Below are 52935 nucleotides of genomic sequence, written 5' to 3'. Positions count from 1 at the left end.
AGTGCGGCGAGCAAGGCCCAGGGCAGCATCGCCGGATCGGGCAGCGCCGCACCGGGCGCCATCGCCAGCAGCACGCCGGACAGGCCCAGCACCGTGCCCAGGATGCGCCGCGGCGTGATGCGTTCCATGCCCAGCAGCGCCGCGCCGAGCACCGTGAGCATCGGCGACAGCGGCACCAGCAGGGAGAAGAAGCCCGCCGGCACGTGGAGCAAGGCCGTGAAGCCGATGAGATTCGCCAGCGCTAGGCCGCTCAGCCCCGACACCGCGTAGTGGCGCAGATGCGCACGCGACAGCGGCAGCGCCAGGCCGCGCATCCGGCACAGCAGGATCAGCATCAGCGCACTGCCCGCCCCTGCGCAGGTCGCGATCAGCAGCGGCGGCCAGCCGAGGGCGCCAAGATGCTTCACGAAGCCGGGCGTCGCACCCCAGATCGTGCCGAGCAGCAGCAGGGGCGGCAACGGACGGAGCGCATCGGGCATGCTGCGAAGTGGTCGCGTGACGTCTTTCTCTGTCAAGCGGTTGAACCGCGCGGGGGTGCTGCGCCAAGTTGGCGCATGGCCTTGCCCGATTCGGAAACCATCGTGCTGCGTCCCGGGGTGCTCGGTGCGCCTGTCGGCTGCCCGGTGCGTTGGTGCCGTTCGGCCCGCGCGCGCCGCGTCAGCCTGCGCATCGACCCGCGCGCCGGGGAGGTGGTGGTGACGCTGCCGATGCGCACCGCGCGCCGCGCCGGCATGGCGCTGCTGACGACGCATGCGGCCTGGGTCATGCAGCGCCTCGCGGCGCTGAGCCCGACGGTGGAACTCGCCCCCGGCGCGGAAGTGCTGATCGGCGGCAGGCCACATGTGATCCGCCACGACCCGGACGCGCGCGGCGGCGCCTTCCTGGATGGTGCGACGATCATCGTCTCCGGCCGCCCGGAATTCCTCGCCCGCCGCGTGAAGGACTTCCTGCGCGCCGAGGCAAAGCGACGCATCGCCGTGCTGGCGGAGGGACATGCCGCGACCCTCGCGGTGAAGATCCGCGCCTTGCGGGTGAAGGACACGCATAGCCGCTGGGGGTCCTGCGCGCCGGACGGGACGCTCGCCTTTTCCTGGCGCCTGGTGATGGCGCCGGACTGGGTGCTCGACTACGTCGTGGCGCATGAGGTCGCGCATCTGCGCGAGCTGAACCACTCGGCGCGCTTCTGGGTGCATGTGGAACGCCTGACGCCGCATCGCGAGGCCGCGCAGGAATGGCTGCGCGACAACGGGCCGTCCCTGCTGCGCGTGAGCTGAATCCGGCCTATATCCCGCGCAACGACGCGGAGGATGCGATGAAGGCCATCGGTTTCACGAAGTGCCACCCGGCGGACCATCCGGAGGCGCTGCTGGACCTCGACATCCCTGCCCCTGCCGATCCCGCCGGCCACGACATGCTGGTCGAGGTGCGTGCGATGTCGGTGAACCCGGTCGACGCCAAGCGCCGGCGCGCCGAGGAACCGAAGGACGGCCCGCGCGTCCTCGGCTTCGACGCGGCCGGGGTGGTGCGCGCCGTGGGGCCGCTCTGCACACTATTCCAGCCGGGCGATGAGGTGTTCTACGCGGGCGTGGTGAACCGCCCCGGCAGCAACGCCGAATTGCAGCTGGTCGATGAGCGCATCGTCGGGCGCAAGCCGAAATCCCTGTCCTTCGCGGAAGCCGCGGCGATGCCGCTGACCACTATCACCGCCTGGGAAGGGCTGCATGACCGGCTCGGCATCCATGAGGGCGCCGGCGCGGGGGAGGCGCTGCTGCTGATCGGCGGCGCGGGCGGCGTCGGGTCGATGGTCATCCAGATCGCCCGGCAGCGCACCGCGCTGACCATCGTCGCGACGGCATCGCGCCCGGAGACGGCGCAATGGTGCCGCGATCTCGGCGCGCATCACATCGTCGATCACCGGGAAGACATCGCCGCCCAGCTCAAGGTGATCGGGGTGAAGCCGCGCTATGTCTTCTCGACCAACACGACAGCGCGGAACTGGGACCAGATCGTCGCCTCCGTCGCGCCACAGGGGGCGGTACTGCTGATCGAATCCACGGCGCCGATCGATGCGCGGCAGTTGAGCCCGAAATCCGTCTCCCTGCACTGGGAGCTGATGTTCACCCGACCGATCTTCGGCACGCATGACATGATCGAGCAGCACCATCTGCTGAACGCGGTGTCCGAGATGGTGGACCACGGTCGCATCCGCCACACCATGACGCACAACCTGGGCCATGCGACCGCCGCGCGCCTGCGGGAGGCGCACGGGCTGGTCGAAAGCGGGACGATGATCGGGAAGGTGGTGCTGGAGGGGCTTTAGCCCACGGCAACGCCCGCGGCGCGCGCCTTGTCCACCATGTATCCGCGCGCCGCCTGCATATCCTCCAGCGTACCGAAGGCGTTGGTGTAGGCGCCGCGATACCCCTTGCCCTCCAGCAGGGCGAACATGGCGCCGAAATCGAAGTCGCCCTTACCGGGGATAAGGTGCTCCTCGTAGCCATTGCGCCAGCAATCGGCGAGGCGCACTTCCTTCACCCGGTGCAGCGGGATCTCCGCGACGAAGCCACCGACACCGGGCGGCAGCAGATGGGCGTGGTTCGCGGTGAAGGACAGCGCGAAGGCGGTGCTGTCGATGGCGTCGAAGTAGTAGCGCCATTCCTCCATCGTATGCGCGAGGTAGTGGACCTCGGCATTCTCCGGTTCGCGGTTCAGGTTCTCGAGCAGCAGCAGCGCGCCATGCTGCTCGGCGTGCTTCACCATGCGCTGCAGGCGGTCGCGCCCGGCCTGCATGCGCATCGGCACGTCGGCGGTGAAGTGGTAGCCGGCATGCACGACGATCCACTCGGCTTCGAGCTTCGGTGCGACTTCGATATAGGCGCGCAGATAGGCGTCCACCGCCTCGGACAGGAAGGGCGAGTATTCCGCGACATTGACGGCTGAGAGCGTGTGCAGCGCGATGGAAACGCCATTGGCGTGGGCACTCTGCCTGATTGCGCGGCAGCGGGCGTCGTCGAACAGCGTCACGGCGTTCGCACCGGTATCGAGCTGGATGTCGATGTGCCGGACTTCGTTGCGCGCGGCCCATTCGATGGCGTCCTCGAGCCGCAGCTTGCGGCCGACATCGACGCCGATGCGGTCCATCAGTGACATCGTTCTCTCCCTCATCATGAGCAGAGGTTTACAGGCACCGGGCCGAGTGGCAACGTTTCCACCGTCCAAGAATGAACCACGATGCGACGTGACCGCCAAAGGCGGCCGGCGCAGGCAATCGATGGGAGGAAGCCGGATGTTCCTGATCGACAGGCGACAGATGCTCGCCCTTGCAACCTGGGCCGCCGCGTCCAGCAAGGCATGGGCGCAGCAAGCCCCTATGAATGAGCAGGAGCGCACGCTGTACGAGGCAGCGAAGCGCGAGGGCGAGATCACCTGGTACACCGGGCAATACAGCGCGGATGCCTCGGAGGCCGCCGGGCGCGCCTTCAACGAACGCTATCCCGGCGTGCGCTGCAACGTGGTGCGCAGCACCTCGCAGGTCGCCTTCCAGCGCCTGTCGCAGGATTTCCGCGCCGGCGTCGGACAGTGCGACGTCTTCTCCTCGACCAATGGCGGGCACTACATCCAGCTCAAGCGGCAGAACCGGCTGGTGAAGTTCCGGCCGCTCAATGCGGACGGGTTGCTGCCGATCCTGCGCCAGGCCGACCCGGACGACTATTTCCAGTCTTCCTTCCTCGGCATCTACCTGATGGGCCACAACACCACCCTGGTGTCGGAGGCCGAGGCGCCGAAGTCCTGGACGGATGTCCTCGACCCGAAATGGAAGGACAAGCTGGCCGTCGGGCATCCCGGCTTCAGCGGCGCGATCGGGCTTTGGGCGCTGCAGATGCGCACCATGTACGGCCCGGATTACCTCCGCCGCTTCGAGCGCAACAAGCCGCAGGTCGGGCGTTCCTCGATCGACCCGGTGACGATGATGACGGCGGGCGAGCGTGCTGTCGGCGTCGCCGTGCCGTCCGCCTCGACGCTGTTCGCCGCGTCGCGCGGCAATCCGCTTAAGGTGATCTACCCGACGGAAGGGGTGATCGCGGCGCTGTCGCCCTCGGGCATCCCGACCAATGCGCCGCATCCGAATGCGGCGAAGCTGTTCCAGGAATTCCAGACCGGCCCGGCGCTGTCCGCCGCGGTCCGGCTGCTGTTCAACGAGAGCATCCGCCCCGACGTGCCGCCGCCCGAAGGATCCCGCCCGCTCGACCAGGTGACCATGCTGGCACCGAGCCTGGAGGATGCGGAAAAGGGCGTGCCGGAAGTGCGGGAGCAGTGGCGCGAGATCTTCGGCGTCTGATCGGATGAGTGCTACTGCATTGCCGGGGGCGGCGGCGCGACCCAGCCGCCTCCGCCTCCTGGAACCGGTTACCATCCTGTGGGTCGTCCTCATCGCGGCGCTGCTGGTGCTGGTCGCAGCACCACTGCTCAAGATGTTCGTCATCTCCTTCGAGATGCAGGACACGGGCGAGTTCACCTTCCAGAACTACCTGACCGCCTATGGCAGGCAGCGCTACCTCGATGCGGTGCGCAATTCGCTGCTGCTCGGCGCCTATTCGGCGGCGATATCGGTGGTGCTGGCGGTGCCGATGGCCTGGGCCGTGTCGCGCACGGACATGCCAGGCAAGGGCTTCACCTGGGCAATCGTGCTGGCCGCCTTCATCATGCCGCCTTATCTGGGCGCGATCGGCTGGATCCTGCTCGCCGGACCGAATGCCGGCTGGATCAACGTGGTCTGGCGCGGGTTGACCGGGGCACATGACCCGCTGGTGAACATCTACTCCTTCACCGGCATGGCCTTCGTCATTGCGCTGCATTCCTTCCCGCTGGTCTTCATCTTCGTGAAATCCGCGCTCGACCTGATCTCCTCCGAGATGGAGGACGCCGCCAACATCCTCGGCGGCGGCACCTGGGTGACGATGCGCAAGGTCACGCTGCCGCTGGTCTGGCCGTCGATCCTGGGCGGTTTCATCCTGATCTTCCTGGAGACGATCGCACTGTTCGGCACGCCGGCGATCATCGGCATTCCCGCGCGCATCAACGTCGTCACCACGCAGTTGTGGCAGTTCTTCGAGGACCCGGTCCGCGTCGAGGTCGCCTCCGCCTTCGCCATGCCGCTGCTGCTGATCACCATGGGTCTGATCGCGGTGCAGAAGCTGATGCTCGCGCGCAAGGGCTTCGTCTCGCAGACCGGCAAGGGCGGCGAGCGGCGCGAGGTGAAGCTCGGCCCCTGGCGCTGGGTGCTGTTCGGCTGGTGCCTGATGGTGGCGCTGCTGTCGGTCGTGAAGCCGCTCATCGTGCTGCTGCAGGCTTCCTTCGCCAAGGCCTGGGGACGCGGCTTCTCGCTCGACAACCTTACGTTCCGCAACTACCGCTTCCTGCTGTTCGAACACGACATGGCGCCGCAGGCGGTGTGGAACACGGTGTGGTTCTCGGCGGCCTCGGCGACCATCGCGGTGGTGCTGGCACTGCTCGTCGCCTACATCGTCGTGCGCAAGCTGATGCGCTTCGCCGATGCGCTGGGCTTCCTCGCCATGGCGCCCTTCGTCATCCCGGGCATCGTCATGGCGATCGGTTTCTACGCCGCCTATGCCGGCCCGCCGCTGTCGCTCTACGGATCCGCGCTGCTGATCATCCTCGCCTTCGCCTCGCGCTTCCTGCCGATCGCCTATGCCTCCTCCCAGGCGGCGATCCGCGCGGTGCATCCGGAAATGGAGGAAGCCGCCCGCATCCTCGGCTCAGGGCGGCTGCATGCCATCCGCAAGGTGACGGCGCCGCTGCTCAAGACCTCGCTGCTCGGCGGCTGGCTGGTGGTGTTCATCGTCGCCTCGCGCGAACTCTCGGCCGCGATCTTCCTGGTCGGGCCGCGCACGCGGACCATGTCCGTGCTGCTCTACGACCTCACCGAACAGGGCAATTTCGAGGTCGTCTCCGCCTTCGGCGGCATCCTGCTCGTCATCACTTTGGCCATCGTGGGCATCGGCATGAAGCTGGTCGGCCGCGACTTCATGCTGCGGAGGGAATAGCGTGCCGCGTCTGACGCTCACCGGCCTGACCAAGGCCTATGGGAAGCTTACCGTCGTCGACGGGGTGGACCTGACGCTGGAGGAAGGGGAGTTTGTCTCTCTCCTCGGCCCCTCCGGCTGCGGCAAGACCACGACGCTGCGTATGATCGCGGGCTTCGTCGATCCGACCGGCGGGACCATCTCGGTGGATGGAAAGGTTCTGTCCGCGCCTGGCGCGGTGGTGCCGCCCGAACGTCGTGGCATGTCGATGATCTTCCAGTCCTACGCCATCTGGCCGAATATGACGGTCGAGGAGAACGTCGCCTTCGGCCTGAAGCTGCGCAAGCTGCCCAGCGCCGAGGTGAAGCAGCGCGTCGGCGAGATCCTGGAAGTCGTCAAGCTCAACGCCCTGGCACACCGCTATCCGGCGGAACTCTCCGGCGGGCAGCAGCAGCGCGTCGCACTCGCCCGCGCCATCGTGGTGAAGCCCTCCGTCCTGCTGCTGGACGAACCGCTCTCCAACCTCGACGCCAACCTGCGCGAGGAGATGCGCTTCGAGATCCGTCGCCTGCACGACGAGTTCCGCATCACCACCGTCTACGTCACCCACGACCAGGGGGAGGCGATGGCCACCTCCGACCGGATCGCGGTGATGAATGCCGGCCGCATCGAGCAGATCGACGCGCCGCACCTGCTCTACACGCGCCCGCGCACCCGCTTCGTCGCCGGCTTCGTCGGGCGCACCAACCTGCTGGAAGCGCGGGTCGAAGGCGGCACACTGCTGCTGGACGGCGTCAGCCTCGGCTCCGCGGTCCAGGCCGGCCTGCCCGCGACCACCAATGGCGCGGTGCTCGTCTCGCTCCGCCCGCAGGCCATGGCGATCCATCGGGCCGCGCCGGCCGGCGAGGCCCTGGTGCTGGAAGCGGCCATCGCCGAGCGCACCTATCTCGGCGAAGCCTGGGACTATGTGGTGCAGCCGAAGGGGACCGGATTGCGCCTGCGTGCGGCCGCGCCGCCGCTGGAAACGCACGAGGTCGGGCAGACCGTGTGGCTGCGGATCGATCCGCGGCAGGTCGCGGTGGTGGAGTAGAAGGGCGGGGGAGAGAACTCCCCCGAACCCCCTCCTTCTTCTGGCACTCCGCCCTCGCAGACGGGCGGCGCCTCAATGCAACGGCAAAGCAAGCGGAGCGATCTCGTCGCCGCTGCGGCCACGGTAGTCCCGGCCACGCGCATCGCGCAGCATGCGTGCCTGGCTCTCCGCCAGGATGCCGGCGGCCTCCGTCACACTAAGGCGGGTCGGACGGCCATCGGCGAAGACCGTCTCGCCGGCGACGATCACGCGCTTTACCGCACGGTCCGCGGCGTGGAACACCAGCGCGCGCAGCGGGTCGCGCGGCGGCGACATCAAGGGATGCGCCAAGTCGACCAGCACCACATCCGCGGCGGCACCCTTCTCGATCCGCCCGAGATCCGGCCGGCCCAGCGCCTCCGCCCCGCCGGCGGTCGCGGCGTGGAATACGCTCCCGGTATCGGCGGCGGCCACGTCGCGCACCGCGTTGCGCGCCAGCAGAATGGCGAGCCGCATCTCCTCGATGAGGTTGTGCGGCGCGCAATCCGTGCCGAAGCCCATGTTCACGCCGCGCGCGCGGTACTTGCCGAAATGCTTCAGGTGCTCGCCATACCGCGCGAAGGGCGACGGGCAATGCGCCACCGTCGCGCCGTGATCCGCCACCAGCCCGATATCCTTCGCCGTGTGCCAGCCGATCGACGCATGCTCATCGACGAAGATCGCATGGCCGAGGATGCTTCGCGGCGTCAGCAGCGCGATCGACGCCGCCCATTGGATCGGCGTCACGCCATGGCGGCGGATCATCTCCCGCACCTCCACCACCGCCTGGGCGATATGGGTGGTGAAAGGGCGCCCCGTCTCGCCGGCATAGGCGATGGATTCGCGCAGCATGTCCTCCTCGACCGTGTCGATCTGGGCGGGGAAGACGATGCCGTGCAGGCGGCCGGAATTGTCGGAATCGGCCTCCTTCATCACGCGCTTGGCGGCCTCGAACTGGGTGCGGGCGTTCTCGCGGTTCCACATCCAGGTCACGGTCTGTGGCGCCGACATGCCCCAATGCGCGGCGGCATAGCCAGGGCCGGCCCAGACCCGCAGCCCGCTCTCCCGCATGATGCCAAGCCATTCCGGAAAGGGCGGAGAGAGATCGACGACGGAGGTCACGCCGGCCGACATCAGCTCGGCATAGGCCAGCCGCATCGCCGCCGCCTGGCCGGCCTGGTCCAGGCGAAAGGCCTGCAGCCGTTCGAACAGTCCGGTCATCTGCTGTTCCGCCACGCCATGGTCCTCGCGCACGCCGCGCGCGGCCGGTTCCGTCGTCGGGTGGGTGTGGATGTTGACGAGGCCCGGCATCACCAGCAGCCGCCGTCCATCCACCACCTCCGCCCCCGGCGGCACCGGCGCATCGGGATCGTGCCGCGCGATGGCGGCGATGCGCCCGCCATCCAGCAGCACATCCATGCCGCGCGCATAGGCGTGGCGCCGTGCCGCAGCCTCCCACACCACCGCCCAGGCGGCGTCGCGGATCAGCACGGGTGCAGGCATCGCGGCACTCCCTCAGCGGCTACGGTTGGCGTAGTCCCAGGTGGTGAAGGTGAAATCCTGCTGCGCGCGATTCTGCAGGTGGCAGGTGAAGCAGGCATTCAGCGGACCTGGCAGGCGGCTTCCATCGGTCGGGCTGAATCGGGCGTATTCCCATTCGCCGTTGCGCATGTCGGGGCCGTAGCCTTCGCCCCAACCGCGTTCCTTCTGCTGCACGTTCATGGAAATGAAGGCGGGCTCGGGGATGAAACGCCCGTTGGCGTCGAGCAGCGGATTGCCCTGCGCATCCAGCCGCGCCCGCTGGTCCGCCAGGATCACCAGGCTGCCGTAAGGCAGCGGCTGCCCGGGCCTCAACTCGGCGAAGGCTTCCGGATTGATGAAGATGTTGCGGATGATCTTTCGGTCGCGATTGTCGACCGTGGAGTAGCGGATGAAGCGCTGCTGCCAGTCGGCCGGCACCTCGATGTTCTGCGGGCCGGTCGTATAGGGCCGCGTCTGCGCAAAGGTGGTGGTGGCTGCGGCCGCCGTCAGCAACGCAGCCACGATGATGGCAGGACGGTTCATGGCGGTTCTCCCTGTCCGACCATCATCGGGCGCGTTTCGCTGCCGTGATGCAAGATTTTCGGTGCGGATCTACGCCCCCGCGAAGGCCGGAACCGCCCTGGCGATGCCGCCATGCGCATCCAGCATCCTCTCCCGCCAGCCATGCAACGGATCGTCGCGCAGCAAGATGGGAAAGGGGCTGCAGCAGCGCGCCCATTGGATTGGGCCGAAGGCGATGGCGTCGCCATAGCCGGGCGCGTCCCCATGCAGGAAGGGCGCGTGGCGCAGCGCGAGCCGCAGCGGCACCAGGCTCTCGCGGAACGCGAGCACGCGCGCCTCGCGATCCGCCGTCACGGCGGCCAGCGCCATGCCGTAGCGCTTCTCCCGGCTCGTCACGAAATACGCGGCGTCTTCCGGCGCCAGCAGGGCCGGGATGTCGGAGACGATGAGCCGCCCGATCCCGGCGATCAGCGTCGCATCCGCCCACCCGTTCAGGAAGCGCGCCAGCGCCCGCCCACCGGGCCCGCCGAACAGCGATGGCCGCTCCGGATAGGTATCCTCGAGATACTCGGCGATAGCCCAGGAATCCGTGACCGCCCTGCCGCCGTCGAGGATCACGGGCACCTTCTCCGCCCCATGCGGCACGAGCGCGTCGCGTTCGGTGAAGCGCCAGGGGATCGTCTCCGTCGCCAGCCTCTTCTGCGCCAGGGCCAGGCGGGTGCGCCAGCAATAGGGGCTGAAGCGCCGCGCCGGATCGGCGCCGCAGAGGTCATAGAGCGTGACGGCCATGCCGGGTCCCTCCTGGTCGCGGCAACCATCGCCCCCGGGCGGCACAGCGTCTATCCTCGGTGCCGGAGGAGATCGCCATCGCATGACCGCGGACCTGTTGCTCGCCCTTGACCAGGGCACCACCAGCACGCGCGCCATCGTCTTCGACGCAGCGCTGCGCCCGATCGCCACCGCGCAGGAGGAACTGCCCCAGCATTTCCCCGCCCCCGGCTGGGTCGAGCATGAACCGGAGGACATCTGGCAGACCAGCCTCGCCACGCTGCGCGGCGCGCTGGCGGCTGCCGGCGGCGATCCGCAGCGCGTGGCGGGCATCGGCATCACCAACCAGCGCGAGACGACCTTGCTGTGGGACCGCGCCACCGGGCGCTGCCTGCACCGCGCCATCGTCTGGCAGGACCGCCGCACCGCCGAGCATTGCGCCAGGCTGCGCGCGGAGAGGTTGGAGCCTCTGCTGACCCAGCGCTCCGGCCTGCTCGCCGATCCGTATTTCTCCGCCACCAAGCTTGCCTGGCTGCTGGACAATGTGCCCGGCGCGCGCGCGGCGGCAGAACGCGGCAGCCTCGCCTTCGGCACGGTGGATTGCTTCCTGGTCTGGCGGCTGACTGGCGGGCGGGTGCACGCGACGGATGCGACCAACGCCGCGCGCACCATGCTGTTCGACATCCGCGGCGGCGACTGGGATGACGAATTGCTGCGACTGTTCCGTGTCCCGCGCGCCCTGTTGCCCGAGGTACGCGACTGCGCCGCGGAATACGGCGTGACGGAGGCCGAGCATCTCGGCGTGGCGGTGCCGATCCGCGGGCTCGCCGGCGACCAACAGGCCGCGACGGTCGGCCAGGGCTGCTTCCAGCCGGGCATGGTGAAGTCCACCTACGGCACCGGCTGCTTCGCGTTGCTCAACACCGGCGACACGCCGGTCGCCTCCCGTTCGCGGCTGCTGACCACCATCGCCTACCAGCTCGGCGGGCGCCGGACCTATGCGCTGGAAGGCGCGATCTTCGTCGCGGGGGCTGCGGTGCAGTGGCTGCGCGACGGGCTCGGCATCATCGGCACGGCCGCCGAAGCCGGGGAACTCGCCGCCAAGGCCGATCCGGCGCAGGAGGTGGTGCTGGTGCCCGCCTTCACCGGCCTCGGCGCGCCGCATTGGGATGCCGAGGCACGCGCGGCGATCTTCGGCCTGACGCGCGGGGCCGGCCGCGCCGAGCTGTGCCGCGCGGCGCTGGAGTCCGTCGCCTTCCAGACGCGCGACCTGATCGACGCCATGCGTGCCGACTGGCCGGGCGAGGCCGGGACCGTGCTGCGCGTCGATGGCGGCATGGTCGCCTCGGACTGGACCATGCAGTTCCTCGCCGACCTGCTCGGCGCGCCGGTGGACCGGCCCATGGTGCGGGAGACGACGGCGCTCGGCGCTGCCTATCTTGCCGGATTGCAGGCGGGGCTCTGCCCGCCGCCCGGGGCCTCCGGCGCGACGCATTGGCGGCTGGAGCGCCGCTTCGTGCCGGCGATGGAGCGGGGAGAGGCAGCGCACCGCCACGCCATCTGGCAGGATGCGGTGGCCCGGACACTGACGAACCGAAGGGACGACGATGGCTGAAGCCTGGCTGCTGCTGGAGCTGGCGGGGTACGCCGCCCTCCTGCTGTGGGGCCTGCACATGGTGCAGAGCGGCATTATGCGTGCCTATGGCAGCCGGCTGCGGCAGCGCCTCGGCGTCGGCCTCGGCAATCGCCGGCGGGGGCTCGCCGCCGGACTCGCGGTGACCGCGCTGCTGCAAAGCAGCACCGCGACGGCCTTCATGGTCGCCTCCTTCTGCGCTGGCGGCGCGGTGGCGCTGGTGCCGGGCCTCGCAGCGATGCTCGGTGCCAATGTCGGCACCGCGCTGATCGTGCAGGTGCTGTCCTTCGACGTCTCCGCACTCGCCCCGCTGCTGATCCTGATCGGCGTCGTCGCCTTCCGCGGCAGTGCGCAGAGCCGGCGGCGGGACCTCGGCCGCGCGAGCATCGGCCTCGGCCTGATGCTGCTGTCGCTGCACATGATGGTCGCGGTGATGGCGCCGGTCGAGACATCGCCGGCGCTGCGCGGCGTGCTCAGCGCCGTGGCGGATCTTCCGCTGCCGAACCTGCTGATCGCGGCCGTCATCGCCTGGGCGATGCATGCCTCGGTCGCGGCAGTGTTGTTCATCGCCTCCCTGCATGCGGCCGGGGTCATCGGGCCGGAGGCAGCGATCGCCATGGTGGTCGGGGCGAATATCGGCAGCGCGCTGAACCCGGTGCTGGAAGGCGATCGTAGCGAATGGGCGCGGCTGCGCGTGCCGCTCGGCAATCTTGCAAACCGGCTGGTCGGCGGCGTCATCGTGCTGGCGGCACTGCCCTGGGTGACGCAGGCGATGCTGTGGCTCGATCCCGCGCCCACGCGCTTCGTTGCCAATGCACACCTGGCCTTCAACATCGTGCTGGCGGTCGCGGCACTGCCGCTGCTGCCGGCCTTCGCCCGCATGCTGGAACGGCTGCTGCCCGAGGCAGGTGCTGCCGGCGATCCTGCTGCGCCGCGTTACCTCGACGAGGCCGCGCTGCACTCGCCCCCGGTCGCGCTGGCCAATGCGGAACGCGAGGCGCTGCGCCAGGCCGATGCGCTGGAGGAAATGCTGCGTGCCGTCGCCACCGGCTTCCGCACCGAGGATCGCGACCTGGGCAAGCGCGTCGCACGGCTGAACGAGGTGGTGGATCGGCTGAACCGCGCCGTGCAGGTCTACCTCGCCGGGCTGCGGCCCGAACTGCTGGGGCAGGAGGACCAGCGCCGCGTCGCCGAGATCCGTGCGTTCGTGCTGCACCTGGAAAGCGCGGGTGACGTGCTGGATCGCAGCCTGTCCCGCGTCGCCGCGAAATGGGCGAAGGAGGGGGTGCGGCTGGATGGCGCGATGATGGATGCCATCCAGGGCATGCATGAGCGTGGGCTCGAGCAGTTGCAGCTCGCGATCGCCGCCTTCATGCGGGAGGACGTCGCTGCCGCCCGCCAGCTGATCGAGGAGAAGGAGCGCATGCGCATCGAGGAAGCCGATGCGGCGCGCGACTTCTCGCTTGCGACGGCGCCAGCCGAGATCGCGACGCGCGGCGTGGTGCTGGAAGTGGTGCGCGACCTCAAGCGCGTCGGTGGGCATCTGGCGGCGACCGCGCATCCGCTACTGGAACGCATCGGCGCACTGCGGCCAAGCCGCCTGACGGATGCCGAGGACGGGCTGAGCCCGGCATGACCGGCTGGCTCGGCGCGCAGCGCATCATCAACGCCTATGGCACCAATACGCGCCTCGGCGGAGGGAGGCTGGCGCCGGAGGTCACGGATGCCATGGCCGCGGCGGCGCGCGGCTGCGTCGAGATGCACGACATCCAAGCCGCCGCGTCACGTGCGATTGCCGAGGCGACGGGTGCCGAGGCCGGCATCGTCACCGCCGGTGCCGCCGCCGCGCTGATGCTGGGCGCGGCTGCGTGCATGGCGCGGCTCGACCCCGCGGCGATGAACCGGCTGCCGGACAGCACGGGCCTGCCGAACGAATTCGTCGTCAGCCGCAGCCAGCGCAACATGTATGATCGCGCGCTGCGCGTCGCCGGCGGCGTGATCGTCGAGGTCGGCATCCCCGATCGGCTGTCCGGTCCCGGCGTGCGCGATGCGAGCGCGGGTGAGATCGCCGAGGCGATCACGCCGCGCACCGCCGCGATATTCCACTTGGCGGGTGGAAACGCGGAGCCGCCGCTGGTCGACATCGTGCGCGTGGCCCATGCGCGCGGCATCCCGGTGCTGGTCGATGCCGCCGCGCAATTGCCGCCGGCGGAGAATCTGCGTCGCTTCATTGCGGAAGGTGCCGACCTCGTCTGCTTTTCCGGTGGTAAGGCGATCGGTGGGCCGCAAGCATCGGGCATCCTCGCCGGGCGACGCGACCTGGTGAGCAGCGCGCTGGTGCAGATGCTCGACCTCGACCTGCCGGAGGCGCAGTTCGTGTCGCCGCCGGAATTCGCACCGCTCAACCAGTTGCGTTACCTACCGCATCACGGCATCGGCCGCGTCGCGAAGGTGGGGAAGGAGGAGATTGTCGGCCTCATCACCGCACTGCGTCGTTTCGTCGCGGAGGAGCCGGCGGCGCGCACGGCACGCTGGACGGCGCGGCTGGAGGCGCTGCGGGGCGCCGTGCCGCGGGCGGTGCTGCTGCCGGATGGGGCCAAGCCCGGCCTGCCCTTGCTGGAACTGCGCTTCGCCGATCGCACCACAGCCGAAGCCGTCGAGGCTGCGCTGCGTGCCCGCGACCCCGCGGTGCATCTGGACGCGTCGCGCATCCGCCGCGGCGTGCTGGCGGTGAACCCGATCGCTCTCGATAACGACGACCTGCCGCTGCTCGCCGCGGCGCTGAAGGAATGCTGCGCATGAGTGACCTGTTCCTGGTGGGCAATGCCTCGGGCTTTTCCGGCGACCGCATCGATGCGGCGCCGCCCGTGGTGCGCGCGCTGATCCGGTCCGGAAAGCCCGCGGCGCTGTTCTTCGAATGCCTCGCCGAACGCACCATCGCACTGGCGCAGATCGAGAAGCGCCGCGATCCGGAGGCCGGGTATGAGCCCATGCTCAAACGCCTGCTGGAACCGATCCTGGCCGATTGCGCGAAGGCGGGCATCCCGATCCTCGGCAATTTCGGCGCGGCGAACCCGGTGGCGGCGGCGCGCTGCGTGGCGCGGCTGGCACGGCGCCTCGGCATCCCCGACCTGCGCATCGGCGTCGTCACCGGCGATGACGTGTCGGGTAGCGTCGATCTTGGCAATCTCACGGCGCATGAAGCCGATGCGGGCTTCGACATGTCGTCATGGGTGCTGGTGTCGGCGAACGCCTATATCGGCGCAGCACCGCTGGTCGAGGCGCTGGCCAAGGGCGCGCAGGTGGTGGTGGCGGGGCGCACCTCCGATCCCTCGCTCGCCATCGCGCCGCTGATGCATCACTTCGGCTGGGCGGAGGATGACTGGCAGGCGCTGGCCGCCGGCGCGGCCTGCGGGCATCTGCTGGAATGCGGGTCGCAGGTGACCGGCGGCGTCTTCTGGGACCCCGGCTTCAAGGACATTCCCGATCCCGCGAATATCGGCTTCCCGATCGCAGAGGTCGCGCGCGACGGGTCCATGGTGATCACCAAGCCGGAGGACACCGGGGGCCTCGTCGATCTCCGCAGCATCAAGGAACAGCTGCTTTACGAGTTGCACGATCCGGCTGCTTATCTGACACCCGATGTCGTCATGGACATCACCGGCGTGACGATGGACCAGGCCGGCCACGACCGCGTTGCGCTGCGCGGCGTGCGCGGCCATGCGCGGCCAGACCGGCTGAAAGTGACCGCCTGCTACGAGGGGTCCTGGCTTGGCGAGGGCGAGGTCTCGGTCGCCGGGCCGAACGCGCTGGCGCGCGCGCGGGCGACCGCGGATGTGCTGCTGCAGCGCGTGAAGCAGCGCGGCCTGGCGCGGCGCGCACGGGCCGACCTGATCGGCGTCTCCGCCGTACACGATTCCGACGACGGTGCGCTGTGGCGATCCTATGACGGGCCGGAACCGCCCGACATCCGCATCCGCCTCGCCGTGGAGACCACGACGCGCGACGACGCCGACCAGGCAGCGCGGGAGGTGCTGGCGATGCTGTGCTGCGGTACCGCCGGTACGTCCGGCGCACGCTGGCGCGTCACGCCGCGCATCCTGACGCGGTCCTTCCTGGTCCCGCGGGACATGGTGCCGACCGAGGTGCGGGTGCTGGAGGCACGGGCATGGAATTGATCGAGGTGCCGCTGCATTCGGTCGCGCATTCCCGCGCGGGGGACAAGGGCAATCGCGGCAACCTGTCGCTGATGCCCTACGACCCCGCGCTGTATCCGCTGCTGGCCGAACAGGTGACGGAAGCCCGCGTACTGGCGCTGTTCGCGCATCGTGGCGCGACGCGCTGCGTCCGCTACGATCTGCCGCTGATCCACGCCTTCAACTTCGTCATCGACGACGTGCTGGAAGGCGGGGTGAACGGCTCGCTGAACCTCGACGGACATGGCAAGAGCCTGTCCTACAGGCTCCTGTCATTGACGGTGCGCGTGCCGGCAGACCTCAGCCGCCCGCCACCCCCTGCGTGTTGAAGTAGCAGGCATAGAGCGACTGCGCCGCGGCCATGAACAGCCGGTTGCGGTGCCGCCCGCCGAAGGCGACGTTGGCGCAGCGTTCCGGCAGATGGATATGGCCGATCGGCGCGCCGGCATTGTTGAACACGCGCACCCCATCGAAGCCCGGCGCCATGCCCCAGCCACACCAGAGATTGCCGTCCATGTCCACGCGAAAGCCGTCCGGCGTCTCGCCCGGCTGGCAGGTGATGAAGGCGCGGCCGTTGCGCAACGTCGCCCCGGCCACCTCATAGGCGAGGATGCGGCGCGGCTCCGCGCGGCTCTCGACGATGTAGAGGATGCTCTCGTCCGGGCTGAAGGCGAGGCCGTTCGGATGGTCGATGCCATCCGCCACCAGCGTGATCGCGCCGGTCTGCCCGTCGATGCGATAGACATTGGTGTGCGGCAGCTCCGGCGTGTGCTTCTCGCCCTCGTACCAGCCGAGGATGCCGAAAGGCGGATCGGTGAACCAGATCGACCCGTCGGACTTCACCACCACGTCGTTCGGGCTGTTCAGCCGCTTGCCCTGGAAACTGTCGGCGAGGACGGTGATCGACCCGTCATATTCGAAGCGCACCACGCGGCGGCCGAGGTGCTCGCAGGCCACGACCCGCCCCTGGCGGTCGCGCGTATGACCATTCGCGTTGTTCGACGGCTTGCGCCAGGCGGAGACCGCACCCGTCTCCTCCTCCCACTTCAGCACGCGGTTGTTCGGGATGTCGGACCACAGCAGGCAGCGTGCATCGCCGAGCCAGACCGGCCCCTCACCCCAGCGGGTGCCATGATACAGGCGTTCGACCGCCGACAGGGCGAGGTGGTAGCGCTTGAAGGACGGATCCAGTGCGACGATGGACGGGTCGGGGTAGCGCAGGCTCGGCTGCCAGCGTGCGTCGTCGGTCATGGTGCTGTTTCCCCCTGAGGTATCGCGGCGGGCCGCAGCATGGCCCGCCGCGACGGCCGGCTCAACCGCCCGCCACGCCCTGGGTGTTCACATAGAGGCTGTACAGGGAATGCGACGCTGTCATGAACAGCCGGTTGCGGAAGCGCCCGCCAAAGGCGAGGTTGGCGCAGCGCTCCGGCAGTCGGATATGCCCGATCGACGCGGCGGCGGCGTTGATGATGCGCACGCCGTCCAGTTCCGCCGTGCCCATGCCCCAGCCGCACCACAGATTGCCGTCCACATCGACACGGAAGCCGTCCGGCGTTTCCCCGTCGCGGCATTGGTAGAAGATGCGGTTGTTGGTCAGCCGGGTCTGCGCGCCTTCCCCACCCACATCGAAGGCACGGATGACGCGCGGCGTCGCGGCGGCCTCAACGACGTAGAGGATGCGCTCATCGGGGCTGAAGGCCAGGCCATTGGGGCGGCCGACATCGCCCGTCATCACCTGGATCGCCCCGGTCTGGCCATCGACGCGATAGAGGTTGGTCGGCAGCTCGGGCTGCGCCATCTCTCCTTCGTAGAAGCCGAGCACGCCAAAGGGCGGGTCGGTGAACCAGATCGACCCATCGCGCTTCACCACGATATCATTCGGACTGTTCAGCGGCTTGTTGTCAAAGCGGTCGGCGATGACCGTGATGGCGCCATCGGGTTCGGTGCGCGTGACGCGGCGTGTCAGGTGTTCGCAGGTGACGAGGCGGCCCTGCCGGTCGCGTGTGTTGCCATTCGCGTTGTTGGCGGGTCCGCGGAAGACATCGGTGCGGCCCGTCGTCTCGTGCCAGCGCAGCATGCGGTTGTTGGGGATGTCGGACCAGATCAGGCAGCGCTGGTCGCCGAACCACGCCGGCCCTTCCGACCAGCGCGCGCCGGTATAGAGCCGCTCCACGCTGGCCAGCAGCAGGCGGTAACGGTTGAAGGAAGGGTCCAGGACCTGGACCGCCGGGTCCGGGTATCGTTCGCTCGGCTGCCATTGGGCGAAGGCCGGAGCCGCTGCGAGCGCAACAGCGCCACCGGCGGCGCCCAGAAGGGCGCGGCGTTGCATGTGCATGGGGGTTGTTCCTTCCTGTTCCGACCCTCTGCCGGGGCCGCATGGGAAGGCTAGCACGCCGCGGAGGCGAATGCCTCGCCAACGTAATGGTCAGGAGCAGCCATGCCCCCGGGCAATAGCGGGGCCGCGGTCAGCCGGGCGGCCAGGCGGCCTTGGGCATGCGCTCCATGGCCGCGGTATCGGGTTCGATCGCGGCACCAAGTCCCTTCGCGGCCACCACCGACCCCAGTTCCAGCATGCCATCGCAGATGGCAAGGCGCGGCCCGCGCGGCGTGTCGGCATAGAGGTCGGGATGCGCCTCCATGAAGCGCACCGCCTCGGCTTTGGGGCGGCCGGCGAAGCCGTCCACGAAATGGTGGCCGTTCCGTTCGACATGGGTCAGGCCCATCGCACTGACCAGTGCGAGATCCTGCTGCACGCAGGCGCCGGCCAGTGTGGTCAGGTCCTCGGCACTCATGAAGTAGCGCGGCGTGGCCTCCGCAGCGTTCCAGGCGCGGCAGCGCGCAAGGTTGATGAGCGACCGCCATACCCCCTTGCACGCCTTGGACGAGATGCCCGTGTAGCCCAGCGCCTTCGCCTGCACGAAGGCGTCGAGCGGACCGTCGCTTTCATCCACGATCACCGGCCGCGCAGCGGCGAGCGCGCCCATCGCACCCTCCAGCGCCTTCGCCCGCTTCACCGGTTGCTCGATGAAGGCGATGGACGCGTTCAGCCGCGCGAGGCGCGGTTCCGCCTGCATCGCCTTCCACAGGGCGAGCACGCCCTCGGCATCCTCATACTGCTCATTGCCGTCGAGGGAGACGTGATAGCCGTGCAGCCGGTCGAGCACCGAGGCGATGCGGCAGAGCCGCTCCACATCCGCGGCGACATTGCCGCCGACCTTCAGCTTCCACCATGTGTGGCGATAGGTGCCGACGACCTCCTCCACCGTCTCCGGCAGGCCGTCATCGACACGGTCCGACTGGTCGGCGGCCGTGATGGGGTCGACCAGCCCAACGGTGTGCCGCGCGTGCATCCGCCGCGCCGGCGACAGCGAGGCCAGCATCGCGCCGAAGTCCACGCCTTGCAGGTCGGGCAGCGCGGCATGCGGCACCATGCCGCCGATATTCGCGCGCAGGCCCTCAGCGAAGGATAGCCCCTTCGCCTTCAGCAGTGCATCCAGCATGGCGCGGTCGAGCAACGCGCGGCCATAGGCGGCGACCAGCGGGTTCAACCCTTCCGCCCCGCAAGCGGCGACATGCGCGGCATAGGCATCAGCGTAGTGCCCAAATGCGGTATTGGCCCCGGCCGCAAGCGTCGCGTCGCTGGCGATCTCCAGAGCTCGGCGCAGTTGGTCCTCGTTCTGCGCATCGGACCAGCGCGGGTCCTTGTCGAACCACTTCGCTGCCAGCGTTTCCGCCGCCACGCCCCAATGTTCGCTGCCGTCTTCCAGCGCAATGCGTGCGCGGATCACCGCCTGGCGCCCATGTGTCACGGTGATGACGCCGAAGCGGAAGGGCATGCGCAGCTTGAAGGGCCATTCGAAACGCTCGACCTCGAGCAGCCGGAAGCGTGGCGCCATCATGCGATCGTCTCCTCGAGCGCGCGGAGATAACCGATGGCGCGCGCCGCGCTGGTCGGCCCATCGGGAACATAGTCGAAAGGCTCCACCGCCGCGAAGCCGACATAGCCGGTGCGGCGCAACGCATCGAGCACCGGCCCGAAGCGATCCGCCCCCTGCCCCGGCCCACGCTTGTTGCGGTCGTTGAAATGCACATGGCCGATGACGCCGGCTGGAACGAAGCGTTCGAGCAGCGCGACGACGCTCTCGCTCTCTCCATTCCCGGCCGAGCAGGTGTCGAGCATGGTCCGTAGCGCGGGGTTACCGATGCGTTCGACGATCGCGGCCCCTTCCGCCACGCTGGTGCACCAGTTGGTCTGCCCGGTATCGAGCGGTTCGACGCAATAGGTCGCGCCATGCCGTGCCGCGAAATCCCCGGCCTTGGCCATCGCTTCCTCGGCGCGCGCCGCGTCGCCATCGGCCTGCACGCGCCGCTGCCCAGGCGAGCCATGCACGAGGATCGTCGCCCCGAGATCCGCCGCCAGCCCGACCAGCCGTTCCATCACGTCCAGCGTTCGCACGCGCAGTGTCGGATCGGCGCTGGTGATGGACAGGCCGGCAGGGGCCAGCAGCAACCAGTGCAGCGATGTGATGGCGGTGCCCGCATCCGCCGCCGCGCGCCGCAGTTCCACGCGGCGCGACGCTGGCAGCAGATGCGGCGCCTCGGCATCCAGCGTGAAGGGCGCCACCTCCAGCCCGTCATAGCCGAGCGATGCCGCCAGCCTGCATTGCGCGGCGAAGTCGAGGTCGCGCACGACCTCGTTGCACAGGCTGATGCGCATCAGGTGAGTTCCTCCAAGGTAACGACGCGCCCTTCGGCGGCGGAACGCCGCGCCGCGTCCAGGATGCGCGCGGGGGCAAGCGCGCCGGCGCGCAGCCCGGCCTCGGGTGCCGCACGGCTGCGCACCGCGTCGATAAAGGCGGCGAGTTCCGCCGCCACGACCGCGACCGGATCGGCGGCGGGAATGGCGCGATCCTCGCGTGCAGCGTGCTGCGGCAGCCAGGCGCCCCCTGGCCCCGGCGCATGTGACCCGCGACGCAACGTGAAGGTCTCGGCGGCGAAATCCACCTCGGCCAGCGCGTCATGGCCGGCGACCACGACTTCCTTGCGCGTCTCCGCGCCGGGCACCACCGCATCGGGCCATCGGCCGGGCAGCACGCAGCCGGCCTCGATCATCGCGGTCAGGCCCGAGGGGAACATCAATTGGATCACCGCCAGATCCTCCCGCCCACGCCCGAGCGGATCGGACAGGGCGGCGAAGACGCGCCCCGGCGCTTCACCGGCAACCCAGGGCAGCAGATCGGCGAAATGCACCGCGTCGTTCAGCAGTGCGCCGGAATCCCCGCGCGCCCGCTTCAACCCCGAGAAGCGCGCGGCGAGATAGTGCAGCCGGCCGAAGGTGCCTTCCGCGACCATGCGCCGCAGCGCCATCGCTTTCGGATGGAAGCGGAAATACAGCCCGACCTGCGCGACGCGCCCGGTCATCTCGGCGAGCCGTGCCAGTGCCTCCGCCTCCGCCGCCGTCTCCGTCGCCGGTTTCTCCAAGAACAGGTCGCGCCCGGCCCGCAGGACGGCGGTCGCGACCGGCACATGGGTCGGCACCGGTGTCGCGACGATCGCGGCGTCGCAGGCTGCAAGGCCGGCCTCCAGGCTCTCCGCCACGGGCAGCCCCGTCGCGGCCGCCGTCGCGCGATCCGCGTCGAAGGCCACCGCCGCCACGCCGATCCGGCGCAGCGCGGCAAGGTGCACGCGCCCGAAGGCACCGCAGCCGATCAGCAGCAGTCGGGGTTCCTTCATGCGCGCGAGTGGGCGGCCAGCGCGCCGGATCGTCAAGCGCTTGACGCGGACGGCCGCGCATCGTGCCATCGCGCCATGCGACCGCTCACCGACGCCGACCTGCCGCGCGCCGCCGCACTGTCCTTCCTGATCGGCTGGAACCAGGTCGCGCCCGACTGGTCGCTGTTCCTGCGCGAAGGCGAAGGCCGCGCGCTGGATGACGGACAGGATGCGCTGGCCGCCACGGCGGCGGTGATCCGCTACGGCGGCGACCTCGCTTGGATCTCGATGGTGCTGGTGCGGCCCGACCAGCGACGGCGCGGCCACGCCACGGCGCTGATGCGCTGGGCGGTCGAGGCACTGCGCGGCGTCGGCTGCGCCGCGCTCGACGCCACGCCGGCGGGCAAGCCGGTCTATCGCCAGCTCGGCTTCCGCGACCTCTGGGGTTTCGCCCGTTGGTCACTGCCGCAGTCCTTGCCGGCCATGCCGGGCGTACGGCCCATGACACCCGCTGATTGGCCGGCGGTGCAGGCGCTGGATGCCGCCGCTTTCGGCGCCCCACGTGACGCGCTGCTGCGCGACTTCGCCACCCGCCTGCCGCAGGCCGCCCTCATCGCCGAGGATGGCAGCGGCTTCGCCCTGGCCCGCGATGGCGCGCGCGAGCCGCAGATCGGCCCCGTCGTCGCGGCGGACGACACCACGGCGCGCGCATTGATCGCCGCCGCGCGCAACGCGCTGCCCGGCGCCGCGGTCCTCGATCTGCCCGATGCGCGGCAGGGGCTCGCAGCCTGGCTCACGCAGCATGGCGGCGCGACGCTGCGGCCCTTCACCCGCATGGCGCTCGGCGAGGACACGCCGGGCGACGCGTCGCGCTTCGCCGCCGTGGCCGGCCCGGAATTCGGGTGACCGCCCCGGCTTGACGCAACCGCGCACAGCGCCGCACCATTCACGGTAACTGATAGGTTACTGCTCCGGGACGCCGCGACCAACGCGGCGCATGAATGAGGGAAGGGTCGAAGACATGCTTCGCAGGCATCTGCTCGCCGCCACCGCCGCCGGCGTCGCCGCCCCCGCCACGCTACGCGCACAGGGCGCCTGGCGCCCGGACCGGCCGGTGACGCTCATCGTTCCTTGGGCGGCGGGCGGTTCGACCGACCAGATGGCGCGGATCGTCGCGGCGGAACTGGAAGCCCCGCTCGGTCAGCGCGTGGTGGTGGTCAACCAGCCCGGCGCATCCGGGTCGATCGGCACGCGCAATGCGCTGGAAGCGCCGAAGGATGGCCTCACCTGGGCGGCGGGTGCCGCGGTCGATGTCGGCTGCTACAAGGTGCTCGGCCTGCTGGACACGCAGTTGTCGGACTGGAACCTGTTCTTCGCCGTGGCCAATGTGAACGTGCTGGTCGCCAACCCGCAATCCGGCTTCCGCGACTTCGGCGCGGCGCTGGAGGCTCTGAAGACTCGCGGCCAGGGCATCGGCATCGCCACCGCCGGCGTGTCCTCGGCCGGGCATAACATGGTGGAAGCGCTGCGCGCCGCGACGCAGTTGCAGTACCGCCACGCCACCTATGACGGCGGCAACCCCGCGATGATCGCGACTGTCTCGGGTGAAACACCACTCGGCGCGGTGCTGCTGGTCGAGGCGGCGGAGATGATCCGCGCGCGGCGGCTGGTCCCGCTCGCCGTGCAGGCCGAGAATCCCGTCACGCTCGCCGCCCAGGGCAGCGCCCCGGCAATCGAGATCCCCTCCGTGCGCCGCTGGCTTCCCGACATTCCGGCGCCGCTCAACTACTTCGGCATCTGGTCGCCCAAGGGCGTGCCGGACAACGTCGTGCAGACGATGACCGGGATCTGGCGCGACACCATCGCCAATTCACAGCGCCTGAAGGACTACGCCACCTCGCGCGCCGCGCTGTTCACGCCGCTCTATGGTCAGCAGGCCTATGACGAAGCGTGGAAGATGGTGCGCCAGACCGCCTGGCTTTACTTCGACGGCGGCAAGGCGCGGGTGAGCCCGGATACCCTCGGGATCGCGCGCCTCTGATGCGCGGGCCCGGCCTGTCCCACGAGGCGCGTGCATGAGCGAGGCCGACGCAACCTCCCCCTTCGAGGGGGAGAAGGCGCCCGCGTCACCGCGCGCGGACCTGGTAACCGCGGCGGTGCTTTTCGCGCTCGGCGTCGCCATCGTGGTGCAGGCCTGGCAGATGCCGCGCTTCGTCGAGCAATCGGGCACCGGCCTGACCGCGCCGGGCATCGTGCCTGGCTTCTATGGCGTGATCATCGCGTTGCTGGCCGTGGTGCTCGGCGTTCGCGCCGTCGGCCGTGGCGGCTGGGCGGTGCACGGGGCGGCGAAAAGCGATGCGGGCGACAAGCGGCAGCTCGCGACCGCCGCGCTGCTTGGCCTGCTCTATGCCGGCGTCATGGTCGGGCGACTGCCCTTCTGGCTGGCATCGGCGCTGTTCGTCTTCGCCTTCACCACCGCCTTCGAATGGGAACTGGGGCCGCAGGGCCGCATGCGCCGCGTGATCGAGGCAGCGCTGATCGGCCTTGGCACCGGCGTTGCGGTGATGCTGGTCTTCGAGAAACTCTTCCTGCTGCGGTTGCCGTGATGGATGCGCTGAACAACCTGGTGGGCGGCTTCGCCCATGTGCTCGGCGGCGGGGCCGTGTTCCACGCGCTGTGGGCGACACTGATCGGCATCGTCATCGGCGCGCTCCCGGGATTGACCGCGACCATGGGCGTCGCGCTGCTGACCACGCTGACCTTCGGCATGGGGCCGGACAAGGCCATGCTGGTGCTGGTTTGCGTCTATGTCGGCGCGATCTATGGCGGGTCGCGCAGCGCCATCCTGCTGAACATCCCGGGCACGCCGGCCTCGGCGGCCTCGACGCTCGACGGGTTCCCACTGGCGCGCCAGGGGCTTGCCGGGCGGGCGATGGGGATCTCCACATCGGGGTCATGGCTCGGCACGCTGTTCGGCACGGCGATGCTGGCGCTTTTCGCGCCGTCCTTCGGCGAGTTCGCGCTGCAGTTCGGTTCCTATGAGATGTTCTGGGTGGCGATGTTTGGCATCGTCATCGCTGGGTCCCTGTCGGGCGGCGATGCGCTGAAGGGCTACATCGCGGGTTTCATCGGCTTGTTCGTCGCGACGGTCGGGCAGGAGACGAACCACGCCTATGCCCGCTTCGCCTATGGCAATGGCGACCTTGCCGGCGGGCTCGGCCTGCTGCCCGTCCTCGTCGGCGTCTTCGGTGTGGCGGAGGTGCTGTCGGCCATGCGCGGGCCCGCGGTGAAGGCGGTGTCGTCGAAGATCGATTCGGTCATCCCGCGCATCCGCGACGTCACCGCGCATTGGAAGACGATCCTGCGATCGGGCGCGCTCGGCACCTTCATCGGCGCCATGCCGGGCCTTGGCGAGGACATCGCCGCCTGGACCTCCTACGCCGCCGCCAAGCGCGCCAGCAAGGAACGCGAGAAATTCGGCAAGGGCAGCATCGAGGGCCTGATGGCCGCCGAAACGGGCGAGAGCGCCTGTGTGCCGGGCGCGATCATCCCCGTGCTGACGCTTGCGGTGCCGGGTTCGGCGCCTGCCGCCGTGCTGATGGCGGCGATGATGATCCACGGTCTCAATCCCGGGCCGATGCTGGCGATCACCGCGCCCGAGTTCATCTACCAGATCGTCGCCATGCTGGTGATCGCCGACATGGTGAAGATGTTCTACGGGCTGGTGCTGGTGCGCCCGCTGCTGTGGATCCTGCTGATCCCGCGCGCGCGGCTGATGCCGGTGGTCTTCGTGCTGTGCACGGTTGGCGCCTTCGCCATCACCTCCCGCCTGTTCGACATCTGGGTGATGCTCGGCGCGGGGTTGGTCGGCTTCGTGCTGCGGGAACTGCGCTTCCCGATGGCACCGCTGGTGCTCGGCATCGTGCTGGGCGACCTGCTGGACAAGAACCTGCTGCGCGGGCTGGTGCTGTCGGGGGGCGATGTCACGCCCTTCTTCACCCGGCCGATCAGCATGGGGCTGTGCGCGCTGACGCTGCTGGCGGCGGCGTGGTCGATCCCGGGCGTGTCGAACATCTTCCGCCGGCGCACGACCCGCCCGGCCTGATCAGGCCGCCGCCTCCAGGATCGCCATCACCTCCTGCTCCTGCGTGATCCGGCGCGGATTGGTGTGCAGCCAGGGGTCGCGCATCGTGTTGGCGGCGAGCAGCGGGAACTGCTCCGCCGAGACACCGACCTCGGACAGCCGCGATGGCAGGCCGAGCGAGGCCACCAGCTCCGCCACCGCCTCGGCCGCCGGCACGCCGGGCCGGCCCAGCGCATCGGCCACCAGCGCCTGGCGGTCGGCATTCACCTCGGCGTTGTATCGCAGCACATGCGGCAGCATAACGCAGGAGGTATAGCCATGCGGCACGCCCGCCGTGCCGCCCAGCACATGGCCGATGGCGTGGCTCGCCCCCATCTGCACCCCGCCCCAGCGCCCGACCACGGACAGCCACACCGCGAGCTGGCAATCCTGCCGTGCCGCGAGGTCTCCCGGATCCGCCTTCACCCGCGGCAGCGCGCGGGACAGCAGCCGCAGCGCCTGCAGCGCGCTCGCATCGCTCACCGGGTTGTTCAGCGGCGAGCACAGCCCTTCCGTTGCATGGTCCACGGCGCGGATGCCGCTCGCCAGCCACACCCACATGGGCGTGCCGACCGTCGGCGCCGGGTCGAGGATCGTCACGCGCGGCACATGCAGCGGGTGGCGGAAGCTCTGCTTCACCTTCCTCACCGGATTGGTGCAGCCGGCCTGGGAATTGTACTCGCCGCCCGACAGCGTGGTCGGGATCGCGATCTGCCGCACCACGGGACCGTCATAGTTGGGGATGCGCCGCGTGCCGTCCGGGTTGGTCACCATGCGGAAGGGTTCGAGCTGTTCCATCGCTGTGATGCCGTGGCGCAGGCAGAGCTGCATCACCTTGCCCGCATCCGTCACCGACCCGCCGCCGAAGGTGACGATCAGGTCCGCATCCACGCCGCGCGCCGAGGCCGCCGCCGCGACCACCACATCCATCGGCGTATGCGGCGGGATGCCTTCATGCAGCCCGGCGAAGCGCGGGCCGAGCGCATCGCGCATGCGCGCCACGTGGTCGGTGTCGCGGTTCATGGTGCGGCTGACCACCAGGAAGACGCGCCGCGCATCCAGCCGCTCGGCTTCGATCAGCAAGGCCTCGGCGGCGGGGATACCGCTTTGGACGCGTTCGATCGCCGGAAGTGCGATGGTGCCACGCCACATGGGTCACGACTCCGCTGTTGCTGCGTGCCTGACCTTATCCGCACCCACGATGCTGACCAGACGGGATGCACCGTACCTCCCGGCGCATCGCTGACGGAAAGCGCCTTCGCCGTTCCGCATCATCCCGACAAGGATCCTGCTGCACCGCAGAAACCCCCTCGCCGCCCGGCGCAGGGCGGCGCACCATTCCCAGGCGAACCGCGAAGCCAGGAGCATGTGCCCGATGGTCCCAACCGCGATGTCCACCCGACGCCGTCAGTGCCTCGCCGCCCTATTTCTGGCCATGGTCAGCGCGGGCCTGGCCATGCCGGCAGCCGCCGCCTTCCCGGATCGCCCCATCGTCATCGTCGTGCCCTTCCCACCCGGTGGTGGCGTCGATGCCGCGGCCCGCGCCGTTGCCGAGGGCATGGCCGCCGACCTCGGATCACCTGTGCAGGTGGATAACCGGCCGGGCGGCACGAGTTCGATCGGCGCGGGTTTCGTCGCGCGCTCGGCGCCCGATGGCTACACGCTGCTGCTTGGCACCACCTCGCTGTCCATCAATCCGGTGATGCAGCCTTCCCTGCCGCCAGGCGATCCGCGCACCGCCCTGGCACCGGTCGGGCAGGTGCTGCAGGTGCCCTACATGCTCGCGGTCGGCCCAACGGTCGAAAGCACGAATTCCGCCGCGCTGATCGCCTGGGCGCGTGCCAATCCCGGGCGGCTCGACTTCGCCAATGGCGGCAGCGGCAGCGGCCAGCGCATGGCGGCCTCGCTGCTGGCCTATCGCGCGGGCCTCAATGTCAGCCACGTGCCCTATCGCGGCAGCGCGCCGGCGGTGATCGACCTTGCCGCCGGGCGCGTGCACGCGATCTTCGCCCAACCGATCGAGGTCGCCCCGATGCTGCAATCCGGCGCGGTACGCGCCGTCGCGGTCAGCACCGCGACGCGATCCCCGGCCTTCCCCGATGTGCCTTCGGTCGCCGAGACCATCCCCGGCTTCAACATCGGCAGCTGGAGCGGCTTGTTCGCCCCGGCCGGCACGCCCGATGCGGTGCTCGACCGGCTCAACGCCGCGCTGAACGCGGCGCTGCGCAACGAGGCGATGCGCGCACGTTTCCGCGCGGAGGGCGCGGAATTCGTCGGCGGCAGCCGCGCCGCCTTCGCAGAACTGCTCGACCGCGAGATTCGCGGCTGGATGGAATTGCAGCGGGCGACGGGACTGACGGTGGATTGAGCGTCAGCCGACGCGGATGCCGATCCGCACGAGACGATGCGCGGCGGGAGCATTCACCGCGTTGTCCGGCATTTCCCCGCGCGCCAGCGCGGCCACCTGTCGCACCGTGTCCATCGCTTGGTGTTCCATTGCCTCCGGCGTCATGCCGGCGATGTGCGGGGCCGCCAGCACATCCGGCCGCCGCGCCAGGAAGGCCGATGGCCGCTGATCCAGCGCACGGCCGACATCCATCGCGGCACCCGACAACTGTCCGCTGTCGAGCGCCGCTTCCAGCGCGCGCTCATCCACCAGCTCCCCGCGCGAGAGGTTGATGAAGCGCGCGCCGCGCTTCATCCGCGCGAAGGCCGCGGCGTTGAACAGGTCGCGCGTCTCGGGGATGGAGATGGCGAGGCAGACGACGATGTCCGACGCCGCCAGCAGCTCGGCGAAGCCCATCTGCGTGACGCGCGGATCCTCGACCGCGGCATGCGGGTCGGACACCAGCACGCGCATGCCGAGCGCGAGTGCCACCTCGGCCAGCCTGCGCCCGATCCGCCCATAGCCAACGATGCCGAGTGTGGCGGCCGAGAGTTGCAGCCCCATCCGTCCGACCGGTTCCTCCCCGGCCCGATAGGCGCGGGAATAGCCGGGCAGGTCGCGCGCGAGATCGACCATGAAGCCCACGCCGACCTCGGTGACGCTGTCCACGAAGCCGGGCGTGGCGCGCGTCACCAGCACGCCGGCGGCACTCGCCGCCGGCACGTCGATGGTGCTGATGTCCACCGCGACGCGCAGGAAGGCGACGAGGTCGGGCGCGGCGGCGAAGGTCTCGGGCGTGCCCGGCGTGGAGCGATCGGCGACGATCGCCTGGCAGCCGCGCGCGGCCTCCGCCAGGGCGGCGCCGGACAGCACCGTATCGCCAGGGTTGCGCACCACCTCCGCATGCTGCTTCAGCGCGGCGAGCGCGCGATCCCCGTAGTAGCCGGCGAACATCTCCGGCGTATGCGTCAGGAACACGCGCAGCATGATGGCTTCCTTCCCCTTGTCCCGCGACGATGATGACCGCGATGGGCCGTGCTGTCAGCGGCTGACGGGCGCACCCTGCATCTGCCATTCCCGCACCGCCTCGACCGGGCGAACCAGCATCAGCACGTTGAGCGTCAGGTTGTCGCGGATCACCCAGGCCGCGATGCCTTCCAGCGCGAGCACGACCAGCACCGACGCGACGGTCGGCAGGCGCGATGCGATGAGGAAGCCAATCAGCATCGCAACCCCGTCGCCGAAGGAATTGACGATGCTGTCGCCATAATAGTCGAGTGAGGCCGTCACCTCGCGATAGCGGTCGATGATGAGGGCTGTGTTCTCCAACACCTCCCACGCGCCTTCGATCAGCATGGCCACCACGGCGCGCCAGGCGACGGACCAACCTGGCCGCAGCCAGCGCAGCAACGCATAAAACAGGAAGCCGTGGACGATGTGCGACAGCGTGTACCAGTCGGTCAGGTGCTGCGAATTGCCCGAGGACCAGACATCGCCATGCCACAGCCGGACATAGCCGCAGGTGCAGATCGGCACGCGCCCGATGGCGAACTGTATGGCCGCCACAGTAGCGAGCATGCCTGCGATGGCCACCCAGGGAAGCCAGCGCGCCGTCACGCCCGCCACCGCGCCAGCAGCATCATGGCTCCCCCTGCCAACAGCCCCCAGAAGGCACCGCCGATGCCGAGGAAGGCAACCCCCGACGCCGTGACGACGAAGCAGACCAGCGCCGCCTCCCGCCCCTGCGGCGCATGCACCGCGCCCAGCATCGCGCCCCCGAACGGTCCGAGCAGCGCCAGCCCCGCCACCGCCTGGATCAGCACCGGCGGCGCTGATGCGACGAAGGCCGTGACCGCCCCCGCGAGCAGTCCGAACACGACATAGGTCGCACCCGCGACCACCGCCGCCACCCAGCGCCGTGCCGGGTCTGGCCCCGCGCCCTCGCCAGCGCACAACGCCGCCGTGATCGCGGCGAGATTGACCGCATGCCCGCCAAACGGCGCACCGGCCAGGCTGAACAGCCCGGTCGTGGTGAACAGCGGCCCAGCTTCGGGCCGGTAGCCATTCGCCGACAGCACCGCGAGGCCCGGGATGTTCTGCGAAGCCATGGTCACGATGAACAGCGGCAGCGCGATGCCCGTCAGCGCCGCCACCGAGAAGGACGGCATCACGAATTCCGGCCGTGACATCCAGCCCGTCATCGGCAGCGGCGCCGTCGTCGCGATCACCGCCACCGCCACCAGCACCGCCGCCGGCACCGCCAGCACCCGGTTGATCCGCGCCACCACCGCCCAGGCCAGCACGATCCCCAGCCCCGCCACCGGCTGTTCCGCCACCGCGCGCACCGGCGCAAGGCAGAGCGTGAACAGGATCCCCGCCAGCATCGCATTGGCGAGCGGCGCCGGGATCGCCGCCACCGCACGGCCGAGCGGCTTCCACAGCCCCGCCACCGTCAGCAGCACGCCGCAGACCAGGAAGGCGCCCACCGCCTCGGCGAAGCCACCCGCCGGCATCGCCGTCGCCGCCAGCAGCGCCGCCCCCGGCGTGGACCAGGCGACGCTGATCGGCAGCCGCAGCCGCAGCGACAGCAGGATGCCCGCCAGCCCCATTGCCACCGACAGCGCCATCAGACCGGAGGCCGCTTGCGACGGGGATGCCCCCACCGCCACCAGCCCCTGCAGCACCACCGCGAAGGACGACGCAAAGCCCACGAACCCCGCGAGCAACCCAGCCGAGACCGCCTGCATCAACGCCGCCCCTTGGGCAGCGAATCCAGCACTGCGCCCATGCGCACCGCTGCGTCGGGCGTCATTTGGCGAATGTCCCGCGCCAGGCGGTTGGCGAAATCAGTCACCGCCGGATCCAGCCCCGCCGTATCGAGCACCACCCGCGGATGCGACTGCCGCGCGAGCCGCGCGAGTTCCTCGGCGTCGTCCCAGATCAATCCGAAATACTCATTCACCTGATGCACCAGCCCAGGCGATGGCCGGCCCCGCCGCCCATGCTCCAGCGCCGAGAGATAGGCCGGCGAGACCTGCAACGCCGCGGCCAGGTCCTTCAGCGTGACCTCCCGCTGCGCACGCAACTCCCGCAACCTGGCGCCGAAGGGCGTCATGCCGGGGCGGGGCGATTCGGGGCGGGCCGAAGCATGGGGACGTTATCCGCGATCCGGGCGGGAGTGAGCAAACGGGCGGCGGCACGCCGGAGGGGCCTTGCCCCTCCGGACCACCCCACCAAAGGGCAGAGGCCCTTTGGAATGCCGGGTTTTGACGATGGGCACCGCTGTCGGAACGAACCGCGACGGGGTGCCCGCGCGCCTCGCAGGATACAACTTGCGCGTGTGGTCACTTTAAGATTTTAGGATTTTATTGCTTTATCGGGGGCCTTCCGCGCGCCCGCCAGGCAACACCCAGGCGCACCTCGCCTCGATGATGCCGTGAACATATCAGCAACATCGGCCAAAATCCAGCACTGCCCGCCATCAAGGGCGGCCAATGGTTTCCAAAGGCCTCGGGCCTTTGGCGGGGCGGCCTGGAGGGGCGGCGCCCCTCCAGCACGCGTCACGCCCCGGACAACCGCGTCCGCCCGAACGGCATGCTCCGCAGCCTCTGCCCCGTCAGCGCGAACACCGCATTCGCCACCGCCGGCGGCACCCCTGGCGTGCCCGGTTCGCCCACGCCGCCCATCGGCGCCCCGCTTTCGACGATGCGCACATGCACGCGCGGCATCCGGTCGCGCCGCAGCACGCGATAGGTGTCGAAGTTGCGCGTCGCCACCTCGCCCCGTTCGAAGCGGATCTCCTCGAACAGCGCGGAGGACAGGCCGATCGCCGCAGCCGACTGGACCTGTTCCTCGATGGTGCGCGGGTTCACCACCTGTCCGGGGTCGATCGCGACCCACAGGTCGTGGACCACCACCTCCCCGTCGCTCACCGACACCTCGGCGATGGTCGCGACCTCCGACCCGAAGGGGGAGGCCATGGCCACGCCGCGCGCGCGCCGCGTGCCGTCCGGCCCATGATAGGGCCCGCGCCGCCAGCCGCCGGACAGCTCGGCGACGGCATTCAGCAGCGTCTTGTGCCGCTCGCTATGCGCCAGCAGCGCCATGCGCAGCGCGAAGGGATCCTTACCGGAAGCGGCGGCGACCTCGTCGAGGAAACTCTCGAAGAAGAAGTCGTTCATCGAATGCCCGACCGATCGCCAGAAGCCGAGATTGACCCCGGCCGGATGCGGCACCGGCACGTATTCCACCCGCTTGGCGGCGAAGCGGTAGGGCTTGCCGCTCAGACCCTCCATGATCGACCCGTCGATCGGCGGATTGCCCAGCCGCGCCGTGCCGAAGTGCCGTGTGATCGGTCCCTCGCCATAGCCCGCTACCTGAAGGGCGACGATCTCGCCCCGCCCGTCCAGCCCGGCGCGGAAGGTCGCGAAGGCCATCGGGCGATAGGCGTCGCGGGCGAATTCCTCCTCCCGGCTCCAGATGACCTTCACCGGCCGGCCGGCCGCCTTGGCCAGCAGGATCGCCTGCGGATGCACGTTCGCCGCGCCATAGGCGAAATGCCGGCCGAAGAAGCCGCCGAGCGGCGGGGAATGGATGCGCACCTTGGCGGGCTCGATCCCGGCGGCGCGCGCCGCACTGGCCTGGAAGAAATCCGGCGCCTGGTTCGGCACCCAGACGTCGAGGCTGCCATCGGCATCGAAGCGCGCCGTGGCGGAAGGCGGTTCCATCTGCGCATGGGCGAGGTATGGCGCGTCGTACTCGGCCTCGATGACACGGGCGGCGCCGGCGAAGGCGACGGCAATGTCGCCGGCTTCCTCGGCGGTGTTGCCATGGGTGCCGGCGGCGGCCTTGAGCCGGCCGAGCATCGTCTCGGTGGTGAAGTCGGCATCCATCACGGGGCTCTGGAGCGCCTGCCAGGCGACCTGCGCCTGGTCCACCGCCTTCTTCGCCCGCCACCAGCTATCGGCCAGGACGGCGACAGCGCCGGGCAGGCGGTGGACGGAATGCACGCCGGGCATGGCGCGCAGCGCGTCCTCGTTGGTCACCGCGGCGGGCTGCGCGCCGGCCCGCGGGGCGTGCAGCACGGCGCCGAGCAGCATGCCATCGACCTTCACGTCGATGGCATAGGTGATCTTGCCGGTCGATTTCGCCCGCACGTCGAGCCGCGGCAGCGGCCTGCCGATCAGGCGGAAGCGGGCGGCGTCGCGCAGCGGTGGGTTGTCGGGCGGGGTCAACGCCGCGGCCGCCATGGCCAGTTCGCCATAGGGCAGCGCGCGCCCCGATTCGGCCTGGATGACGCGGCCCGCCTCGGTGGTCAGCGACGCCGCCGGCACGGCGAGGCGCTGGGCCGCGGCCTCGACCAGCATGGCGCGCGCCGTGGCACCCAGGGTGCGGAAATGCGCGAAGGACGACCGGACCGAGAAGGACCCGCCGGTGAAGCGCGCATTGCCGCCCTGCATGACGCGGTAGTCCTCGCCGGCCGGGGCGCAGGTGACGACGAAATCGGCCGGTGGCGCGTCGAGTTCCTCCGCGACGATCTGCGCGACCGCCGAATCGATCCCCTGCCCGCCTTCGACGAAGGGGTTCTGCAGGTAGACCTTGCCGTCCGGGGCGATGCGCAGATAGGCGGCGACCTTGCTGGCGTGGCGCAGCGCGGCACCTGGCGGCGACCCTTGCGCGCGCGGCGCGCGGCCCGGAATGGCAAGGCCGAGGAACAACCCGGCACCGGCAGCGGCGAACATGCCGCGCCGCGACAGGTTGACCGGCCGGCCAGGCGGCATCGCGCCCGACATGGCCGCGGCGAGCAGCGCGCCCATCACAGCCGCTCCCCGGCGATGGTGATGGCCTGCGCGACGGCGTTGTAGGTGCCGCAGCGGCAGATATTGGTCATCGCCGCCTGGATGTCCTCCGGGCCGGGCTTCGGCGTGGTGGCGAGCAGCGCGGTCGCCGCCATCACCTGCCCCGACTGGCAGTATCCGCATTGCGGCGCCTGGGCGGCGACCCAGGCCTCCACCACATGGCGGCCGATCGGGTGGGCCTCGATCGCCTCGATGGTGGTGATCGGCTGGCCGGCGGCGGCCTCGACGGGGAAGGAACAGGACCGCGTCGCCTGGCCGTCCACCAGCACGGTGCAGGCGCCGCATTGCGCGACGCCGCAACCGTATTTCGTTCCGGTCAGGCCGAGTTGTTCCCGCAGCACCCACAGCAGCGGGGTGTCGGCCTCGACCTCCACCCGGTGAACGGTGCCGTTCACGTTCAGTTCGATCATCGTGCCCCCAGGATCCTGCCGCGCCCTACATGGGGTGAAACCCACCCGGGCGGAACCCTGCCCGGTGAGGGCCGGTCGGCGAATGCCCGCACCCGCATGCGGCCACCCCGCGACACCGTGCCGGATCGCGCGGCCGGGCGGGCCGGTGCCGGACACGGGAATGTGCCAAGGGGCGGCAGTCCTCAGGGCCAGGCGACCTCGGGCGGCAGGGACATCAGGATCGCCTCGACATTGCCGCCGGTCTTGAGGCCGAACAGCGTGCCGCGATCGTGGATCAGGTTGAATTCCACGTAGCGGCCGCGGCGGATCAGTTGCTGGCGGCGCTCCTCGGCCGTCCAGGGTTCGCGCATGCGGCGACGCACGATCCCCGGATAGGCCCCGAGGAAGGCGAGGCCGACATCCTTCGTGAAGGCGAAGTCGGCCTCGATCCCATGCCCCGGCGTACGGTCCCCGAGCCAGTCGTAGAAGATTCCCCCCAAGCCGCGCGGTTCGTTGCGGTGGGGCAGGAAGAAGTACTCGTCGCACCACTGCTTGAAGCGGGGGTAGTAGGTGGGGTCGGCCTTGTCGCAGGCGGCCTTGAAGGCGGCATGGAAGCCGCGCGCATCCTCGGCGGCCTCGGCGCTGTCCGGGAACATCGGGGTCAGGTCGCCACCGCCGCCGAACCAGGCACGGTTGGTCACGATGAAGCGGGTGTTCATATGCGCCGCCGGCACGCGCGGATTGCGCAGATGCGCCACGAGCGAGATGCCGGTCGCGAGGAAGCGTGGGTCCTGCTCGGCGCCGGGGATCTGCTTACGGAATTCCGGGGAGAACTCCCCGAAGACGGTCGAGACGTTGACGCCCACCTTCTCGAAGACCCGCCCGCGCATGACCGACATCACGCCGCCGCCCCCTTCGGGACGGGTCCAGGCGGTGCGCTCGAAGCGGCCGGGCGGCAGGTCGCGATGCGGGCCGGTGACGAGTTCGGTCTCGATCGTCTCGAAGGCGGCGCAGATGCGATCCCGCAATGACTCGAACCAGGCGCGGGCCGGGCCGGTCATCGGATGGTCCGCCGGGGCCGCCCCGCCAGTCCCGGCGGAAGACGCTTCGATCATGTAATGCTCCTGCAAGGCGGCGAGGTGCCATGGACACCCCGCGCGAGCGCCCCTTATAAGGTCGGCCGCGCAGGGAGGGCAGCGCGCGTAGCCGCGCGCCTGCCCAGCACTGCTTGCGGGTGCCGCGCTGGCGCCCGGATTTCGGGTTGATGCGGCCGGCACCGCCCTTTCGGCGTGCCGGCGGAAGGGATGGTGAGGCATGGCGGATAGTGGCGAGGCCACCGCGGACGGCGGGACGCCGCGGCGGGACTTCCTGAACCTGGTGACGGCGTCCTTCGCCGGCTTGGGCGTCGTTGCCGTCGCCTGGCCCTTCATCAATTCCATGCAGCCGGCGCGCGACGTTCTCGCGCTCGCCAGCACGGATGCCGAGCTCGGCGCCATCGTGGCCGGCCAGGCGGTGACGGTGATGTGGCGCGGCAAGCCGGTCTTCATCCGGCACCGCACCCCGCAGGAGATCGAGGCGGCCCGCGCCGTTCCGTTGTCCGAGCTGAAGGACCCGCAGACCGATCAGGCCCGCGTCACCAAGGACCAGTGGCTGATCGTCGTGGGCGTCTGCACGCATCTCGGCTGCGTGCCGCTGGGGCAGAAGCCGACCGACCCGCGCGGTGACTACGGCGGATGGTTCTGCCCCTGCCACGGCAGCCACTACGACACGTCCGGCCGGATCCGGAAGGGACCTGCGCCGCTGAACCTCACGGTTCCGGGCTACGTCTTCACCTCCGACACCAAGATCCGGATCGGCTGAGGAACGCGACGATGGCAAGCGGCCTGCACAACAGCGATATCCCGAACCCCGTCCTGCGCTGGATCGACCAGCGCATGCCGGTCTTCACCATGATGCAGAAGGAGTACGGCTCCTTCCCCACTCCCCGGAATTTCAACTACTTCTGGAATTTCGGCGCGCTCGCCATGGTCAATCTGGTGATCATGATCGCGACCGGCATCTTCCTGGCGATGCACTACACCCCGCACACCTCCATGGCCTTCGATTCCGTCGAGCGCATCATGCGCGACGTGAACTTCGGCTGGCTGCTGCGCTACGTGCACGCCAACGGCGCTTCGATGTTCTTCATCGTCGTCTACATCCACATCTGGCGCGGCCTCTACTACGGTTCCTACAAGGCGCCGCGCGAGCTGCTGTGGATCCTTGGCGTCGTGATCTTCCTGCTGATGATGGCGACGGCCTTCATGGGCTACGTGCTGCCCTGGGGCCAGATGTCCTTCTGGGGTGCCACCGTCATCACCAACCTGTTCTCGGCCTTCCCGATCGTCGGCGAATGGATCGTGCAGCTGCTGTGGGGCGGCTTCAGCGTGGACAACCCGACGCTGAACCGCTTCTTCTCCCTGCACTACCTGCTGCCCTTCGTGATCGTCGGCGTGGTGTTCCTGCACATCGTCGCGCTGCACATCACGGGGTCGAACAACCCGCTCGGCATCGAGCCCAAGGGCCCGCAGGACACCCTGCCCTTCCACCCGTACTACACGGCGAAGGACAGCTTCGGCCTGGTGGTCTACTTCATCGTCTTCGCGGTGCTGGTGTTCTTCGCGCCGAACTACCTCGGCCACCCGGACAACTACATCCCGGCCGACCCGCTGGTGACGCCCGCGCATATCGTGCCGGAATGGTACTTCCTGCCGTACTACGCGATCCTGCGCGCGGTGCCAGACAAGCTCGGCGGCGTGCTGATGATGTTCGGCTCGATCGCGGTGCTGTTCGTGCTGCCGTGGCTGGACAGCAGCCCGGTGCGGTCGATGCGCTTCCGCCCGATCGCGCGCATCGCGTTCCTGCTATGGACGGTCTGCTTCTTCGTGCTGCTGTACTGCGGCGGCAAGCCGCCGGAGGAGCCCTTCGTCACCATCAGCCGGATCGCGACCGCTTACTACTTCGCGTATTTCCTGGTGATCCTGCCGCTGCTCGCGCGGCTCGAGAAGCCGCTCCCGCTGCCCGAGAGCATCGCCCGCGCCGTCCTCGGCGGCGGCCCGCTGCCCGCCGGCGCCGCGGCGAAGCCGATGGAGAAGGCCTGACCATGCTGCGTACTTCGCTCAAGGCCCTCGCCATCGTCGGCGGGCTGTTCGCCGCCGCCCCGTCCGCCCATGCGGCCGGGGAAGCGGTCCACATCCCGAATGCCGGCTTCAGCTTCGACAGCGTCTTCGGCAGCTTCGACCGCGCCAGCGCGCAGCGTGGCTTCCAGGTCTACCAACAGGTCTGCGCCTCCTGCCATTCGGCGCGCCTGCTGTCCTACCGCGACCTGCGCGCCCTCGGCCTGACCGCGGAGCAGGTCGTTGCCATCGCGTCCCAGGTGCAGGTCCAGGACGGGCCGAATGACGAAGGCCAGATGTTCGAGCGGCCGGGCCGCCCGTCCGACCGCTTCCGCAGCCCCTTCCCGAATCCGCAGGCGGCGCGCGCGGCGAACAACGGCGCCCTGCCGCCGGACCTGTCGGTCATCGCCAAGGCGCGGGCCGGCGGGGCCAACTACCTCTACGCGCTGCTGACCGGCTATGCGGATGCGCCCCCGGGCGTGACCCTCGGCGAGGGGATGAACTACAACCTGTACTTCCCCGGCCACCAGATCGCGATGGCGCGGCCGCTGAACCCCGACCAGGTCGAGTTCGCGGACCATACCCCTGCCACCGTCGAGAACATGGCGCGCGACGTGTCCACCTTCCTGGCCTGGGCCGCCGAGCCCGAGCTCGAGGAGCGGCGCGCCATGGGCGTGAAGTGGATCATCTTCCTGACGCTGCTCGCCGGCCTTGCCTATGCGGTGAAGCGCAAGGTGTGGGCCGACGCCCACTGAACCGGCCGCGCCGCCCCGGCGGCGCGCCATCCCCGGCGACGGGACATGAACGGCGGGCGCGTGGGAAACCACCGCCCGCCGTTTCGCATTCCAGGGCCTGCGCCCGCTGGCACGCCGCGCTGAATCCTGCGAGCCTCCCCGCGAAGGTCCGGCGACCAACATGACCGGATTCGACCAACAGGGAGCCGTTCATGCAGTCCAAGGCCGGCGGCAAGGCAGCCCGCCGCATCACCGCGGCTGAGGCCGCCGCACTCGTCGCCCCGGGCGACTGGATCGACTACGGCGTCGGCTTCAACCAGCCCGACGCCTTCGACCAGGCGCTCGCCGCCCGCACCGCGGAGCTGCACGACGTCACCATCCGCAACTGCCTGTCGATGCGCCCGCGCGCCTTCCTCGAAGCCGATCCGCACGGGCGGCACTTCCGCTGCTTCAACTGGCATTTCTCCGGCTATGACCGGCGCATGCACGATGCCGGGCTGTGCCACTACATCCCCTGCAACCTCGGGGAGATCCCGGCCTACTACCGCCGCTTCATCGACCGGCTGGATATCGCGGTCATCAAGGCGAGCCCAATGGACGCCGAGGGATACTTCAACTACGGCCCGCTCAATCTGTGGCACCCGGCGGTGGTCGAGCGCGCGGCGACCGTCATCATCGAGGAGGCCGCCGACATCCCACCCGTGCACGGCCCACAGGCACGGCTGCACCGCAGTGAGGTGGACTACGTCATCGCCGGCGACGACGCACCCATCCCCGAACTGCCCAATGCCGTCGCGACCGATGTGGACCGCGCCGTCGCCCGCCTGATCGCGAACGAGGTCGAGGACGGCGCCTGCCTGCAGGTCGGCATCGGTGGCATGCCGAATGCGGTGACGACATTGCTGCTCGGCAGCGGCGTGAAGGATCTCGGCATCCATACCGAGATGCTGAATGACGGGCTGGCCGAACTCTATCGCGCCGGGCGGGTCAGCGGCACGCGCAAGGCGGTCGATCCGGGCCTCGTCACCTACAGCTTCGCGCTGGGCAGCCGCGCGCTGTACGACACGGTGCGCGACAATCCCGACTTCATCTGCCGTCCCGTGGACGAGACCAACCTGCCCGACGTCATCGCGCGCAACGACCGCGTCGTTGCCATCAACAACACGACGCAGATCGACCTGCAGGGCCAGGCGTCATCCGAATCCGATGGCCACCGGCACATCAGCGGCACCGGCGGACAGTTGCAATTCGTCCGCGGCGCCTATGCGTCCAAGGGCGGCAAGTCCTTCATCTGCCTCGCCTCCACCTATGAGCGGAAGGGCGTGCGGAAAAGCCGCATCGCGGTGGAGCTGACGCCCGGCAACATCGTGACCACGCCGCGATCGGACATGATGTACGTCGTGACCGAATACGGGATGGTGAATCTCAAGGGGAAGTCGGTGTCGGAACGGGCCGAGGCGCTGATCGGCCTCGCCCATCCGGATTACCGCGAGGACCTGTCGCGCGAGGCGCGGGAGAAGGGGCTGCTGTCCCGGCGTTTCGTCTAGAGCAGATCCCGATCAGGCGGAATCGCCTGATCGGGCGAAGATGCTCGCGAAAACAAGAGCCGGGAGCCGTTGCCGTGAGCCAGGGCGAACGGAAACGGCTCTACGGCCGCTTCGCCACCGCCTCGATCTCGATCAGCGCGCCGCGCACCAGCGCGGTGACGCCGATGCAGGTGCGCACCGGCCGCCCGCCCTCGGGCAGCGCGGCGGCATAGGCGGCGTTCATCGCCGCGTAATCGCGTTCAAAGGCGGTCAGGTACACGCGCACCGAGACCAGGTGCTGCAGGCCGAGCCCCAGCGCGCCAAGCGCGCGGTCCAGGTTGCCCATGGTCCGCGTCGTCTGTGCCGCGATCCCCTCGGGCAGCGGTGCCTCCGGGTTATCGAGATCGCGCGGGAACTGCCCGGTCAGGAAGACGAAGCCATCCGCCTCCACCGCATGGGACGAGGGCGAGACGGAGGGCGGGAAGCCGGGCAGGATGTGGTGGCGCATCCGCGCATCATCCTGCCGTTGCTTCCGGCGTCCAGTTCCGTCGCCTGCGGGCCAGGCGGTCCGCGGTTGTCTCGCCCTCGAAGTCGGTCGCGGATTCGATCAGGTCGGCGCGATCGACATTGTCGAAGGTGTTGACGTTGACGACCGCGTAGCGCGAGCCGTCGATGGTGCATGTCGTGATCGGGATGACCCCGCAGTCGAGGCAGAGGTGGAAATCCGCCGTCCGGGTACCGAAGCGGTAGCGCCCCAGCCGGGTCTCATCGGCGATGGTCATGGTGAAGCGGCCCTGGGGGTGTGAGGTCCATGCCGCCCGATGCTTCGTGCACAGGCCGCAGCCGCAGGCACGGACCGGGATGGCCGCGTGCGGTCCCGGCCAGTCGAAGGCGAAGCGGAGGTTGCCGCAGTGGCAACTGCCGTGAATCCGGCGGAAAACCGTCGCTTCCTGCATCCCGGGTCCTCCCCTTTTCCGGCCGCCCCCGTGCGCGCGGTTCACTCCTCGCGCTTTGCGCCGTCCAGCAAGGCGCGGCGGCGCTCCTCGGCGCGGGTGTCGTTCGCCTTTTCCGCCTTGGTTCGGCCGTGCTTCGCCCGGTTGGCGGCGACCTTCGCCTCCGCCTCCTTGCGGGCCTGCGCCTTGCGAGCCTTGTTCAGGTTGACGATCTCGCCCATGCGGACAGGATACGCCGCCACTCCCCAGGGGAAAACGCCCATGACGATGATCTCGCTCACCGCCGCCGACGGCCATCGCCTGTCCGCCTGGCGCGCCGGCCCGCAGAACGCCACCCGCGCCCTGGTCGTGGTGCAGGAGATCTTCGGCGTGAACCGCCACATGCGGAATGTCTGCGAATCCTTCGCCGCCGAGGGCTATGCCGTCATCGCCCCGGCGCTGTTCGACCGCGTGGCCCCGGGCATCGAGCTCGGCTACGAGGCCGCCGACGTCGCCCAGGGCCGCGAATTGCGCGGCAAGATCAATGATGGCCAGACGGTGCTCGACATCCTCGCCGCCGCCGCCGCGCTGCCGCGCGGGGTGAAGCGCGGTATCGTCGGCTATTGCTGGGGCGGCACCGTCACCTGGTATGGCGCGACGCGGACCAGCGCGTTTTCCGCCGCGTCGGGCTGGTATGGCGGCGGCATCGCCGCGGCGAAGGACGAGACGCCGCGCTGCCCCGTGCAGCTGCATTTCGGCGAGACCGACGCCTCCATCCCGATGACCGACGTCGCCGCGGTCCGTGCCGCGCAGCCCGATGTCGAGGTTCATGTCTATGGCGGCGGCCACGGCTTCGGCTGCGACGAGCGCGGATCCTACGTGAAGGCGGATTACGATCTCGCGCAGAAGCGCACGCTGGAATTCTTCGCCAAGCACCTCTGATACCGGCCGGCCTTTCGGCTGATTCGGCATCAGAGTCCTGGTTTCGCGCGCAGCCGTCCTGCCAACCCGGCACGCCATATCGTTTGCCTCGCCGGTGACGCCGTCATCGGAAAAGCTCGGCGCCATGGCGCATGCGCGGATGGCCATGCCCTCCGCGCCCAGCACCAAAGAATCGCATTCCAAAGGGCCGTTGCCCTTTGGTGGGGGTGGCTTGGAGGGGGCAAAGCCCCCTTCAATCCTTACTGCGGCTGGATCCCCGCCGACCGCGCCGCCGCGACCCACTTGTCCATTTCCGCCTGGACGAAGCTACGCATCTCGTCCGGCGTGTTCGACACGATCCCCGCGCCGAGCGTCTTGTGGCGATCCACCACGGTCGGGTTCTGCAGCGCCGCGCGGATGTCCGCATTGATCTTCGTGAGCACCGGCGCGGGCATGTTGGCCGGCGCGATGATCATGCCCCAGGTCGAGGCCTCGAAGCCTGGCAGGAAGGCTTCCCCGATCGTCGGCACGTCCGGCAGTTGCGGGCTGCGCTGCGCCCCGGTGGTGGCGAGCGCCTTCAGCGCGCCGGACTGGATATGCGGCAGCGCGGCGGGGACGGTGTCGAACATGATGTTCACGCGGTTGGCGATCAGGTCGGGATGCGCCTGGGTGCTGCCGCGATAGGGCACGTATTCCAGCGTGATGCCGGTGCGCTGCGCGAACAGCACCGGGGCAAGGCGCACCACGCCGCCGGTGCCCGCGAAGGTCACGCCCGGGTTGCGCTTGGCGTAGTCCACCAGTTCGGCGGGCGTGTTCGGCGCGAAGGCGCGCGGCGCGCAGAGCACCAGCGGCGTCGAGGTGGTCTGCGTCACGAAGGTGAAGTCGCGCATGGTGTCGAAGGGCAGCCGGTAGAAGGCCGCATTCACCGGATGCCCGACCGAGACCAGGCCGAGCGTGTAGCCATCGGCCGGGCTGCGGGCGACGACCTCGGTACCGATCACGCCATCGGCGCCGGCCCGGTTTTCGACCGGCACGGGCTGGCCCCAGGTGGCGGCGAGCGGTTCGGCGATCAGCCGCGCGGTGATGTCGGACACGCCGCCGGGCGTGTAGGGCACGATGATGCGCACGGCGCGGTTCGGCCAGGCAGCCTGGGCGCGGGCGCCGCGGGTGGCGATGATCGCGGGCGCAGCGAGAATTCCGGCGCCGAGGGCGCGTCGCGTCGTTGTCATGGCGGTTTCCTTCCACGGACTTCGGTTCGTTCTTGGTGCCATCCTGCCGGGTCCGGCCGAGAGGCGGAAGGGCTGGGCGATCCAAGGCCGCCCGCCCGGAGCGGTTCTCCGAAGAGTGGACCTGCTCCTGTCTTCTTGAGGCGAGCATCTTCACCCGCCCGGGTGATTCCACCCGGACGGGATCTGCTCTAAGTCGCCGGGCATGAGGATCCTCGCCATCGAAGGCTCGCTGGCCCGCTGCTCCGTCGCGCTGCTGGCGGATGGCGCGGTGCTGGCGACGCGGCAGGCGGATGCCGCGCGCGGCCATCCGGCGCTGCTGCCCCGCTTCGCGGCGGAGGTGCTGGCCGAGGCCGGCGTGGCGGCAACCGGCCTCGACGCCGTGGCGGTGGGCGTGGGGCCCGGCGGCTTCACCGGCCTGCGCGCCGCCATCGCGCTCGCCGAAGGCCTGGCCCTGGCCGCCGGCCGCCCGCTGATCGGCGTGACGACCGGGGAGGCGCTGGCTGCCGCGCAGCCCGACGCCGCCACCGCCGGCCGGGCCATCTGGGCGGCGATCGACAACCGGCGCGGCCGCGTTGTGATCGAATGTTTCGACCCCGGCGCGGCCACACCCCGCGCACCGGTCGTCGCGCCGCTCGATTCCCTGCCGGAGGCCGGCATGCCGGTCCTTCTCCTCGGCGATGCGGCGGAGGCGGTGGCGGGCCTGCTCGCCGCCCGTGGCGATGTGGCGGAGGCACGGCCCGGGCTGCCGCATGCCGAATCGGTGGCGCTGGTGGCGGCCCGCCGCCTGGCCGGGACCCTACCGCCGCGCGGCGCCGCGCCGCTCTATGCCGAACCGCCCGCGGTCAGCGCCCCCGCGTCGGGCCGGGCACCCTGACCGGCGTGGCGATCCTCCCGGCGGGGGCCGAGACCGCACCGTTGCTCGCCGCGCTGCATGCCGAGGCCTTCCCGCCGCCGCAGCGCTGGGGTGCCGAAGCGATTGGACTGATGCTCGCCCTGCCCGGCCATTTCGCGCTGCTGGCGGCCGATGGGGGCGAACCGCTCGGCTTCGCCCTGGGCCGCGCCGTGGCCGGTGAGGCAGAGGTGCTGACGCTCGCCGTCCGGCCCGCGGCGCGACGCGCGGGGCTTGGCCGCGCGCTGATGCAGGCGCTGGTGGAGGAAGCGGCGCGGCGTGGCGCCGTCGAATTGTTCCTCGAGGTCGCGGAGACCAATGGCCCGGCGCGTGCGCTCTATGGCGCGCTGGGCGCGGCCGAGGCCGGGCGGCGCTGGGCCTATTATCCGGATGGCGGGGACGCGCTGGTGCTGCGATTCGCCCTCATCCCCCCCGCCGCAGCAGCAGGCGGGTGACGCCGGAGGCATCCTCGGATTGTTCGAGAATGGCGTGGCCCTGTTCCACCGCGGTGCGGGGCACGTTGCGGCGCGGCTCCTCCCCCGACAGCAGCACTTCAAGAACATCCCCCGGCGCCAGACGGTCGAGCGCGAGTCGGACCCGGACGAATGTCATCGGGCAAGTTTCGCGCGTGATATCCAGGCGGTTACTCACGGTCATTTCTTCTTCCTCGGCATCAGCTTTTTGACGTGTCGCGAATTTCACGCGGCTGGGAATTGCGACTGAGTCGCGTGATCGCTAGAATCGTTTGCGCTAAATGTACTGGGGGCTTCGTACAATGGCTGAAACCAACCCGCATGGAGAACTTCTGGGCCTCACCGCCCAGATTGTTTCTGCCCATGTCTCGCACAACCCTGTTCCCGCATCGGAACTTCCCGGATTGATCCAGGAGGTGTTCCGCACGCTGTCCGGCGTGGGCAGCCGGCCGGCGCCGGAACCCGAACGGCCGCAGCCGGCGGTGCCGATCAAAAAATCCATCACGCCGGGCTACCTCATCTGCCTCGAGGACGGGAAGAAGCTGAAGATGCTGAAGCGGCATCTCAAGACCTCCTACAACCTCTCGCCCGAGCAATATCGCGAGCGCTGGGGCTTGCCGGCGGATTACCCGATGGTGGCGCCGGACTACGCCAAGCATCGTTCGTCCCTGGCCAAGAAGATCGGCCTCGGCACCACGCCGCGCGCGCGCGGCAAGGCCAAGGGCTGATCGGCACGCGGGTCGGCGCCACCCGGCGCCGATCCCGTAGCGCACCGCCCACCCACCGCCGGATGATCGCCCGGCGGAACGGGGCCATGCGGTGCGCCGCTGCCACCCCATATGGCAGTCAGGGGTGATAACACCTTGGCTGTGGCCTGACGGGGCAGCCCGGATTATCGTCCGCGGCCACGCCGGCCATGGCATGTGACAGAACGGGGTACTAACCACCGCATGGAGAGCCGCATTCAGGCCCGTCCACCGACCCAGGACCACACACCGTCCCGGATCGAGCAGCTTTGCATCGAACGCGGCCTCAAGATGACGGGGCAGCGGCGGCTGATCGCGCGCGTGCTGAGCGAGGCCGAGGACCATCCGGACGTCGAGGACGTCTATCGCCGCGCCCTCGCGCTCGACAACAAGGTGTCGATCGCCACCGTCTACCGCACCGTCCGGCTGCTCGAGGAAAAGGGCATCCTGGAACGGCGCGACTTCGGCGGCGGGCGCGCCCGCTATGACCCAGCCGATCGCGGCCACCACCATCACCTGATCGACGTCGATACCGGCAAGGTGATCGAATTCGCCGATGAGGAGTTCGAGGCGCTGGCCCGGGTGCTGGCCCGCCGGCTCGGCTTCACGCTGGTCGGGCAGCGGCTGGAACTGTTCGGTCGCCGCGCCGAACCGGCCGAAGCCGAGACGCCGGCCAGGCGGCGCAAGGCCGGGCACGAACAGTGAGCGTCATCGAGGACGCGGGCTTCGGCGAATTGCGCGCCGGCAATCTCGGGGTAAGGCTGGCGCGGAACGCGGCAGAGATCGATGCGGCGCAGGCGCTGCGCTACCGCGTCTTCTACGAGGAAATGGGCGCGCATGCCGATGCCGCCACCGCGACGAGTCGCCGCGACCGCGACGAATTCGACGCGGTCGCCGACCACCTGCTGGTGGTGGACCATGACCGCGGCGAAGGCCCCGAATCGGTCATCGGCACCTACCGGCTGATCCGCCGCCACGCGGCGGCGAAGCTCGGCCGCTGGTACTCGGCGGCGGAATACGACATCTCCCGCATCCTCGCCTTCGACGGGGAAGTGCTGGAATGCGGCCGGTCCTGCGTCGATGCTGCCTATCGCACGCGCGCGTCGATGCAACTGCTGTGGAGCGGCATTGCCGCATACATCTTCAAGCACGACGTCGCGATCCTGTTCGGCTGCGCCTCCCTGCACGGCACCGACCTCGATGCGCTGGCGGACCAGTTGACCTACCTCGCGGCCAACCACATGGCCCCGGAGGCGATCCGCCCGCGCGCCCTGCCCGACCGCTATGTCGAGATGAGGCGCAAGGACCCGGCTGGCATCGACGCGATGCGATCGCTCGCCGCACTGCCGCCGCTGGTGAAGGGGTATCTGCGGCTCGGTGGCTTCGTGGGCGAAGGCGCGGTGCTCGACCATCAGTTCAACACCACCGATGTTGCAGTCATGGTGAAGACAGATCTGATCACCGACAAGTATTCGAAGCACTATCAGCGCAAGATCCGCGAAGCATAGGCAAATGGCCGCCCGTCGATGGCGGCGAGGCCGGCCCCGATCAGCGCCATGCCCAGCAGGTGGCGGAACTCCAGTGCCTCATGCAGCACCAGCGTGCCGAGCAGGATGGCGCTGACCGGGATCAGGAAGGTGACCAGCACCAGGTTCACCGCCCCGGCCAGCGCCAGGATGCGGAAATACAGGACATAGGCGAGCGCGGTGGACAGCGCCGCGAGGCCAAGCACCGCCGCCACCGCGGCGGCGGAGGGCGCCGGCAGGCCCCAGGGCCGGTCGATCGCCAGCGCCAGCGGCAGCATGATGATGGATGACGCCGTGACCTGTCCGAGCGCCGCCTGCGTCGGCGCCACCCCGATGGCGCGGAAGCGCCGCCCGAAGACCCCGGCGCAGGCGTAGGAGAAGGTTGCCGCCAGCATCGCCGCGGTGGCCGGGCCCGCCGCCGCCGCGCCGCCCAGTATATCCGCCCCCATCATCGCCGCGACGCCGGCGAAGCCGAACAGCACGCCGGCAAGCTTGCCGGGGCTCGCCTTCTCCTCCCGCGTGAAGGCATGCGCCACCAGGACGGTCCAGAGCGGCGTGGTGGCGTTGAGGATGGCGGCGAGGCCGGAGGGCAGCGTCTGCTGCGCCCAGACGATCAGGGTGAAGGGGATGACGTTGTTGATCAGCCCCATCACGGCGATAGCCCCCCAGGCCCGCGCCCCGCGCGGCGGTGCCGTGCCAAGCAGCGGCAGCGCCGCCCACAGCATCGCCGCGGCGATTGCCACGCGCAGCGTCACGAGGGTCAGCGGCGGGATCTCCGCCACCGCCACGCCGACGAAGAAGAACGACCCGCCCCAGAGGACGGACAGCGCGACCAGCAGGAACCAGGCGAGGGCGGACATGGTGCCTGTCATCGCCGATCCCGGGCGCGGCGGGAACTCCGCGCGTTGCGCTCATGCCGATCAGCCGTTCGGCCGACCGGCATTCGAGTCTTGGCCTTGCGCGCGGCCGCCCCACCAAGCCCGCGCGCGATACCCGATGGCTGAAGGTCAAACCTTCGGCCATCGGGTATCACTCGTAGGGCGGCACCGCGCCAGGCCGCGGGTCGAGCGGCAATTGCCGGTCGAGGCCGGTCAGCCGCTCGAACAGCGCCGCCACCTGCAATGCCCGTGCATCCTGGCGCGGCGGGGCGACCACCTGCAGCCCGACCGGACGGCCGTATTGGTCGAAGCCGCAGGGCACGGCGACGGCAGGGCAGCTTGCCAGCGTGGCGAAGGCGTTGATCAGCGACCCGCCCATGTAGTTCTCCAGCACCTTGCCGCCGATCTTCTCCGGCGCGCGCAGGTTCACGTCGAAGGCCGGCGTCGACGCGCCCGGCGTGATCAGCACGTCGCAGCGGGCGAAGATGTCGCGCATGGCACGGAAGAAGCGGGCGCGTTCATGCTCGGCCCAGGCGAGGCGCGACGGCGTCTCCGCAAGGCCGCGCTCGGTCTGCCAGATGATGTCGGGCTTCAGCAGGCCGCGCTTGGTCGCGAGCAGTTCCTCCCGGTCCACCACGAAATGCTGGCTGCGCAGCACCAGGAAGGCCTCGTTCAGCGCGCCGAGGTCGGGGAAGGTCTCCTCGATGACGATGCCGAGGGCTTCGAGGCGACGGACCTCCTTTGCGCAGATCGCCGCGGTTTCGCGATCCATCGCCATGGCACCACCGAAATCGGTGGCGAAGGCGACGCGCAGCGGCTTCTCGTGTTCGGCAGCGGCGACGGCATCGACGTAGGATCGCGCCGGCGCGTCATAGGTCATGGGATCGTCGATGTCCCAGCCCGCCATGGTGTCGAGGAACAGCGCCAGGTCGGGAATGTTGCGCGCCATCGGCCCCTGGACCGAGAGCGGCGACCACAGATCCTCCTGCGCGCCGCGCGTCACGCGCCCCGGCGAGGGCCGCAGCCCGACCACCGAGCAATAGGTCGCCGGCCGGCGCAGCGAGCCGCCATGGTCGGACCCATGCGCCAGCCAGACTTCCCCCGTCGCCAGCGCCACCGCGCCGCCGCCGGTCGATCCGCCACAGGTCAGCGACGTGTTCCACGGGTTGCGGGTACGGCCGAAGACCTCGTTGAAGGTCGATCCGCCCGCGCCGAATTCCGGCGTGTTGGACTTGGCGATGACGATGCCGCCGCGGCGCTCGATGCGTTCGACGATCGGGTGGCTGCGATCGGGAACGTAGTCGGCGAAGATTGGGCTGCCGAAAGTGGTGCGCACGCCGGCGACCTCGGTCAGGTCCTTGATCGCCACGGGCAGGCCGGCGAGCCAGCCGGGTTCGCCTTCGGCCTCCCGCCGTTGTCCCTTCATCAGCGCCTTCGCGTGGTCGCGTGCGCGGTCGAGGCAGAGCGTCGGCAGCGCATTCACCGCCGGTTCCACCGCCGCGATGCGTTCGGCTGCGGCGTCGATCATCTCGAGTGGCGAGACCTCGCGCGCACGCAGTTTCGCTACCGCCTCGGTTGCGGTGAGGCGGATCAGGTCATTCGGCATGGGGCGATCAATCCAGCGGGATTTCGGCTTCGACGATGTGGTTCAGGCCGGGGGCATCAGGCGAGGTCAGCGTCATCTTCAGCCGCAGCAGCTTTGCGCCGCCGCCACTGTCCCGCGCCGCCTTCTCGATCTCGCGCTGCGACGTGACGCCGACATGCTTGAGGAACTTGCGCAGTTCCATGTTGAAGCGGTCCTCGTCCATGGCATGCCTCCTCCGCGCAGTCAGCCGTTTCCCGATGCGGCCGCGCGCCGGTAGCCTGCACCTGAAAGGAGCATCGCGCCATGTACAACCCGCCCGCCTTCCGCGAGGACCGCCCCGAGGTGCTGGGGGAGATCATCCGCGCGGCGCGCCTGGCGCTGCTGGTCAGCGCGGCGGCCGATGGCGGCGTACCGGATGCGACGCATCTGCCGATGACACTGGTGCCGGAGGAAGGGCCGAACGGCACGCTGTACGGCCATGTCGCCAAGGCCAATCCGCATTGGCGCGGCCTGGCCGCCGCGGGTGCCGCGCGCGCGATCTTCACGGGGCCGGAGGCCTATGTCTCGCCGTCGTTATACGCGTCGAAGCAGGAGCACGGCCGCGTCGTGCCGACCTGGAACTACGTCGCCGTGCACGCCCTCGGCCCGGTCGAGATCGTCGAGGATGCGGAGCGGCTGCATGCCATCGTCTCCCGCCTCACCGACCAGCATGAGGCGGCGCGCGCCGACCGCTGGGCGGTGACGGACGCGCCGGATGCCTTCGTCGCCAGCCAGTTGAAGGGCATCGTCGGCATCGTGCTGCGCATCGAGACGCTGATCGGCAAGCGCAAGCTCAGCCAGAACCGCGCCGAGCCGGACCGCGAAGGCGTCGTCGCCGGGCTGTCTGCGAGCGCCGAGCCGGCCGATCGCGCGGTGGCGGAGGCGATGCGGGCGGATTGAGGTCGCCACGGAGAGGGGCTTTGCCCCTCCCCGAACCTTGGCGGCAGTGCCGCCAAGCCCCACCAAGGGCCGAACGGCCTCTGGAAACCGTCACCCGGTGTTGGGCACGACAGGTATTCCGGACGGCCGAAAGGCGCGCCGCGCGGTGCCCGGGATTCTTTCCGGGTGCCGTGCCCGCAGCGCGCTCCGTCATGCCCGGCACCAAGTCCCGGCGGTCCAGGGGGCACTGCCCCCTGGCGGGGTGAGGTTTGGAGAGGGGCCGCGCCCCTCTCCAATTCCGCCCTCAGCGCGGCGCCCGCAGCAACAGCGTCAGCCCGGCCAGCGTCACCGCCCCACCAGCCAGGTCGGTAACGCGCAGGCTCTCCCCCAGCATGCCCCAGCCGATCAGCGCCGCGACCGGCGGCGCGAGCAATTGCAGCGCGGCGGCCGATGAGGCCGGCAGCCGCCGCAGCAGGACGAAATACAGCGCATAGCCGCCCAGCCCGACGACGAGGATCGACCAGACCAGCGCCGCCGCCGCGATCGGGGCCGGCGCTGTCACCGGCACCGGTTCCAGCAGCAAGGCGAAGGGCGTGACCGCGATGGCCGCGACGATGGTCTGGCCGAGATTTGACATCCAGGGATCGAGCCGCCCACGCGCAGGCGCGAAAGCAAGCAGCCCGCCCGCCTGGGACAGGGCGCCGGCCAGCGCCAGGGCGATGCCGCCGGCGGCCGCGACCTCCAGCCCCGCGGCGGCGCGCGGCAGGCCGAGCGTCGCCACGCCCACCCAGCCCAACGCCAAGCCGATCCAGGCCTGGACCGCGAGGTGCCGGCCGAACAGCAGCCTTTCCCCCAGCGCGACGAACAGCGGTGCCGTTGCCGAAAGCAATGCGACCAACCCGGAGGGGATCAGCGCCGAAGCCGCCCAGGCGCAGCCGAGATAACCGCCCATGCCGAAGGCGCCCATGGCGGCGATGCGCGGCAGGTCGGCCCGCGCCGGCAGCCTGGCCCGCAGGACCCAGGCGACGGCCAACAGCACCGGCACGCCGATCGCGAAGCGCAGCGACAGCGCCATCAGCGGCGGCCATTCCAGGGCAACGATGCGCGCCGCATTGAACGCCGAGGCCCAGATCAGGACGAACAGCCCGGCGAGGCCGAGCGTGCCCGCGTTCACGCGCCGAGGCGCCGCTCGATCCGCGCCAGCGTGTCCTTCAGCGCGGCGATCTCGGCCGCCTGGCGCCGCAGCCCGGCGACGAGTGCGGCGATGCCGAGCAACCCGAGCGCGGGAATCGCGCCGGCCCAGGCATAGAGCATGCGCCCGCGGTTCCAGGCCTCGCCGCCCCAGGGCGTCGACTCCCAGGCGAGATGCGCGCAGGCGAGCAGCCCCGCGATACCTATGGCCTGCAGGATGCGGACGAGGATCATGCCGGTCCTCGCCGCGCGATCGCCGCGTCCAGCGTGTTCTCCAGCAGGCAGGCGATGGTCATGGGGCCGACGCCGCCCGGGACCGGGGTGATGGCTCCGGCCATCGCGGCGGCCTCTGCAAAGGCGACGTCGCCGGCCAGCTTGCCGGTCGGCAGGCGGTTGATGCCGACATCGACCACCACCGCGCCGGGCGCGATCCAGTCGCCGCGCACCATTTCCGCCCGACCCACCGCAGCGACCAGGATATCCGCGCGGCGGCATTCGGCGGGCAGGTCCCGCGTGCGGGAATGGGCGATGGTCACGGTGCAGTCGGCGGACAGCAGCAACTGCGCCATGGGCCGGCCGACGATCTGCGACCGGCCGAGCACCACCGCCCGTGCCCCGCGCAGCGCGACGCCCGCCTCGGCCAGGATGTGCATCACGCCGCGCGGCGTGCAGGGCACCAGGCCGGGCTGGCCGGCGGCCAGGCGCCCGGCATTCAGCGGGTGGAAGCCGTCCACATCCTTGGCCGGATCGACTGCGGCGATGGCGGCCTCGGTGCGGATCTGCGGCGGCAAGGGCAGCTGCACCAGGATGCCGTCAACCGCCGGATCCGCGTTGAGCGCGGCAATGGTGGCGAGCAGCTCGGCCTCGGTGGTTTCCGCCGGCAGGTGAATCGTGGCGCTGTCGAAGCCGGCGGCCGTCGCGGCCTTGTCCTTGTTGCGGACATAGACGCCGGAGGCCGGGTCCTCCCCCACCCGCACCACGCGCAGGCCGGGGCGGAAGGGCAGGGTTGCGACGCGTTCGGCGAGCCGGGCGCGCAGCCCGGCGGCGATCGCCTTGCCGTCGAGGATGCGGGCAGTCATGCGAGGGACTCCAGTCCGGGGGCAAGGGCGGCCGGGTCGCCGGCGACGCGCAGGGTCTTTTCGCGGGAGGCGGCGCCCTGCGCCAGCTCGACCGCCGAATTGGCGAGGCCAAGGGCACGGGCCAGCGCGTCACAGGCCGCACGGGTGGCGCGGCCATCCTCCGGCGCATCGGTGACCGCGATGGCAAGGCGGGGGCCGTCGGCCGACGGCTTGACCCCGCCGAGGCCAGGCCGCCGCGATTTCGGCTGCACCTTGACGCGCACCAGCACGGCGCCGCCTTCCGCGCGCCAGAAATGCATCAGCCGAAGCCGGTGAGCATGCCGACATAGACCTCGCCCAGCAGGATGCGCAGCGCCTGCAGCAGCAGGATCAACACGAGCGGCGAGAGATCCACGCCGCCGAGATCGGGCAGGAAGCGGCGGATCGGCCGCAGCGCCGGTTCGGTGACGCGGTAGAAGAAATCCGAGATGGTCCAGACCAGCCGGTTGCGGCTGTCGAGGATGTTGAAGGCGAGCAGCAGCGAGAGCACCGCCGCGATGATCAGCGCCCAGACGTAGAGACTGATCGCGGTATCCAGCAGCCAGAACAGCGCGCGCATGGGCCCTCCTCGAAAGCGGGGGCAACCTAGTGAGCAGGGCGGGCCCGGACAAGGCGGGTCGGAAGGCGCCTTGACTTCCCCAGCCGTCTGGGGCACTCAGCGCGCCTCGCGCGGCGGGGCTGTAGCTCAGATGGGAGAGCGCCTCGTTCGCAATGAGGAGGTCAGGGGTTCGATTCCCCTCAGCTCCACCACCGCCCGCGAGACTCCACCCAATACATGACCTGCTCTGCTGCTGACGTCAGCAGCAGCCCGACTTCGGCTTGCAGCATGCCGACGCCGCCGCATCCTGCTGCGC

58 protein-coding genes and 1 tRNA gene (2 of these 59 only partly in view) are annotated in these 52935 nt (G+C 70.0%); 27 read left to right on the top strand and 32 right to left on the bottom strand.

Annotated features, from left to right (window positions below):
* On the bottom strand, positions 1-479 hold the 5' portion of the coding sequence (locus AC2YHJ_RS01025; RefSeq protein ID WP_487393438.1) for a DMT family transporter. It extends 415 nt beyond the left edge of the window; 479 of the gene's 894 nt are visible here — the first part of the coding sequence; its start codon is at positions 477-479; its stop codon lies off the left edge, out of view.
* A 102-nt stretch (positions 480-581) separates the two neighbouring features.
* Here AC2YHJ_RS01025 and AC2YHJ_RS01020 point away from each other — a divergent pair, with 102 nt between their 5' ends.
* Together AC2YHJ_RS01020 and AC2YHJ_RS01015 are read left to right on the top strand one after the other, a co-directional pair.
* Entirely contained in the window at positions 582-1274 is a 693-nt protein-coding gene (locus tag AC2YHJ_RS01020) for a M48 family metallopeptidase (RefSeq protein WP_487393437.1), read from the top strand.
* A 38-nt stretch (positions 1275-1312) separates the two neighbouring features.
* Positions 1313-2320 carry a zinc-binding alcohol dehydrogenase family protein gene (locus AC2YHJ_RS01015; protein ID WP_487393584.1) on the top strand — a complete coding sequence of 336 codons (1008 nt, stop codon included), beginning with the start codon at positions 1313-1315 and terminating at the stop codon, positions 2318-2320.
* On the opposite strand, the gene AC2YHJ_RS01010 is transcribed toward AC2YHJ_RS01015, so the two are convergent.
* Positions 2317-3150 (bottom strand): sugar phosphate isomerase/epimerase family protein, encoded by an 834-nt coding sequence (locus AC2YHJ_RS01010; RefSeq protein ID WP_487393436.1) that lies wholly within the window; start codon positions 3148-3150, stop codon positions 2317-2319. The genes AC2YHJ_RS01015 and AC2YHJ_RS01010 overlap by 4 nt on opposite strands.
* A gap of 220 nt (positions 3151-3370) precedes the next feature.
* On the opposite strand from AC2YHJ_RS01010, the gene AC2YHJ_RS01005 reads away from it, so the two are divergent.
* From AC2YHJ_RS01005 to AC2YHJ_RS00995, 3 genes are read left to right on the top strand one after another with little or no spacing between them, the layout of a single operon-like run.
* A complete protein-coding gene (locus AC2YHJ_RS01005; RefSeq protein WP_487393435.1) occupies positions 3371-4339 on the top strand; it encodes an ABC transporter substrate-binding protein in 969 nt (322 codons plus the stop codon).
* A 4-nt stretch (positions 4340-4343) separates the two neighbouring features.
* Positions 4344-6065, top strand: coding sequence for an ABC transporter permease (locus tag AC2YHJ_RS01000; RefSeq protein ID WP_487393434.1), 1722 nt, complete (start codon positions 4344-4346; stop codon positions 6063-6065).
* A 1-nt stretch (position 6066) separates the two neighbouring features.
* Positions 6067-7134, top strand: a complete 1068-nt coding sequence (locus AC2YHJ_RS00995) for an ABC transporter ATP-binding protein (RefSeq protein WP_487393433.1) — start codon at positions 6067-6069, stop codon at positions 7132-7134.
* Between the two features lie 72 nt (positions 7135-7206).
* Here AC2YHJ_RS00995 and AC2YHJ_RS00990 read toward each other — a convergent pair whose 3' ends face one another.
* From AC2YHJ_RS00990 to AC2YHJ_RS00980, 3 genes are all read right to left on the bottom strand, one after another.
* Positions 7207-8655 (bottom strand): amidohydrolase family protein, encoded by a 1449-nt coding sequence (locus AC2YHJ_RS00990; RefSeq protein ID WP_487393432.1) that lies wholly within the window; start codon positions 8653-8655, stop codon positions 7207-7209.
* A gap of 12 nt (positions 8656-8667) precedes the next feature.
* Entirely contained in the window at positions 8668-9216 is a 549-nt protein-coding gene (locus AC2YHJ_RS00985; protein WP_487393431.1) for a cytochrome P460 family protein, read from the bottom strand.
* Positions 9217-9285: 69 nt separating this feature from the next.
* On the bottom strand, positions 9286-9984 hold the full coding sequence (locus AC2YHJ_RS00980) for a glutathione S-transferase family protein (RefSeq protein WP_487393430.1): 699 nt from the start codon (positions 9982-9984) through the stop codon (positions 9286-9288).
* 82 nt (positions 9985-10066) lie between these two features.
* Here AC2YHJ_RS00980 and glpK point away from each other — a divergent pair, with 82 nt between their 5' ends.
* The 5 genes from glpK to AC2YHJ_RS00955 are packed head-to-tail and all read left to right on the top strand — an operon-like array spanning position 10067 to position 16121.
* Positions 10067-11578 carry a glycerol kinase GlpK gene (glpK, locus tag AC2YHJ_RS00975; RefSeq protein WP_487393429.1) on the top strand — a complete coding sequence of 504 codons (1512 nt, stop codon included), beginning with the start codon at positions 10067-10069 and terminating at the stop codon, positions 11576-11578.
* On the top strand, positions 11571-13232 hold the full coding sequence (locus AC2YHJ_RS00970; protein WP_487393428.1) for a Na/Pi cotransporter family protein: 1662 nt from the start codon (positions 11571-11573) through the stop codon (positions 13230-13232). Before glpK ends, AC2YHJ_RS00970 begins: the two co-directional genes overlap by 8 nt.
* A complete protein-coding gene (locus AC2YHJ_RS00965) occupies positions 13229-14398 on the top strand; it encodes an aminotransferase class V-fold PLP-dependent enzyme (RefSeq protein ID WP_487393427.1) in 1170 nt (389 codons plus the stop codon). The genes AC2YHJ_RS00970 and AC2YHJ_RS00965 overlap by 4 nt, the downstream gene beginning before the upstream one ends.
* Entirely contained in the window at positions 14395-15774 is a 1380-nt protein-coding gene (locus AC2YHJ_RS00960; protein WP_487393426.1) for an acyclic terpene utilization AtuA family protein, read from the top strand. The genes AC2YHJ_RS00965 and AC2YHJ_RS00960 overlap by 4 nt, the downstream gene beginning before the upstream one ends.
* Positions 15765-16121 (top strand): AtuA-related protein, encoded by a 357-nt coding sequence (locus tag AC2YHJ_RS00955; RefSeq protein ID WP_487393425.1) that lies wholly within the window; start codon positions 15765-15767, stop codon positions 16119-16121. The genes AC2YHJ_RS00960 and AC2YHJ_RS00955 overlap by 10 nt, the downstream gene beginning before the upstream one ends.
* Here AC2YHJ_RS00955 and AC2YHJ_RS00950 read toward each other — a convergent pair.
* The 5 genes from AC2YHJ_RS00950 to AC2YHJ_RS00930 all read right to left on the bottom strand — a co-directional run bounded on the left by AC2YHJ_RS00950 (position 16093) and on the right by AC2YHJ_RS00930 (position 21525).
* A complete protein-coding gene (locus AC2YHJ_RS00950) occupies positions 16093-17043 on the bottom strand; it encodes an SMP-30/gluconolactonase/LRE family protein (RefSeq protein WP_487393424.1) in 951 nt (316 codons plus the stop codon). The genes AC2YHJ_RS00955 and AC2YHJ_RS00950 overlap by 29 nt on opposite strands.
* A gap of 61 nt (positions 17044-17104) precedes the next feature.
* Positions 17105-18127 carry an SMP-30/gluconolactonase/LRE family protein gene (locus AC2YHJ_RS00945; protein ID WP_487393423.1) on the bottom strand — a complete coding sequence of 341 codons (1023 nt, stop codon included), beginning with the start codon at positions 18125-18127 and terminating at the stop codon, positions 17105-17107.
* Positions 18128-18257: 130 nt separating this feature from the next.
* Positions 18258-19691: an enolase-like domain-containing protein gene (locus AC2YHJ_RS00940; protein WP_487393422.1), complete on the bottom strand. Its 1434-nt coding sequence runs from the start codon at positions 19689-19691 to the stop codon at positions 18258-18260.
* Positions 19688-20509, bottom strand: coding sequence for a sugar phosphate isomerase/epimerase family protein (locus AC2YHJ_RS00935; protein WP_487393421.1), 822 nt, complete (start codon positions 20507-20509; stop codon positions 19688-19690). The genes AC2YHJ_RS00940 and AC2YHJ_RS00935 overlap by 4 nt, the downstream gene beginning before the upstream one ends.
* Positions 20509-21525, bottom strand: coding sequence for a Gfo/Idh/MocA family protein (locus AC2YHJ_RS00930; protein WP_487393420.1), 1017 nt, complete (start codon positions 21523-21525; stop codon positions 20509-20511). Before AC2YHJ_RS00930 ends, AC2YHJ_RS00935 begins: the two co-directional genes overlap by 1 nt.
* A 75-nt stretch (positions 21526-21600) precedes the next feature.
* Between AC2YHJ_RS00930 and AC2YHJ_RS00925 the strand changes: the two genes are divergently transcribed.
* From AC2YHJ_RS00925 to AC2YHJ_RS00910, 4 genes are all read left to right on the top strand, one after another.
* Complete coding sequence (locus tag AC2YHJ_RS00925; protein ID WP_487393419.1) at positions 21601-22410, top strand: GNAT family N-acetyltransferase; 810 nt, start codon at positions 21601-21603, stop codon at positions 22408-22410.
* Between the two features lie 115 nt (positions 22411-22525).
* Positions 22526-23545: a tripartite tricarboxylate transporter substrate binding protein gene (locus tag AC2YHJ_RS00920; protein WP_487393418.1), complete on the top strand. Its 1020-nt coding sequence runs from the start codon at positions 22526-22528 to the stop codon at positions 23543-23545.
* 34 nt (positions 23546-23579) lie between these two features.
* Positions 23580-24110 (top strand): tripartite tricarboxylate transporter TctB family protein, encoded by a 531-nt coding sequence (locus AC2YHJ_RS00915; protein ID WP_487393417.1) that lies wholly within the window; start codon positions 23580-23582, stop codon positions 24108-24110.
* Positions 24110-25609: a tripartite tricarboxylate transporter permease gene (locus AC2YHJ_RS00910; protein ID WP_487393416.1), complete on the top strand. Its 1500-nt coding sequence runs from the start codon at positions 24110-24112 to the stop codon at positions 25607-25609. Before AC2YHJ_RS00915 ends, AC2YHJ_RS00910 begins: the two co-directional genes overlap by 1 nt.
* On the opposite strand, the gene AC2YHJ_RS00905 is transcribed toward AC2YHJ_RS00910, so the two are convergent.
* A complete protein-coding gene (locus tag AC2YHJ_RS00905; RefSeq protein ID WP_487393415.1) occupies positions 25610-26779 on the bottom strand; it encodes an iron-containing alcohol dehydrogenase in 1170 nt (389 codons plus the stop codon).
* A gap of 238 nt (positions 26780-27017) precedes the next feature.
* On the opposite strand from AC2YHJ_RS00905, the gene AC2YHJ_RS00900 reads away from it, so the two are divergent.
* Positions 27018-27995: a Bug family tripartite tricarboxylate transporter substrate binding protein gene (locus tag AC2YHJ_RS00900; protein WP_487393414.1), complete on the top strand. Its 978-nt coding sequence runs from the start codon at positions 27018-27020 to the stop codon at positions 27993-27995.
* A gap of 3 nt (positions 27996-27998) precedes the next feature.
* Here the strand turns inward: AC2YHJ_RS00900 and AC2YHJ_RS00895 are convergent, their stop codons facing one another.
* The 7 genes from AC2YHJ_RS00895 to hemF form a co-directional block, all read right to left on the bottom strand.
* Complete coding sequence (locus tag AC2YHJ_RS00895; protein ID WP_487393413.1) at positions 27999-29000, bottom strand: NAD(P)-dependent oxidoreductase; 1002 nt, start codon at positions 28998-29000, stop codon at positions 27999-28001.
* A gap of 54 nt (positions 29001-29054) precedes the next feature.
* The gene (locus AC2YHJ_RS00890; RefSeq protein ID WP_487393583.1) at positions 29055-29606 is read right to left on the bottom strand and encodes a DUF2585 domain-containing protein; all 552 of its coding nucleotides are present in this window, start codon (positions 29604-29606) and stop codon (positions 29055-29057) included.
* 20 nt (positions 29607-29626) lie between these two features.
* The gene (locus tag AC2YHJ_RS00885) at positions 29627-30760 is read right to left on the bottom strand and encodes a benzoate/H(+) symporter BenE family transporter (protein ID WP_487393412.1); all 1134 of its coding nucleotides are present in this window, start codon (positions 30758-30760) and stop codon (positions 29627-29629) included.
* Positions 30760-31128, bottom strand: coding sequence for a helix-turn-helix domain-containing protein (locus tag AC2YHJ_RS00880; RefSeq protein WP_487393411.1), 369 nt, complete (start codon positions 31126-31128; stop codon positions 30760-30762). Before AC2YHJ_RS00880 ends, AC2YHJ_RS00885 begins: the two co-directional genes overlap by 1 nt.
* Positions 31129-31573: 445 nt before the next feature.
* Positions 31574-33829 (bottom strand): xanthine dehydrogenase family protein molybdopterin-binding subunit, encoded by a 2256-nt coding sequence (locus AC2YHJ_RS00875; protein ID WP_487393410.1) that lies wholly within the window; start codon positions 33827-33829, stop codon positions 31574-31576.
* On the bottom strand, positions 33829-34281 hold the full coding sequence (locus AC2YHJ_RS00870; protein ID WP_487393409.1) for a (2Fe-2S)-binding protein: 453 nt from the start codon (positions 34279-34281) through the stop codon (positions 33829-33831). The genes AC2YHJ_RS00875 and AC2YHJ_RS00870 overlap by 1 nt, the downstream gene beginning before the upstream one ends.
* Before the next feature lie 182 nt (positions 34282-34463).
* Positions 34464-35321 (bottom strand): oxygen-dependent coproporphyrinogen oxidase, encoded by an 858-nt coding sequence (gene hemF, locus AC2YHJ_RS00865; RefSeq protein WP_487393582.1) that lies wholly within the window; start codon positions 35319-35321, stop codon positions 34464-34466.
* A gap of 253 nt (positions 35322-35574) precedes the next feature.
* Between hemF and petA the strand changes: the two genes are divergently transcribed.
* From petA to AC2YHJ_RS00845, 4 genes are all read left to right on the top strand, one after another.
* Positions 35575-36120, top strand: a complete 546-nt coding sequence (gene petA, locus AC2YHJ_RS00860; protein WP_487393408.1) for a ubiquinol-cytochrome c reductase iron-sulfur subunit — start codon at positions 35575-35577, stop codon at positions 36118-36120.
* A gap of 11 nt (positions 36121-36131) precedes the next feature.
* Positions 36132-37400, top strand: coding sequence for a cytochrome b (locus AC2YHJ_RS00855; protein ID WP_487393407.1), 1269 nt, complete (start codon positions 36132-36134; stop codon positions 37398-37400).
* Positions 37401-37402: 2 nt separating this feature from the next.
* Complete coding sequence (locus AC2YHJ_RS00850; protein ID WP_487393406.1) at positions 37403-38170, top strand: cytochrome c1; 768 nt, start codon at positions 37403-37405, stop codon at positions 38168-38170.
* Positions 38171-38361: 191 nt separating this feature from the next.
* Complete coding sequence (locus AC2YHJ_RS00845) at positions 38362-39696, top strand: acetyl-CoA hydrolase/transferase family protein (protein WP_487393405.1); 1335 nt, start codon at positions 38362-38364, stop codon at positions 39694-39696.
* A gap of 100 nt (positions 39697-39796) precedes the next feature.
* Here the strand turns inward: AC2YHJ_RS00845 and AC2YHJ_RS00840 are convergent, their stop codons facing one another.
* From AC2YHJ_RS00840 to AC2YHJ_RS00830, 3 genes are read right to left on the bottom strand one after another with little or no spacing between them, the layout of a single operon-like run.
* The gene (locus AC2YHJ_RS00840) at positions 39797-40183 is read right to left on the bottom strand and encodes a RidA family protein (protein ID WP_487393404.1); all 387 of its coding nucleotides are present in this window, start codon (positions 40181-40183) and stop codon (positions 39797-39799) included.
* 7 nt (positions 40184-40190) lie between these two features.
* Positions 40191-40631, bottom strand: coding sequence for a GFA family protein (locus tag AC2YHJ_RS00835; RefSeq protein WP_487393403.1), 441 nt, complete (start codon positions 40629-40631; stop codon positions 40191-40193).
* Between the two features lie 41 nt (positions 40632-40672).
* Entirely contained in the window at positions 40673-40909 is a 237-nt protein-coding gene (locus AC2YHJ_RS00830; protein ID WP_487393402.1) for a DUF4169 family protein, read from the bottom strand.
* On the opposite strand from AC2YHJ_RS00830, the gene AC2YHJ_RS00825 reads away from it, so the two are divergent.
* Complete coding sequence (locus AC2YHJ_RS00825; RefSeq protein WP_487393401.1) at positions 40890-41549, top strand: dienelactone hydrolase family protein; 660 nt, start codon at positions 40890-40892, stop codon at positions 41547-41549. The two genes, AC2YHJ_RS00830 and AC2YHJ_RS00825, sit on opposite strands and share 20 nt — an antisense overlap.
* Positions 41550-41788: 239 nt before the next feature.
* Here AC2YHJ_RS00825 and AC2YHJ_RS00820 read toward each other — a convergent pair whose 3' ends face one another.
* Complete coding sequence (locus AC2YHJ_RS00820) at positions 41789-42757, bottom strand: Bug family tripartite tricarboxylate transporter substrate binding protein (protein WP_487393400.1); 969 nt, start codon at positions 42755-42757, stop codon at positions 41789-41791.
* Between the two features lie 202 nt (positions 42758-42959).
* Between AC2YHJ_RS00820 and tsaB the strand changes: the two genes are divergently transcribed.
* Together tsaB and AC2YHJ_RS00810 are read left to right on the top strand one after the other, a co-directional pair.
* Entirely contained in the window at positions 42960-43631 is a 672-nt protein-coding gene (tsaB, locus tag AC2YHJ_RS00815; protein WP_487393399.1) for a tRNA (adenosine(37)-N6)-threonylcarbamoyltransferase complex dimerization subunit type 1 TsaB, read from the top strand.
* Positions 43632-43636: 5 nt separating this feature from the next.
* Positions 43637-44101, top strand: a complete 465-nt coding sequence (locus AC2YHJ_RS00810) for a GNAT family N-acetyltransferase (protein WP_487393398.1) — start codon at positions 43637-43639, stop codon at positions 44099-44101.
* On the opposite strand, the gene AC2YHJ_RS00805 is transcribed toward AC2YHJ_RS00810, so the two are convergent.
* Positions 44070-44348 (bottom strand): sulfurtransferase TusA family protein, encoded by a 279-nt coding sequence (locus AC2YHJ_RS00805; RefSeq protein ID WP_487393397.1) that lies wholly within the window; start codon positions 44346-44348, stop codon positions 44070-44072. The genes AC2YHJ_RS00810 and AC2YHJ_RS00805 overlap by 32 nt on opposite strands.
* A 73-nt stretch (positions 44349-44421) precedes the next feature.
* Here AC2YHJ_RS00805 and AC2YHJ_RS00800 point away from each other — a divergent pair, with 73 nt between their 5' ends.
* From AC2YHJ_RS00800 to AC2YHJ_RS00790, 3 genes are all read left to right on the top strand, one after another.
* On the top strand, positions 44422-44847 hold the full coding sequence (locus AC2YHJ_RS00800; RefSeq protein ID WP_487393396.1) for a Ros/MucR family transcriptional regulator: 426 nt from the start codon (positions 44422-44424) through the stop codon (positions 44845-44847).
* A gap of 222 nt (positions 44848-45069) precedes the next feature.
* Positions 45070-45570 carry a Fur family transcriptional regulator gene (locus AC2YHJ_RS00795; RefSeq protein WP_487393395.1) on the top strand — a complete coding sequence of 167 codons (501 nt, stop codon included), beginning with the start codon at positions 45070-45072 and terminating at the stop codon, positions 45568-45570.
* On the top strand, positions 45567-46373 hold the full coding sequence (locus AC2YHJ_RS00790; RefSeq protein WP_487393394.1) for a GNAT family N-acetyltransferase: 807 nt from the start codon (positions 45567-45569) through the stop codon (positions 46371-46373). The genes AC2YHJ_RS00795 and AC2YHJ_RS00790 overlap by 4 nt, the downstream gene beginning before the upstream one ends.
* Here AC2YHJ_RS00790 and AC2YHJ_RS00785 read toward each other — a convergent pair.
* From AC2YHJ_RS00785 to AC2YHJ_RS00775, 3 genes are all read right to left on the bottom strand, one after another.
* Complete coding sequence (locus AC2YHJ_RS00785) at positions 46349-47263, bottom strand: DMT family transporter (RefSeq protein ID WP_487393393.1); 915 nt, start codon at positions 47261-47263, stop codon at positions 46349-46351. The genes AC2YHJ_RS00790 and AC2YHJ_RS00785 overlap by 25 nt on opposite strands.
* Positions 47264-47420: 157 nt before the next feature.
* Entirely contained in the window at positions 47421-48875 is a 1455-nt protein-coding gene (locus AC2YHJ_RS00780; protein WP_487393392.1) for an amidase, read from the bottom strand.
* Between the two features lie 7 nt (positions 48876-48882).
* Entirely contained in the window at positions 48883-49077 is a 195-nt protein-coding gene (locus AC2YHJ_RS00775) for a DUF6494 family protein (protein ID WP_487393391.1), read from the bottom strand.
* Positions 49078-49157: 80 nt separating this feature from the next.
* Between AC2YHJ_RS00775 and AC2YHJ_RS00770 the strand changes: the two genes are divergently transcribed.
* Positions 49158-49793, top strand: coding sequence for an FMN-binding negative transcriptional regulator (locus AC2YHJ_RS00770; RefSeq protein WP_487393390.1), 636 nt, complete (start codon positions 49158-49160; stop codon positions 49791-49793).
* A 283-nt stretch (positions 49794-50076) separates the two neighbouring features.
* Here the strand turns inward: AC2YHJ_RS00770 and AC2YHJ_RS00765 are convergent, their stop codons facing one another.
* From AC2YHJ_RS00765 to AC2YHJ_RS00745, 5 genes are read right to left on the bottom strand one after another with little or no spacing between them, the layout of a single operon-like run.
* Entirely contained in the window at positions 50077-50946 is an 870-nt protein-coding gene (locus AC2YHJ_RS00765; protein ID WP_487393389.1) for a DMT family transporter, read from the bottom strand.
* Positions 50943-51197, bottom strand: coding sequence for a hypothetical protein (locus tag AC2YHJ_RS00760; RefSeq protein WP_487393388.1), 255 nt, complete (start codon positions 51195-51197; stop codon positions 50943-50945). The genes AC2YHJ_RS00765 and AC2YHJ_RS00760 overlap by 4 nt, the downstream gene beginning before the upstream one ends.
* A complete protein-coding gene (gene folD / locus AC2YHJ_RS00755; protein ID WP_487393387.1) occupies positions 51194-52042 on the bottom strand; it encodes a bifunctional methylenetetrahydrofolate dehydrogenase/methenyltetrahydrofolate cyclohydrolase FolD in 849 nt (282 codons plus the stop codon). Before folD ends, AC2YHJ_RS00760 begins: the two co-directional genes overlap by 4 nt.
* The gene (locus AC2YHJ_RS00750; protein ID WP_487393386.1) at positions 52039-52341 is read right to left on the bottom strand and encodes a DUF167 domain-containing protein; all 303 of its coding nucleotides are present in this window, start codon (positions 52339-52341) and stop codon (positions 52039-52041) included. The genes folD and AC2YHJ_RS00750 overlap by 4 nt, the downstream gene beginning before the upstream one ends.
* Positions 52341-52640: a YggT family protein gene (locus AC2YHJ_RS00745; protein ID WP_487393385.1), complete on the bottom strand. Its 300-nt coding sequence runs from the start codon at positions 52638-52640 to the stop codon at positions 52341-52343. Before AC2YHJ_RS00745 ends, AC2YHJ_RS00750 begins: the two co-directional genes overlap by 1 nt.
* 115 nt (positions 52641-52755) lie before the next feature.
* Here AC2YHJ_RS00745 and AC2YHJ_RS00740 point away from each other — a divergent pair.
* A tRNA-Ala gene (locus AC2YHJ_RS00740) sits at positions 52756-52831 on the top strand.
* Positions 52832-52878: 47 nt separating this feature from the next.
* Here the strand turns inward: AC2YHJ_RS00740 and AC2YHJ_RS00735 are convergent.
* Positions 52879-52935, bottom strand: the final stretch of a protein-coding gene (locus AC2YHJ_RS00735) for a DUF6428 family protein (RefSeq protein ID WP_487393384.1). It continues 462 nt past the right edge of the window; the window shows 57 of its 519 coding nt (coding positions 463-519); the start codon falls outside the window, past its right edge — the gene reads right to left on this strand; it ends in the stop codon at positions 52879-52881.

The organism is Roseomonas sp. SRI_022, assembly GCF_057586215.1.
Note: the sequence above shows the minus strand (reverse complement) of the source record. Positions and strands in the feature narration are given on the sequence as shown.

Bases quoted from the DNA above. Each gene is read 5' to 3' on its own strand.
- AC2YHJ_RS00885 (WP_487393412.1), bottom strand. From the start codon at position 30,760: ATGCAGGCGGTCTCGGCTGGGTTGCTCGCGGGGTTCGTGGGCTTTGCG.
- AC2YHJ_RS00955 (WP_487393425.1), top strand. From the start codon at position 15,765: ATGGAATTGATCGAGGTGCCGCTGCATTCGGTCGCGCATTCCCGCGCG.
- AC2YHJ_RS00905 (WP_487393415.1), bottom strand. From the start codon at position 26,779: ATGTGGCGTGGCACCATCGCACTTCCGGCGATCGAACGCGTCCAAAGC.
- AC2YHJ_RS00785 (WP_487393393.1), bottom strand. From the start codon at position 47,263: ATGACAGGCACCATGTCCGCCCTCGCCTGGTTCCTGCTGGTCGCGCTG.
- AC2YHJ_RS01000 (WP_487393434.1), top strand. From the start codon at position 4,344: ATGAGTGCTACTGCATTGCCGGGGGCGGCGGCGCGACCCAGCCGCCTC.
- glpK (WP_487393429.1), top strand. From the start codon at position 10,067: ATGACCGCGGACCTGTTGCTCGCCCTTGACCAGGGCACCACCAGCACG.
- AC2YHJ_RS00855 (WP_487393407.1), top strand. From the start codon at position 36,132: ATGGCAAGCGGCCTGCACAACAGCGATATCCCGAACCCCGTCCTGCGC.
- AC2YHJ_RS00845 (WP_487393405.1), top strand. From the start codon at position 38,362: ATGCAGTCCAAGGCCGGCGGCAAGGCAGCCCGCCGCATCACCGCGGCT.
- AC2YHJ_RS00915 (WP_487393417.1), top strand. From the start codon at position 23,580: ATGAGCGAGGCCGACGCAACCTCCCCCTTCGAGGGGGAGAAGGCGCCC.
- AC2YHJ_RS00965 (WP_487393427.1), top strand. From the start codon at position 13,229: ATGACCGGCTGGCTCGGCGCGCAGCGCATCATCAACGCCTATGGCACC.
- AC2YHJ_RS00800 (WP_487393396.1), top strand. From the start codon at position 44,422: ATGGCTGAAACCAACCCGCATGGAGAACTTCTGGGCCTCACCGCCCAG.
- AC2YHJ_RS00795 (WP_487393395.1), top strand. From the start codon at position 45,070: ATGGAGAGCCGCATTCAGGCCCGTCCACCGACCCAGGACCACACACCG.
- AC2YHJ_RS00770 (WP_487393390.1), top strand. From the start codon at position 49,158: ATGTACAACCCGCCCGCCTTCCGCGAGGACCGCCCCGAGGTGCTGGGG.
- AC2YHJ_RS00820 (WP_487393400.1), bottom strand. From the start codon at position 42,757: ATGACAACGACGCGACGCGCCCTCGGCGCCGGAATTCTCGCTGCGCCC.
- AC2YHJ_RS00940 (WP_487393422.1), bottom strand. From the start codon at position 19,691: ATGATGGCGCCACGCTTCCGGCTGCTCGAGGTCGAGCGTTTCGAATGG.
- AC2YHJ_RS00760 (WP_487393388.1), bottom strand. From the start codon at position 51,197: ATGATCCTCGTCCGCATCCTGCAGGCCATAGGTATCGCGGGGCTGCTC.
- AC2YHJ_RS00775 (WP_487393391.1), bottom strand. From the start codon at position 49,077: ATGGACGAGGACCGCTTCAACATGGAACTGCGCAAGTTCCTCAAGCAT.
- AC2YHJ_RS00895 (WP_487393413.1), bottom strand. From the start codon at position 29,000: ATGCTGCGCGTGTTCCTGACGCATACGCCGGAGATGTTCGCCGGCTAC.
- AC2YHJ_RS00935 (WP_487393421.1), bottom strand. From the start codon at position 20,509: ATGCGCATCAGCCTGTGCAACGAGGTCGTGCGCGACCTCGACTTCGCC.
- AC2YHJ_RS00900 (WP_487393414.1), top strand. From the start codon at position 27,018: ATGTCCACCCGACGCCGTCAGTGCCTCGCCGCCCTATTTCTGGCCATG.
- AC2YHJ_RS00950 (WP_487393424.1), bottom strand. From the start codon at position 17,043: ATGACCGACGACGCACGCTGGCAGCCGAGCCTGCGCTACCCCGACCCG.
- AC2YHJ_RS00960 (WP_487393426.1), top strand. From the start codon at position 14,395: ATGAGTGACCTGTTCCTGGTGGGCAATGCCTCGGGCTTTTCCGGCGAC.
- tsaB (WP_487393399.1), top strand. From the start codon at position 42,960: ATGAGGATCCTCGCCATCGAAGGCTCGCTGGCCCGCTGCTCCGTCGCG.
- AC2YHJ_RS00880 (WP_487393411.1), bottom strand. From the start codon at position 31,128: ATGACGCCCTTCGGCGCCAGGTTGCGGGAGTTGCGTGCGCAGCGGGAG.
- AC2YHJ_RS00985 (WP_487393431.1), bottom strand. From the start codon at position 9,216: ATGAACCGTCCTGCCATCATCGTGGCTGCGTTGCTGACGGCGGCCGCA.
- AC2YHJ_RS00840 (WP_487393404.1), bottom strand. From the start codon at position 40,183: ATGCGCCACCACATCCTGCCCGGCTTCCCGCCCTCCGTCTCGCCCTCG.
- AC2YHJ_RS01010 (WP_487393436.1), bottom strand. From the start codon at position 3,150: ATGTCACTGATGGACCGCATCGGCGTCGATGTCGGCCGCAAGCTGCGG.
- AC2YHJ_RS00925 (WP_487393419.1), top strand. From the start codon at position 21,601: ATGCGACCGCTCACCGACGCCGACCTGCCGCGCGCCGCCGCACTGTCC.
- AC2YHJ_RS00745 (WP_487393385.1), bottom strand. From the start codon at position 52,640: ATGCGCGCGCTGTTCTGGCTGCTGGATACCGCGATCAGTCTCTACGTC.
- petA (WP_487393408.1), top strand. From the start codon at position 35,575: ATGGCGGATAGTGGCGAGGCCACCGCGGACGGCGGGACGCCGCGGCGG.
- hemF (WP_487393582.1), bottom strand. From the start codon at position 35,321: ATGACCGGCCCGGCCCGCGCCTGGTTCGAGTCATTGCGGGATCGCATC.
- AC2YHJ_RS00970 (WP_487393428.1), top strand. From the start codon at position 11,571: ATGGCTGAAGCCTGGCTGCTGCTGGAGCTGGCGGGGTACGCCGCCCTC.
- AC2YHJ_RS01005 (WP_487393435.1), top strand. From the start codon at position 3,371: ATGAATGAGCAGGAGCGCACGCTGTACGAGGCAGCGAAGCGCGAGGGC.
- AC2YHJ_RS00980 (WP_487393430.1), bottom strand. From the start codon at position 9,984: ATGGCCGTCACGCTCTATGACCTCTGCGGCGCCGATCCGGCGCGGCGC.
- folD (WP_487393387.1), bottom strand. From the start codon at position 52,042: ATGACTGCCCGCATCCTCGACGGCAAGGCGATCGCCGCCGGGCTGCGC.
- AC2YHJ_RS00835 (WP_487393403.1), bottom strand. From the start codon at position 40,631: ATGCAGGAAGCGACGGTTTTCCGCCGGATTCACGGCAGTTGCCACTGC.
- AC2YHJ_RS00945 (WP_487393423.1), bottom strand. From the start codon at position 18,127: ATGCACATGCAACGCCGCGCCCTTCTGGGCGCCGCCGGTGGCGCTGTT.
- AC2YHJ_RS00850 (WP_487393406.1), top strand. From the start codon at position 37,403: ATGCTGCGTACTTCGCTCAAGGCCCTCGCCATCGTCGGCGGGCTGTTC.
- AC2YHJ_RS01015 (WP_487393584.1), top strand. From the start codon at position 1,313: ATGAAGGCCATCGGTTTCACGAAGTGCCACCCGGCGGACCATCCGGAG.
- AC2YHJ_RS00930 (WP_487393420.1), bottom strand. From the start codon at position 21,525: ATGAAGGAACCCCGACTGCTGCTGATCGGCTGCGGTGCCTTCGGGCGC.
- AC2YHJ_RS00875 (WP_487393410.1), bottom strand. From the start codon at position 33,829: ATGGGCGCGCTGCTCGCCGCGGCCATGTCGGGCGCGATGCCGCCTGGC.
- AC2YHJ_RS00780 (WP_487393392.1), bottom strand. From the start codon at position 48,875: ATGCCGAATGACCTGATCCGCCTCACCGCAACCGAGGCGGTAGCGAAA.
- AC2YHJ_RS00870 (WP_487393409.1), bottom strand. From the start codon at position 34,281: ATGATCGAACTGAACGTGAACGGCACCGTTCACCGGGTGGAGGTCGAG.
- AC2YHJ_RS00750 (WP_487393386.1), bottom strand. From the start codon at position 52,341: ATGCATTTCTGGCGCGCGGAAGGCGGCGCCGTGCTGGTGCGCGTCAAG.
- AC2YHJ_RS00920 (WP_487393418.1), top strand. From the start codon at position 22,526: ATGCTTCGCAGGCATCTGCTCGCCGCCACCGCCGCCGGCGTCGCCGCC.
- AC2YHJ_RS00910 (WP_487393416.1), top strand. From the start codon at position 24,110: ATGGATGCGCTGAACAACCTGGTGGGCGGCTTCGCCCATGTGCTCGGC.
- AC2YHJ_RS00990 (WP_487393432.1), bottom strand. From the start codon at position 8,655: ATGCCTGCACCCGTGCTGATCCGCGACGCCGCCTGGGCGGTGGTGTGG.
- AC2YHJ_RS00825 (WP_487393401.1), top strand. From the start codon at position 40,890: ATGACGATGATCTCGCTCACCGCCGCCGACGGCCATCGCCTGTCCGCC.